The organism is Bacillus sp. EB106-02-03-XG38 (assembly GCF_058792175.1).
Map to the genome: position 1 here is coordinate 513747 of NZ_JBYTED010000002.1, position 57671 is coordinate 571417.

58 protein-coding genes and 1 other annotated feature (1 of these 59 only partly in view) are annotated in these 57671 nt (G+C 36.4%); of the genes, 25 read left to right on the plus strand and 33 right to left on the minus strand.

Going from position 1 to position 57671, the window contains the following annotated elements; all coding sequences use genetic code 11:
• Window positions 1–49 precede the first annotated feature (49 nt).
• The 6 genes from AC3WTI_RS12005 (at window position 50) to AC3WTI_RS12030 (ending at window position 6385) form a co-directional block, all read left to right on the plus strand.
• The gene (locus AC3WTI_RS12005; RefSeq protein ID WP_087957765.1) at window positions 50–895 is read left to right on the plus strand and encodes a TylF/MycF family methyltransferase; all 846 of its coding nucleotides are present in this window, start codon (window positions 50–52) and stop codon (window positions 893–895) included.
• Window positions 896–1033: 138 nt separating this feature from the next.
• The gene (locus AC3WTI_RS12010) at window positions 1034–1792 is read left to right on the plus strand and encodes a class I SAM-dependent methyltransferase (RefSeq protein WP_087957764.1); all 759 of its coding nucleotides are present in this window, start codon (window positions 1034–1036) and stop codon (window positions 1790–1792) included.
• A gap of 6 nt (window positions 1793–1798) precedes the next feature.
• Complete coding sequence (locus AC3WTI_RS12015) at window positions 1799–2734, plus strand: glycosyltransferase family 2 protein (protein ID WP_087957760.1); 936 nt, start codon at window positions 1799–1801, stop codon at window positions 2732–2734.
• A 146-nt stretch (window positions 2735–2880) separates the two neighbouring features.
• Window positions 2881–4041, plus strand: a complete 1161-nt coding sequence (locus AC3WTI_RS12020) for an FtsW/RodA/SpoVE family cell cycle protein (RefSeq protein WP_097840672.1) — start codon at window positions 2881–2883, stop codon at window positions 4039–4041.
• 74 nt (window positions 4042–4115) lie between these two features.
• Window positions 4116–4856: a bis(5'-nucleosyl)-tetraphosphatase PrpE gene (gene prpE, locus AC3WTI_RS12025; protein WP_097840673.1), complete on the plus strand. Its 741-nt coding sequence runs from the start codon at window positions 4116–4118 to the stop codon at window positions 4854–4856.
• Between the two features lie 140 nt (window positions 4857–4996).
• Window positions 4997–6385: a peptidase G2 autoproteolytic cleavage domain-containing protein gene (locus tag AC3WTI_RS12030; RefSeq protein WP_087957754.1), complete on the plus strand. Its 1389-nt coding sequence runs from the start codon at window positions 4997–4999 to the stop codon at window positions 6383–6385.
• A 51-nt stretch (window positions 6386–6436) separates the two neighbouring features.
• On the opposite strand, the gene AC3WTI_RS12035 is transcribed toward AC3WTI_RS12030, so the two are convergent.
• From AC3WTI_RS12035 to AC3WTI_RS12050, 4 genes are read right to left on the minus strand one after another with little or no spacing between them, the layout of a single operon-like run.
• Window positions 6437–7330, minus strand: coding sequence for an RluA family pseudouridine synthase (locus tag AC3WTI_RS12035; protein WP_087957751.1), 894 nt, complete (start codon window positions 7328–7330; stop codon window positions 6437–6439).
• Between the two features lie 15 nt (window positions 7331–7345).
• Entirely contained in the window at window positions 7346–8143 is a 798-nt protein-coding gene (locus AC3WTI_RS12040; protein WP_000673182.1) for an NAD kinase, read from the minus strand.
• An 18-nt stretch (window positions 8144–8161) separates the two neighbouring features.
• A complete protein-coding gene (yjbM, locus tag AC3WTI_RS12045) occupies window positions 8162–8800 on the minus strand; it encodes a GTP diphosphokinase (protein ID WP_001081485.1) in 639 nt (212 codons plus the stop codon).
• Between the two features lie 30 nt (window positions 8801–8830).
• Window positions 8831–9202, minus strand: a complete 372-nt coding sequence (locus AC3WTI_RS12050; protein WP_087957749.1) for a UPF0738 family protein — start codon at window positions 9200–9202, stop codon at window positions 8831–8833.
• 144 nt (window positions 9203–9346) lie between these two features.
• On the opposite strand from AC3WTI_RS12050, the gene AC3WTI_RS12055 reads away from it, so the two are divergent.
• The 4 genes from AC3WTI_RS12055 (at window position 9347) to AC3WTI_RS12070 (ending at window position 11805) form a co-directional block, all read left to right on the plus strand.
• Window positions 9347–9925, plus strand: a complete 579-nt coding sequence (locus AC3WTI_RS12055; RefSeq protein WP_087957747.1) for a CYTH domain-containing protein — start codon at window positions 9347–9349, stop codon at window positions 9923–9925.
• A gap of 180 nt (window positions 9926–10105) precedes the next feature.
• Window positions 10106–10504: a globin domain-containing protein gene (locus tag AC3WTI_RS12060; RefSeq protein ID WP_000043381.1), complete on the plus strand. Its 399-nt coding sequence runs from the start codon at window positions 10106–10108 to the stop codon at window positions 10502–10504.
• Window positions 10504–11397, plus strand: coding sequence for a ClpXP adapter SpxH family protein (locus AC3WTI_RS12065; protein WP_048526704.1), 894 nt, complete (start codon window positions 10504–10506; stop codon window positions 11395–11397). The genes AC3WTI_RS12060 and AC3WTI_RS12065 overlap by 1 nt, the downstream gene beginning before the upstream one ends.
• 234 nt (window positions 11398–11631) lie before the next feature.
• Entirely contained in the window at window positions 11632–11805 is a 174-nt protein-coding gene (locus tag AC3WTI_RS12070; protein ID WP_002051510.1) for a hypothetical protein, read from the plus strand.
• A gap of 116 nt (window positions 11806–11921) precedes the next feature.
• Here AC3WTI_RS12070 and pepF read toward each other — a convergent pair whose 3' ends face one another.
• The 4 genes from pepF to mecA all read right to left on the minus strand — a co-directional run bounded on the left by pepF (window position 11922) and on the right by mecA (window position 17424).
• A complete protein-coding gene (pepF, locus tag AC3WTI_RS12075) occupies window positions 11922–13748 on the minus strand; it encodes an oligoendopeptidase F (RefSeq protein WP_087957745.1) in 1827 nt (608 codons plus the stop codon).
• 50 nt (window positions 13749–13798) lie between these two features.
• Entirely contained in the window at window positions 13799–15043 is a 1245-nt protein-coding gene (locus AC3WTI_RS12080) for a competence protein CoiA (RefSeq protein WP_097840674.1), read from the minus strand.
• Window positions 15044–15123: 80 nt separating this feature from the next.
• Window positions 15124–16668 carry a cardiolipin synthase gene (locus AC3WTI_RS12085; RefSeq protein WP_097840675.1) on the minus strand — a complete coding sequence of 515 codons (1545 nt, stop codon included), beginning with the start codon at window positions 16666–16668 and terminating at the stop codon, window positions 15124–15126.
• A 72-nt stretch (window positions 16669–16740) separates the two neighbouring features.
• The gene (mecA, locus tag AC3WTI_RS12090) at window positions 16741–17424 is read right to left on the minus strand and encodes an adaptor protein MecA (RefSeq protein ID WP_087957739.1); all 684 of its coding nucleotides are present in this window, start codon (window positions 17422–17424) and stop codon (window positions 16741–16743) included.
• 342 nt (window positions 17425–17766) lie between these two features.
• On the opposite strand from mecA, the gene AC3WTI_RS12095 reads away from it, so the two are divergent.
• A complete protein-coding gene (locus AC3WTI_RS12095) occupies window positions 17767–18441 on the plus strand; it encodes a TerC family protein (RefSeq protein WP_087957737.1) in 675 nt (224 codons plus the stop codon).
• Window positions 18442–18490: 49 nt separating this feature from the next.
• Here AC3WTI_RS12095 and spx read toward each other — a convergent pair whose 3' ends face one another.
• The gene (gene spx / locus AC3WTI_RS12100; protein WP_000258267.1) at window positions 18491–18886 is read right to left on the minus strand and encodes a transcriptional regulator Spx; all 396 of its coding nucleotides are present in this window, start codon (window positions 18884–18886) and stop codon (window positions 18491–18493) included.
• A 594-nt stretch (window positions 18887–19480) separates the two neighbouring features.
• On the opposite strand from spx, the gene AC3WTI_RS12105 reads away from it, so the two are divergent.
• On the plus strand, window positions 19481–19684 hold the full coding sequence (locus AC3WTI_RS12105; RefSeq protein ID WP_000559976.1) for a hypothetical protein: 204 nt from the start codon (window positions 19481–19483) through the stop codon (window positions 19682–19684).
• A gap of 27 nt (window positions 19685–19711) precedes the next feature.
• Here the strand turns inward: AC3WTI_RS12105 and AC3WTI_RS12110 are convergent, their stop codons facing one another.
• Window positions 19712–21358 (minus strand): peptide ABC transporter substrate-binding protein, encoded by a 1647-nt coding sequence (locus AC3WTI_RS12110; RefSeq protein ID WP_000728614.1) that lies wholly within the window; start codon window positions 21356–21358, stop codon window positions 19712–19714.
• A 352-nt stretch (window positions 21359–21710) separates the two neighbouring features.
• Between AC3WTI_RS12110 and AC3WTI_RS12115 the strand changes: the two genes are divergently transcribed.
• On the plus strand, window positions 21711–23156 hold the full coding sequence (locus tag AC3WTI_RS12115) for an MATE family efflux transporter (RefSeq protein WP_142305813.1): 1446 nt from the start codon (window positions 21711–21713) through the stop codon (window positions 23154–23156).
• Between the two features lie 109 nt (window positions 23157–23265).
• Here AC3WTI_RS12115 and AC3WTI_RS12120 read toward each other — a convergent pair whose 3' ends face one another.
• The 5 genes from AC3WTI_RS12120 to AC3WTI_RS12140 form a co-directional block, all read right to left on the minus strand.
• Window positions 23266–24201 carry an ABC transporter ATP-binding protein gene (locus AC3WTI_RS12120; protein ID WP_000166346.1) on the minus strand — a complete coding sequence of 312 codons (936 nt, stop codon included), beginning with the start codon at window positions 24199–24201 and terminating at the stop codon, window positions 23266–23268.
• Window positions 24194–25237 (minus strand): ABC transporter ATP-binding protein, encoded by a 1044-nt coding sequence (locus tag AC3WTI_RS12125; protein ID WP_000854346.1) that lies wholly within the window; start codon window positions 25235–25237, stop codon window positions 24194–24196. The genes AC3WTI_RS12120 and AC3WTI_RS12125 overlap by 8 nt, the downstream gene beginning before the upstream one ends.
• Before the next feature lie 18 nt (window positions 25238–25255).
• Window positions 25256–26272, minus strand: a complete 1017-nt coding sequence (opp3C, locus tag AC3WTI_RS12130; protein WP_000974099.1) for an oligopeptide ABC transporter permease — start codon at window positions 26270–26272, stop codon at window positions 25256–25258.
• Entirely contained in the window at window positions 26269–27198 is a 930-nt protein-coding gene (gene opp3b / locus AC3WTI_RS12135; protein WP_000534165.1) for an oligopeptide ABC transporter permease, read from the minus strand. The genes opp3C and opp3b overlap by 4 nt, the downstream gene beginning before the upstream one ends.
• A 127-nt stretch (window positions 27199–27325) precedes the next feature.
• Window positions 27326–28957 (minus strand): peptide ABC transporter substrate-binding protein, encoded by a 1632-nt coding sequence (locus AC3WTI_RS12140; protein WP_097840676.1) that lies wholly within the window; start codon window positions 28955–28957, stop codon window positions 27326–27328.
• A 319-nt stretch (window positions 28958–29276) separates the two neighbouring features.
• Here AC3WTI_RS12140 and AC3WTI_RS12145 point away from each other — a divergent pair, with 319 nt between their 5' ends.
• Window positions 29277–29657, plus strand: coding sequence for a DUF3899 domain-containing protein (locus AC3WTI_RS12145; RefSeq protein WP_087957731.1), 381 nt, complete (start codon window positions 29277–29279; stop codon window positions 29655–29657).
• Between the two features lie 105 nt (window positions 29658–29762).
• Window positions 29763–29979: a binding site (T-box leader), on the plus strand.
• Window positions 29980–30054: 75 nt separating this feature from the next.
• On the plus strand, window positions 30055–31044 hold the full coding sequence (gene trpS, locus AC3WTI_RS12150; RefSeq protein ID WP_087957729.1) for a tryptophan--tRNA ligase: 990 nt from the start codon (window positions 30055–30057) through the stop codon (window positions 31042–31044).
• Window positions 31045–31324: 280 nt separating this feature from the next.
• On the opposite strand, the gene AC3WTI_RS12155 is transcribed toward trpS, so the two are convergent.
• The 7 genes from AC3WTI_RS12155 to AC3WTI_RS12185 all read right to left on the minus strand — a co-directional run bounded on the left by AC3WTI_RS12155 (window position 31325) and on the right by AC3WTI_RS12185 (window position 37412).
• On the minus strand, window positions 31325–32071 hold the full coding sequence (locus AC3WTI_RS12155; protein ID WP_063260232.1) for a YjbA family protein: 747 nt from the start codon (window positions 32069–32071) through the stop codon (window positions 31325–31327).
• 143 nt (window positions 32072–32214) lie between these two features.
• Window positions 32215–33003: a DUF2268 domain-containing putative Zn-dependent protease gene (locus AC3WTI_RS12160; RefSeq protein WP_087957727.1), complete on the minus strand. Its 789-nt coding sequence runs from the start codon at window positions 33001–33003 to the stop codon at window positions 32215–32217.
• 107 nt (window positions 33004–33110) lie between these two features.
• The gene (fabF, locus tag AC3WTI_RS12165; protein ID WP_087957725.1) at window positions 33111–34349 is read right to left on the minus strand and encodes a beta-ketoacyl-ACP synthase II; all 1239 of its coding nucleotides are present in this window, start codon (window positions 34347–34349) and stop codon (window positions 33111–33113) included.
• A gap of 30 nt (window positions 34350–34379) precedes the next feature.
• Entirely contained in the window at window positions 34380–35312 is a 933-nt protein-coding gene (gene fabH / locus AC3WTI_RS12170; protein ID WP_001100539.1) for a beta-ketoacyl-ACP synthase III, read from the minus strand.
• 233 nt (window positions 35313–35545) lie between these two features.
• Window positions 35546–35722 (minus strand): ComZ family protein, encoded by a 177-nt coding sequence (locus AC3WTI_RS12175; protein ID WP_087957721.1) that lies wholly within the window; start codon window positions 35720–35722, stop codon window positions 35546–35548.
• Between the two features lie 53 nt (window positions 35723–35775).
• Window positions 35776–36648 (minus strand): NAD-dependent epimerase/dehydratase family protein, encoded by an 873-nt coding sequence (locus tag AC3WTI_RS12180; RefSeq protein WP_142286616.1) that lies wholly within the window; start codon window positions 36646–36648, stop codon window positions 35776–35778.
• A 29-nt stretch (window positions 36649–36677) separates the two neighbouring features.
• A complete protein-coding gene (locus AC3WTI_RS12185) occupies window positions 36678–37412 on the minus strand; it encodes a lipase family protein (protein WP_000028705.1) in 735 nt (244 codons plus the stop codon).
• Between the two features lie 156 nt (window positions 37413–37568).
• On the opposite strand from AC3WTI_RS12185, the gene AC3WTI_RS12190 reads away from it, so the two are divergent.
• Window positions 37569–37751 (plus strand): YjzD family protein, encoded by a 183-nt coding sequence (locus tag AC3WTI_RS12190; protein WP_001211116.1) that lies wholly within the window; start codon window positions 37569–37571, stop codon window positions 37749–37751.
• A 33-nt stretch (window positions 37752–37784) separates the two neighbouring features.
• Here AC3WTI_RS12190 and clpB read toward each other — a convergent pair whose 3' ends face one another.
• Entirely contained in the window at window positions 37785–40385 is a 2601-nt protein-coding gene (gene clpB, locus AC3WTI_RS12195; protein ID WP_097840677.1) for an ATP-dependent chaperone ClpB, read from the minus strand.
• A gap of 211 nt (window positions 40386–40596) precedes the next feature.
• Window positions 40597–40776, minus strand: a complete 180-nt coding sequence (locus tag AC3WTI_RS12200) for a YjzC family protein (RefSeq protein WP_000531421.1) — start codon at window positions 40774–40776, stop codon at window positions 40597–40599.
• A 491-nt stretch (window positions 40777–41267) separates the two neighbouring features.
• On the opposite strand from AC3WTI_RS12200, the gene AC3WTI_RS12205 reads away from it, so the two are divergent.
• The 3 genes from AC3WTI_RS12205 (at window position 41268) to AC3WTI_RS12215 (ending at window position 42521) form a co-directional block, all read left to right on the plus strand.
• Entirely contained in the window at window positions 41268–42077 is an 810-nt protein-coding gene (locus AC3WTI_RS12205; RefSeq protein ID WP_087957718.1) for a Cof-type HAD-IIB family hydrolase, read from the plus strand.
• A 105-nt stretch (window positions 42078–42182) separates the two neighbouring features.
• Entirely contained in the window at window positions 42183–42323 is a 141-nt protein-coding gene (locus AC3WTI_RS12210; protein WP_000516816.1) for a hypothetical protein, read from the plus strand.
• Window positions 42324–42521 carry a DUF3813 domain-containing protein gene (locus AC3WTI_RS12215; protein ID WP_000527393.1) on the plus strand — a complete coding sequence of 66 codons (198 nt, stop codon included), beginning with the start codon at window positions 42324–42326 and terminating at the stop codon, window positions 42519–42521.
• Between the two features lie 25 nt (window positions 42522–42546).
• Here the strand turns inward: AC3WTI_RS12215 and AC3WTI_RS12220 are convergent, their stop codons facing one another.
• Window positions 42547–43404, minus strand: a complete 858-nt coding sequence (locus tag AC3WTI_RS12220; protein WP_097840678.1) for a YitT family protein — start codon at window positions 43402–43404, stop codon at window positions 42547–42549.
• A gap of 100 nt (window positions 43405–43504) precedes the next feature.
• On the opposite strand from AC3WTI_RS12220, the gene AC3WTI_RS12225 reads away from it, so the two are divergent.
• Window positions 43505–43636, plus strand: coding sequence for a DUF3941 domain-containing protein (locus tag AC3WTI_RS12225; protein ID WP_001120847.1), 132 nt, complete (start codon window positions 43505–43507; stop codon window positions 43634–43636).
• Window positions 43637–43765: 129 nt separating this feature from the next.
• A complete protein-coding gene (gene prsA, locus AC3WTI_RS12230) occupies window positions 43766–44623 on the plus strand; it encodes a peptidylprolyl isomerase PrsA (protein WP_087957716.1) in 858 nt (285 codons plus the stop codon).
• 51 nt (window positions 44624–44674) lie between these two features.
• On the opposite strand, the gene AC3WTI_RS12235 is transcribed toward prsA, so the two are convergent.
• Window positions 44675–45529, minus strand: coding sequence for a CvfB family protein (locus AC3WTI_RS12235; RefSeq protein WP_087957714.1), 855 nt, complete (start codon window positions 45527–45529; stop codon window positions 44675–44677).
• A gap of 389 nt (window positions 45530–45918) precedes the next feature.
• Between AC3WTI_RS12235 and AC3WTI_RS12240 the strand changes: the two genes are divergently transcribed.
• Window positions 45919–46410: a YajQ family cyclic di-GMP-binding protein gene (locus AC3WTI_RS12240; RefSeq protein ID WP_001040146.1), complete on the plus strand. Its 492-nt coding sequence runs from the start codon at window positions 45919–45921 to the stop codon at window positions 46408–46410.
• 701 nt (window positions 46411–47111) lie between these two features.
• Here AC3WTI_RS12240 and AC3WTI_RS12245 read toward each other — a convergent pair.
• Window positions 47112–47993 carry a helix-turn-helix domain-containing protein gene (locus AC3WTI_RS12245; RefSeq protein ID WP_087957713.1) on the minus strand — a complete coding sequence of 294 codons (882 nt, stop codon included), beginning with the start codon at window positions 47991–47993 and terminating at the stop codon, window positions 47112–47114.
• 238 nt (window positions 47994–48231) lie between these two features.
• Window positions 48232–49533: an alpha-amylase family glycosyl hydrolase gene (locus AC3WTI_RS12250; protein WP_492304367.1), complete on the minus strand. Its 1302-nt coding sequence runs from the start codon at window positions 49531–49533 to the stop codon at window positions 48232–48234.
• Between the two features lie 213 nt (window positions 49534–49746).
• On the opposite strand from AC3WTI_RS12250, the gene AC3WTI_RS12255 reads away from it, so the two are divergent.
• A complete protein-coding gene (locus AC3WTI_RS12255) occupies window positions 49747–50979 on the plus strand; it encodes an ammonium transporter (RefSeq protein ID WP_097840681.1) in 1233 nt (410 codons plus the stop codon).
• Window positions 50980–51164: 185 nt separating this feature from the next.
• On the opposite strand, the gene AC3WTI_RS12260 is transcribed toward AC3WTI_RS12255, so the two are convergent.
• The 4 genes from AC3WTI_RS12260 to asnB form a co-directional block, all read right to left on the minus strand.
• Window positions 51165–51470: a hypothetical protein gene (locus tag AC3WTI_RS12260; RefSeq protein WP_097840682.1), complete on the minus strand. Its 306-nt coding sequence runs from the start codon at window positions 51468–51470 to the stop codon at window positions 51165–51167.
• Between the two features lie 118 nt (window positions 51471–51588).
• Window positions 51589–53055 carry a catalase KatB gene (gene katB, locus AC3WTI_RS12265; protein WP_048526680.1) on the minus strand — a complete coding sequence of 489 codons (1467 nt, stop codon included), beginning with the start codon at window positions 53053–53055 and terminating at the stop codon, window positions 51589–51591.
• 59 nt (window positions 53056–53114) lie between these two features.
• Complete coding sequence (gene hemH / locus AC3WTI_RS12270; protein WP_144488387.1) at window positions 53115–54074, minus strand: ferrochelatase; 960 nt, start codon at window positions 54072–54074, stop codon at window positions 53115–53117.
• A gap of 187 nt (window positions 54075–54261) precedes the next feature.
• On the minus strand, window positions 54262–56109 hold the full coding sequence (gene asnB / locus AC3WTI_RS12275; protein ID WP_087957709.1) for an asparagine synthase (glutamine-hydrolyzing): 1848 nt from the start codon (window positions 56107–56109) through the stop codon (window positions 54262–54264).
• 239 nt (window positions 56110–56348) lie between these two features.
• Between asnB and AC3WTI_RS12280 the strand changes: the two genes are divergently transcribed.
• Window positions 56349–56903, plus strand: a complete 555-nt coding sequence (locus AC3WTI_RS12280; RefSeq protein WP_097840684.1) for a DUF2777 domain-containing protein — start codon at window positions 56349–56351, stop codon at window positions 56901–56903.
• Between the two features lie 58 nt (window positions 56904–56961).
• On the opposite strand, the gene AC3WTI_RS12285 is transcribed toward AC3WTI_RS12280, so the two are convergent.
• On the minus strand, window positions 56962–57327 hold the full coding sequence (locus tag AC3WTI_RS12285; protein ID WP_000233492.1) for a YisL family protein: 366 nt from the start codon (window positions 57325–57327) through the stop codon (window positions 56962–56964).
• 150 nt (window positions 57328–57477) lie between these two features.
• On the opposite strand from AC3WTI_RS12285, the gene rocD reads away from it, so the two are divergent.
• Window positions 57478–57671, plus strand: partial view of an ornithine aminotransferase gene (gene rocD / locus AC3WTI_RS12290; RefSeq protein WP_087957707.1) — the 5' portion only. Its footprint extends 997 nt past the window's final position; 194 of the gene's 1191 nt are visible here — the first part of the coding sequence; it begins with the start codon at window positions 57478–57480; its stop codon lies beyond the right edge, outside the window.

Here is a 57671-nt window from a genome sequence, read left to right on the forward strand (position 1 = left end):
TTTCTACATAGTCATAATGTTGTATGACATTCCGGCAGGAGGCACTTATATGGAAAATAAATCAGCTGTTCAGCTTTATCTTGAATTATTAAAGAAAACAATTTTATTTGAAATATGGTTAGAATACGAACCATACTTACCTGCTTCGTTACATATATCTAAAGAGCTATCCTATGAACCGGTTACAGTTCCGCTTCCTTTATTTCTTAAGCAGTACGTAGAAAATCACAATTTAAAAATCGTTGATCCTAACGTTTCAAAAAGTGAGCGTCAAGGTGGTAAGGATTGGCCAAGAGCAGCACACAGTATGGTTGGCCGAAAACGTATGAATCAATTACATGAGGCTATGGAAACTGTTGTCCGTGAAAATATAGAAGGTGATTTTATTGAAACTGGTGTATGGCGCGGAGGATCATGCATTTTTATGAATGGTTTTTTACAGGCAAACAACATTACAGATCGTACAGTGTGGGTCGCCGATTCATTTGAAGGTCTGCCGGCACCTAACTTAGAACAATATCCGAAAGATTACGGTGATTATTTACACACATTCGATTACTTACGAGTTTCTTTAGAAACTGTGCAAGAAAACTTTAGAAAATACGATTTATTAAATGATCAAGTGAAATTTTTAAAGGGTTGGTTTAAAGATACACTACCTTCAGCACCGGTAGAAAAAATTGCAATTGCTCGCCTTGATGGTGATATGTATGAATCAACGATGGATAGTCTTGTAAACTTATACGATAAAGTTTCAACAGGTGGCTATATTATTATTGATGATTACGGATTAGTAACATGCGCAGAGGCTGTAACTGATTTCAGAAAGGAAAGAAACTTACAAGCTCCTATTACTAAAATTGATGATTTCGGTATTTATTGGCGAAAAGAATAGAATATAACTTTATTTTTTGAGGGGTCCTATTACACTAATTATTTATAAAAACTAATTGTGTAAAGTTCCCCTCACTATAAATGATTAACTTATATACAAGAGAAATCCCCTACTTTACTACAAGGACGGAGTGAATGTATGAACGAAAATGAGAAAAAAATCACATTAATTCCACCCCCAGAACTCGTTCAATATGTAGGTGGTAATTTTGAAGAAGTTGGAAAAGAGTTTATGCAGTATTTTATTGAAATTGGCAATTTAAAATCAAATGAAACAGTGTTGGATGTAGGCTGCGGCATTGGCCGAATGGCGGTTCCGTTAATGAACTATTTAAGCGATGAAGGTACTTATTATGGATTTGACTTATTCAACGAAGGAATTGCATGGTGCAAAAATAACATTTCAACACGCCGTAACAATTTCCATTTTGAACATGTCGATATATATAATCAATTCTACAATCCATATGGAAAAGAAGATGCTTCCCAATACAAGTTTCCATATGAAGATGAATCATTCGATTTTATTTTTTTAACGTCTGTATTTACCCATCTCCTTCCGAAAGAATTAGAACATTACGTACGTGAGATTGCACGAGTTCTGAAAACAGATGGGAGATGTTTTATTACTTTCTTTTTAATTAATCCTGAATCATCCTATTACTTAAATGCAGGACTAAGTACGTTAGGTTTTTATCATCAAATTGACAATTGTTATGTTCTAAATAAAGATATCCCGAACTTCGCAGTTGCCTATCCTGAGGAAGATATTCGTACTCTATTAAATAAGTATGGGCTAGAAGTACAGACTCCCGCCCATTACGGTTCATGGTGTAGCAGAACTGGACACACAAGTTACCAAGATATTATTCTTACACAAAAAATTTCTGAAAGGTAGTTGTATATGAATAATATGAAAAATCCACCTCTCGTTTCCATCCTTATTCCCACCTATAACCGACCACATTATTTTAAAATTGCTCTAGAAAGCGCATTAGCACAAACGTATTCAAATATTGAAATTATTGTAGGAGACGATAGCACAAATAATGAAACAGAAAAATTAATATACAGACATTATTTACATAAACATAAAAACATAACGTACATTCGAAATGCTTCTACTCTAGGACAATTTCATAACGCCCTTATGCTCTTAGAACAGTCAAATGGGGAGTACATAAATTTCTTAATGGACGATGATACATTTTATAATAATAAAATCGAAAAAATGATGTTTCATTTCCAACAAGACTTAAATAAAAAACTAGCGCTTATCACATCCTATCGTACTTGGATTGATGATAATGGAGATATAATGGAACAACACCCCTCCATGAAAAAATTATACGATGAAGATACGCTACTAAATGGGAAAGATTTTGGAAACCGTATGCTTATGGCAGGACAAAATATTATCGGCGAGCCTACAATCGTACTCTTTAGAAAAAGCCTATTAACGGAACCTTTCGGCACTTTAAATGGCAGAAAATATGGTTGTAGTGTCGATATGGCCTCTTGGATAAGTTTACTTTCAAAAGGTGATGCAATGTATATAACTGAGCCCTTAAGTTCATTCCGCCTTCATACTGGACAGCAAGTACGTCACAAATTCCTTGAGGGCTGCGAAGATTTTTCTCAACTCGTTTTAACCTCGAAAAAGTATGGTTTCTTACAAGACACTAAATATTATAAAAAAGGGTTGATAAGAGCTTACGGATGGTATAAAAATGCGGTCAAATTTTACGATTTATTTCCAAACCTCATTCCAGATATAAATACACATGCCCGTCTTTCCTATTGTTTACATATCATTACAAAAGAGCTCCGTGCAATATAGTCCATCACACGGCAGGTACTATTCCTTCCGTGTGATGTATGACTTCACACAAATAGTGGAATAAATGTATGCATAGTCTGCTTGTATATTATTTTTATCATGACATGATCCATATACTTACTAGGCGATAGAAAGGAATACATACATTGAAAGATCCAAATTCTCAATATCAAATAGACTACGTACTACTACTCATTTTATTTGCCATTGGGACTGTTAGTTGCTTTGCAATTGCAAGTGCACAAACCTCTTTACCACCATTTTTGCAAAATGTAAATTTTGTATTAAAGCAAATCCAATGGTACTTCATTGGATTTATAGCTATTGGTATGATTATGATTATTGATTTCGATCGTTATCAAAAAATTGCTTGGTATTTATATAGCTTTGCATTGATATTACTGATTGGACTGGAACTTCAAGTACCAGGTGCCGTTACAATAAAAGGTGCTACCGCTTGGTACAGGCTTCCAGGCATCGGAAATTTCCAGCCTTCTGAAATTATGAAATTGTTTTTAATTATCGTCACCGGACGAATTATTGCAAATCACAATGAGAAATATTTTTACCGTACGATACACGATGATTTTTTATTACTCGGAAAAATAGGCGCAACAAGTTTGCCACCCCTGCTCCTTATTGCAAAGGAACCTGATTTAGGAAACACGATGGTAATTTCAGCTATGCTCGCAGCAATGATACTAGTTTCTGGTATACGCTGGCGGTTTATTTTCGGATTAGTTTCCGGGATTTTTGCAGCTGGCTTTACATTAACGTATATTTTTTTTACTCACACAAAATTTTTTAAAGCACACATTTTACAAGAATATCAACTAAATCGCTTCTACGGCTGGCTAGCGCCATACAAATATGATGCGCAAGGCTATCAATTAAGACAAGCTTTCTTAGCTACTGGATCAGGGGAAATGCAAGGAAAAGGTTGGGAAAATGGACAAGTATACTTTCCAGAACCACATACAGATTTTATTTTCACTAATGTCGCTGAGCAATTCGGCTTTTTAGGCGCAAGTGTCATTATTGCACTTTTTTTCCTACTTATTTTCCGCATGATTCATATCGCTTTAGAAAGTAATGACCCTTTCGGTAGTTACATCTGCGCGGGCACAATCGGAATGTTTACTTTTCAAGTATTTCAAAATATCGGGATGACCATCGGATTACTGCCTATTACAGGAATCACATTACCCCTTATGAGCTATGGAGGAAGTTCCTTGCTCACATACATGATAGCGATTGGATTTGTTTTAAACGTTCGCTCAAGGACGAAAACCTTTATGTTTAACTGAAGCATAGAAACGATATATTTTTATCCCCATCCTTTTTTAGATATACTAATGAAAAATATGATGGAGGTTTAAATATGAAATATGACATTATAGGGGATATTCATGGATGCTTCCAAGAGTTTCAAGATTTAACGATGAAACTCGGATATAACTGGAATAATGACCTGCCGATTCACCCTGATCAACGGAAGCTTGCTTTTGTTGGTGATATCACAGATCGCGGTCCTCATTCATTACGTATGATTGAAATTGTGTGGGAACTTGTCATAAATAAAAAAGTAGCTTATTACGCTCCGGGAAATCACTGTAATAAACTATACCGATTTTTCCTTGGACGTAACGTGACAATTGCTCATGGACTGGAAACAACTGTTGCTGAATATGAAGCACTGCCTTCTCATAAACAAAATATGATAAAAGAAAAATTCATCACACTTTACGAGCAATCCCCTTTCTATCACGTACTCGATGAGAAAAGGTTAATTGTGTGTCACGCCGGAATTCGGCAAGATTACATAGGAAGACAAGATAAAAAAGTACAAACTTTTGTATTATATGGCGATATTACAGGGGAAAAACATGCTGACGGCTCACCTGTCCGTCGCGACTGGGCGCAGGAATATAAAGGAACAGCTTGGATTGTATATGGACATACACCCGTAAAAGAACCTCGCTTTGTAAATCATACAGTCAATATTGATACTGGCGCTGTATTTGGTGGCAAACTAACTGGACTACGTTATCCTGAGATGAAGACCATTTCCGTTCCTTCCTCCCTGCCTTTTGTCCCTGAAAAATTCCGCCCAATTTCATAGTTCTTATTTAAAATGTACGAGGGATTATCGTTTCATTTAGGCGGCTATCGTAAAAAACTAGGTAAAGTAATGAAAAAAAGATGCACGAAAGTGCATCTTTTTTTCATTACACGGCATATACTGTCGCAGGAGGTGACAGAATGAAGAAAAAATCTTCTAAACAAAAAAGAAAATGCCCGCCTTTTTATCTACCCATGTACGGAATTAACAACTGGTGTAGCATTCGAGCTGCAGCTTTAGAAGAACCGGAAGGACAAGAGGCTTCCACCAAAAACAAAGACAGACCAAAATATGTCTCTTTACAAAATGCTGTAATGAGCCGCATCATCGATAATAGAAAAACAAAAATGCAGCAAAAAAATAAACCTCTCTCTACTCACACTGAACAGATGGTGCCTTCTGAGCAAATAGAGAAAAATATAGACGAAAACATCCCTGTATCACTAAATACAAAAGCGGAAACAGAAATTCCAGCTGCTATTATACATCAAGTGAAAAAAATAAAAGAAGCATTAGCACCATCCAATACTATACAAACAGAAAAGACTATCATAATTCAAACCCCTACACCTGAAAATACAAAAGTAAAAAAAGAGGGGCGGTATGCCTATGCAGAGGGGCTTCACTCTCGTGCAGAGGGTACAGCTTCACATGCAGAAGGGCTTCTCACTCACGCAAAAGCTTCTTTCTCTCATGCAGAAGGATCGAAAACGAAAGCAACTGGACATAGTTCCCATAGTGAAGGAAGTGAAACGACAGCAGGCGGCTCTTATTCTCATGCGGAAGGTAAACATACAATCGCCTTAGGCGAAGCAGCACATGCAGAAGGAACCGCGACTATCGCTAACGGATTCTCTTCTCATGCGGAAGGTAATCATACATCAACGGCTCATTTTGCAGGTAGCCATATTATGGGGCGCTTCGGTACAGCAGAAGAATCTTATTCTTGGTTTATCGCAAACGGCACAAATGAAACTGATCATAATATCGGTGCAAAGTGGCTTGCTCATAACGGCGAAATGTATATTGATGGCGCTTCTTACAATGCAAGTGGAACTGATTTTGCACAAATGTTTGAAATAGCAGACAATACTCTTATTGATGTAGGTTATTTCGTTACATTTAGCAACGAAGAAAAAATTCGAATCGCTACTTCAAACGATTCATTCATCTTAGGAATATCTAGCGCTACCCCCGCTCTTATAGGAAATAGCGGTGCTTTAAGTTGGCAAAAACGCTATAAAACAGATACCTTCGGAAAACGTCAATATGTACGTACGGAATCACAAGACATACAACCTCTTTTAAATACAGAATGGGATCCAACTTGCAAATATATAGCAAGAAAAGATCGTACCGAGTGGCTTCCTGTCGGATTAATTGGACAAATGTTAGTACGTGATGACGGTACCTGCGAAACACATGGATATTGTCGTCCAAATAACGATGGCATTGCTACAAAATCCGAAAGTGGCTTTTTCGTTATAAAGCGCACGGATGAAAACCAAGTTTTAATATTATTCCGCTAAGAAAAAAGGGAACAAAATTCTTCGTTATATAAGAAGAATTTTGTTCCCTTTTTAAATATGAGTTAATACCGCTTGCATATCGCTTGGAATCGTTGTAGTGAAAGACATTTCTTTCTCTAAAATAGGATGATAAAACGTCAAGGTTTTACTGTGAAGCGCTTGTCGTTTCATTTCATCCCTTTTTCCACCATATAAATTATCGCCAAGTAGCGGATGTCCTATATGCGCCATATGTACACGAATTTGGTGCGTTCTTCCTGTATCAAGCTCAAGCGATACATGCGTCTTATGATTGGCGCTATCAATCACTCTAAAATGAGTAACTGCTCTTTGCCCCTCCTCACAAACGGTTCGCTCAATAATACTATCCGATTTTCGTCCAATCGGTGCGTCAATCGTTCCTTCTCGTTCTATCATCTCACCATGAACGAGCGCCTCATACGTTCTTTTCACAGCTTTTTGTTGATGCTGTTTCGATAAAAGATGATGTACGAAACGATTTTTTGCAATAAGCATAAGCCCTGAAGTATCACGATCTAACCTTGTTACGATGTGCACTGTACTTGCAAGATGCTGCTTATCATAATGAGATAAGAGCGCATTCGCAACACTACCTGCCGGATGTTCTCTAGACGGAATCGTTGACATGTTCGCCTCTTTATTTATGACAAGAACTGCATCATCTTCATATACAATGCATAAAGGGATATCTTCTGCAATCATCCCTTCACTTCTTTCCTCCACTGGAAAAAAGACACGTATTTCCTCACCAGCTTGCAACTGATGACGAACGCTCGCATGTTGACCATTTACTTCAATAGCTCCGCCGTGAAACTTTATATCCGTTAGTGCGGCTTTAGAAATCCCTTTCGTTTTTAAAAATTCTCTAACTAAAGTTCCCTCTTCGGCCGATTCTATATCCCATTTCAATGTAAATCTGTTCAAATATATAAACCCTTTCTATTTATCTGCAACAAACGAGTCACGAACCCGTTTCCAAAACGGAAATGGACGGAAACGAACAAATCTTACTTTTTCGTTTGCAACGCGATACTGAATTGATTTCACATCTTGATGAACCATCGTTAAATGATCCACCGTAATTTGTAAGTTCATTCCTGCAGCTGGCTTCAACACACATGTATGATGTTTCGGCAGTACGAGCGGCGAACCTACCGTACGAAACACACGGTTATTAATAGATGCCATTTCTGCAATTTGAATCGCTTCAATAGAAGGGTGAATAATCGCTCCACCAAGCGCCTTATTATACGCAGTACTTCCCGAAGGAGTAGAAATACAAAGGCCATCACCACGGAACGTTTCAAAGTACTCTCCGCGTATTTCCACTTCTGTTACTAATGTACCTTCTGCACTTTTTACAGTCGCTTCATTCATTGCTAAATACTGCGACTCTTTACTCCCATTCACATAGCGAATAATCACTTCTAAAAGCGGATATTCCACCACTTGGAATGGTGTTTTAGCAATTGCAATTACTAACTTCTCTACTTCTGTCGGTAACCAATCTGCATAGAAACCTAAATGCCCTGTATGTACACCAACAAATGCTGTTTCAGCCAATCGATCATAATAACGATGAAACGCATATAAAAGCGTTCCATCTCCTCCAACAGAAATTACAATATCGGGTTCCTTTTCATCCATTATAAATCCGAAATCTAGCAAGTATTCTTTCATCGTGCTTGCCAGTGCATCTGATGATTGATCTCCCTTTGACATAATTGTAAATTTCATCGCCCAACACCCTTTAGTTTATGATTCGGAATCTTTCGTTTCTTGCTTTCTTGAAAAAGCTTTCTGCGCTTCTTGAATTTCAAGACGGATAGAAGACATTTCTTCATCTAATAAAAATGCTGCTTCCGCTGCACGTTGCAAGCGTATTTTAATATCTTCAGGAAAACGTCCACTATATTTATAATTTAAAGAATGCTCAATTGTTGCCCAAAAGTTCATTGCTAGCGTGCGTATTTGGATTTCTACCAATACTTTTTTTTCACCCTGAATCGTTTGAACTGGGTAACTAATGACAACGTGATAAGAACGATAACCGCTATCTTTCTTCTGCGTGACATAATCACGTTCTTCCACAATTTCAAAGTCATTTCGTTTTCGAAGATATTCTACAACAGGCTTAATCTCATCAACAAATTGACACATCATACGAAGGCCCGCGATATCTTGCATATCTTCTCTTAGCCGGTCTAGCGGTACATTTCTCTTCTCCGCTTTATCAATAATACTTGGAACCGACTTTACCCTTCCTGTTACAAACTCAATTGGAGAATGCTCTGTTAACATTGCAAATTGAGTACGCATTCCTTTTAGTTTCACTTTCAGCTCTGCCACCGCTTGATGGTAAGGTGCTAAAAATTCTTCCCAATTTCGATTCATTTCAACCACCACCAAAATCAATCCATTTGCTTATAGAAATACTTTTTCTACAGCAGTTACTAGTTCTTCTCCGTAATTTGCATTACCTTCAATATTTTCAACTAAATATTCTACTTCTTCTTTTAATCCTTCTAATTCCATTTCAATGTCATTTACGCGAACGAACATAACCGCATCGTTATTCATCGCTTCATGCATTGCTTCCCAGCATGTGTGCGGAATACTTACATAAATGAAAGATGATTCGTTTTCTAAGATATATAAAAATGATAAATTGTCTGAGTCTACAAGTACATGATTACGTGCACTTAACTCCTTTACCTCTATTTCACTATTTTCCGCACAAAAAATAAGAGCATTCTCTCTCTTTTCTACGCTCTTAACTTGGATTTTATTTTGCATGCTCTAACTCCTCCATCTCAACTTCCTGTCTTACTTAACAGTATTATTGTATCATAACATGGACGCAAACAAATAAAACATTGAACCAAATTTGTGAAAAAGCGATAATGTGTAAAGAATTATTTTTCAAAAGGAGCGCATACAATGACACAAGAAATTGAAATTGAATTTAAAAATATTGTTACAGAAGAAGAATTCGGTATATTATGTAAATCATTCTCTATTGAAGTATTTACGAAACAGGTGAATCATTACTTTGAAACACCGAACTTCTCATTAAAAGAAGCTGGCTCTGCACTTCGTATTCGTCATAAAGGAGAAACTTATACATTAACATTGAAACAACCTGCAGAAGTCGGCTTGTTAGAAACACATCAAGTTGTAACAGCAGAAGAAGCAAACATGATGATGGAAACAAACGTAATCATTCAAGGGGCTGTAATGGATCAACTACACAAATTACAAATTCCTGTTTCTGCTTTAACTTATATGGGTAGTTTAACAACTGAAAGAGCCGAAACGTTATTTGAAGGCGGAACGCTTGTCTTTGACCATAGTTTCTATTACAATCACGATGATTATGAAATTGAATTTGAAGTGCAAGATGAAGAAACAGGCAAAGCCGCATTTATGCATTTATTAAAGCAATACGACATACCAGTCCGTCATACAAATAATAAAGTAAAACGCTTTTTCCTTGCCAAACAAAACAAAGCACGCTAAAGTGAAAATTCCACTAGTGAATACGTTCTACTAGTGGATACATCTCACTTTTGAAAAGGAAAAGATTTTTTTACATCTGTAGAATAAGCAAAGAGCGTTATGAAGGCTATTTATTTGCCCTCCCTAACATTCCATTGCTACAATAGATATACATTTCATGGAAAAAGGAGTTTATAAAGGATGAGCAAGCAACCGATGACACCATTTGAAGCAATTGGCGGTGAACAATGCATTGCAATATTAGTAGATACATTTTATTCCTATGTCAGTAAGCACCCTGACCTATCTCCCATCTTCCCGGATGATTTAACAGAAACCGCTAGGAAGCAGAAACAATTTTTAACACAATATTTAGGTGGTCCTAATTTGTACACTGAAGAACATGGTCATCCTATGTTAAGAGCACGCCATCTTCCGTTTGAGATTACGCCAAAACGAGCAGAGGCTTGGCTATCATGTATGGAACAAGCAATGGATGACACAGGAGTGCACGGTCATATAAGAGAGTTCGTTTTTGAACGTTTAGCATTAACTGCTCAGCATATGGTTAATACTCCAAACGAAACAGGTGAAATATAATGGATAAACAGGAAGCAAAGCATATCAATATGCCATCTCCTTCCTCATGTGAACATAAGTCTGTAGAAGCATATTTATTTATTGATCCACTTTGTAAAGATTGCTGGGAAATTGAACCTTTTATTATTAAACTATGGCTTGAATATGGGAAATACTTCTCTATTCGTCATATCGTAACAGGAAAAGTGGACGGAACGAACGCTTCCTCACACAAATGGAATAAACCTGCTAATATTCGATTTGTGTGGGAAAAGACAACAAGTTTACAAGGTTTTTCATGTGATGGAAAGGTACATATGCAAGAGGCATCGTCAACACCATATTTAGTTTCGATGGCAATTAAGGCAGCGGAGTTGCAAGGCCGAAAAGCAGGTTCGAAGTTTTTGCGAAAACTCCAAGAATACATTTTCCTTGAAAATGTATCAAATCCTAACTGCGAATTATTACTTGCATGCGCAAAAGATAGCGATATTGATGTAGAAGAATTTAAAAAAGACCTATATTCAGCTAGCGCAAAAAAGGCTTTCCAATGTGACTTGAAATTCACAAATGAGATGCATATTACAGAAATACCTTCTCTCGTATTTTTTCATGCGAATTCAGATGAAGAAGGTATTAAAATCGCTGGAACGTATTCCTATGACGTATACGTACAATTATTAAAAGAACTTGTAAAATGTGAAATTGAGCCAGAACCATTACCACCTTTAGAGGTATTACTAGAAGCGACGCAATTTATATCTTCAAAAGAAGTAGCATTTATATATGACTGCTCGCAGCAAGAAATCGAGCGTGAACTAAAAAAATTACAACTGAAACGAAAAGTACAAATGATTGACGTAAAATGTGAGCGTTATTGGAAATGGATAGCAAAAGAAAAAGACCTGGTGTAAACTAAACACCAGGTCTTCTTCTTTACGGCTTATAAAAATATTAAAGGGGATGGGAGAAATTTTCACGTTCAAACAAAGGGGTATATGTTTGTATGTGAATTCGTTCACGCTTATTATATTACAAGATTCGACGTCAGATGACAACCCCTTTTGTCGAATTTCACACTTTTGTCACATTCTAAACGTTTTCATTTTTGAATAAGCTATAAAAAAGCTATTTTGGAGGTGTTTTGTATGAAAAAAACGTATATTTTACTTATCATTCTAGCTGTCATCGTTTCTTTTTTCTTGTACATCCTCTCTCTACTACAAGCTTTTCCTAAAATTATTGCCTTCCCTCTTTTATTTGGGGTCATTGTCATCGCTCTCTCTTATTTCAACCATAAAAAACGATTTAAAGGGTTTTAATGAACTGTAAAACTGCCTTCTAATTTAGAAAAAAGAAGACAATTCACTTTATCTTCTCGACAATTATCGACAAAATAACATCAAAAAAAGACGAGGCAAATTCCTCGTCTTTTCTATTACTTCTCTTCAAATAATAATGCTTCTAATTCATTTAATTTCTCTTCAAATACTTGCAATGCTTCTTTTACTGGTTCTGGAGATGCCATATCTACTCCAGCTTTTTTCAGCACTTCAATTGGATAATCTGAGCTTCCTGCTTTTAAGAACTCATTAATGTAACGTTCTACTGCTGGTTGCCCTTCTTCTAAAATTTGTTTAGATAGAGCCGTCGCTGCACTAAATCCTGTCGCGTATTGGTATACGTAATAGTTGTAGTAGAAGTGTGGAATACGAGACCACTCTAAACCAATTTCTTCATCGATTACTAAAGCATCACCGAAATATTTCTTATTTAAATCATAGTAAATCTCTGTTAACATGTCTGGCGTAACCGCATGTCCCTCTTGTACTTTCTTATGAATAATATGCTCAAACTCTGCAAACATCGTTTGACGGAATACAGTACCACGGAATCCTTCTAAATAATGATTTAATAAGTATAGACGCTCTTTCTTATCTTCTGTCGTTTTTAATAAATAATCGTTTAGAAGCGCTTCATTACAAGTTGATGCTACTTCCGCAACGAAGATTGAATAGTCACCGTATACGTGCGGCTGCGTTTTTCTTGTGTAGTAACTATGCACCGAATGACCAAACTCATGAGCAAGTGTAAATAAATTATTTACATTATCATGCCAGTTCATTAAAATATACGGATTTGTTCCATATGCACCAGATGAATATGCTCCGCTTCGTTTTCCTTTATTCTCATACACATCTACCCAGCGATTTTCATATGCTTCTTTTAAAATATCAACATACTCATCACCAAGCACATTTAAAGACTTTAATAACATGTCTTGTGCTTCTTCATACTTCACGTTCATTTTCACTTCTGGTACAAGTGGTGTATATAAATCATACATATGAAGCTCATCAAGCCCTAGTGCACGCTTACGAATATCAATGTAACGATGTAGCAAGTGTAAATTATCATTTACAGATTCAACAAGTTGATCATACACCGCTTCAGGAATATTATTATTACTTAATGCCGCTTGACGTGCAGAATCGTATTTGCGCACGCGCGCATTGAAATTATTGCGCTTCACAGCTCCGCTTAACGTACTTGCAAATGTGTTCTTATATTTTCCGTACGTTTCATATACAGCTTTGAACGCATCTTCGCGTACACGACGATCGTCACTTTCTAAAAACTGAATGTAACGACCATGTGTAATTTCTATTTCTTCTCCATCCTCGCCTTTAATAGACGGGAATTTCAAATCCGCATTATTCAACATACCAAATGTATTGCTTGACGCACTCATTACTTCAGATGCTTCTGCTAATAAAGCTTCTTCCGCTTCAGATAATACGTGAGGGCGTTGACGCGTAATTTCTTCTAACGCATGCTCATATACACTTAAGTCTCTATTTTCTTTCAAGAATGTTTGCAGTGTATCTTCTGAAATCGATAAAATTTCAGGCACAATATATGCTGTGCTACTAGATACTTGTGAATATAAATTTGTTGCGCGGTCATTTAATGCTTGATACACAGAGTTTGTTGTATCTTGATCGTAACGCATATGTGCATATGTATATAACTTACCTAATCGCATTGAAATTTCATCTTCATATTGCAATGCTTCAAGTAAATTGTTCGCAGAGTCACCAAGTTTCCCTTTAAATTCAGTTAACTTCGGTAATAGCTCTTTAATAGCTTGGAATTCTTTTTCCCATTCTGCATCTGTTTGGAAAATATCTTCTAATCGCCACGTACTTGATTCTTCAATCTCGTTGCGATCCGGTAATGTTTTTGCTGTGTTTTGTTCAGACATCCTTTAAGCCCTCCTTTAAATATCTCTACTTACATACAATTCGATTTTTCTTATGTAATTCCTTCACGATCAGTCTTTATTATATCCCCTTTTCCTTCTCTCATGTTGTACTTTGTCTCAAATAAAGATAAGGCATACGCTAAGCAAATTGCATCATATTTTATAACTTCCTCCTCTGTTTTCAACATAACTATCCTCCTTTTTTTTCGGTATTTATACGTCCCTACTTTCTGCAATACACCTACATAGCATAAAAATATCATATATTCAGTAACTGCCACTTTCCATATATGCTGTGAAAAGTATGGGAGCATCCGCCTTTTCGTATAATTTTTTATATAACTACACACGTACTCGAGGGAAATACAATCCCCTACTGCAAGCTCACCTATACACTTCATATATAGAAAAGCTTGCCATATAAATGGATTTGTTTGAAAAGCAAATGAGGACGGGAGTGGCACACCAATTTCAGAAGGAAAATTTGCTGGGGTACATTTACATTGATATAAGAGGCGTAATAGTGACTTATGATTGTAATTCCAAATAGGCAAAGCATTTTTTCGAAAATAGTCCTTTCGCTTCTTCCATTCTAGTTCTAATATCTCCTTTTGAAAAGGAACAGAAGAAAAGAGCATTTCAAAAGTAGTCGTTTCAGTTGGTAAATATATAATATGTGAGAAAGAGATGCTTGTAGAAAATGAAGTGATAAACGTACATTTCATAAATAATTTTCGTTTCGAACAGAAGAAAATAAGAAGTGGTTGAGGGTAAGATTGTAAGGAGAAAGCCATAAGTGTGGAAAATTTCATCCAATATGCAGAGTGCTTTTTCAATTGATTTCCACCAATGATCCAAATGACCTGTATACCAGCTCGCCAATACGAATGGGTTCGTTTGTACAGCTGTTCTATAGAGAGATTTGCGCACTGGTATTCAATCGCGATTTTTCTCCCTGCTCTCTCTATAAAAATATCTGGTCGTTGCTGAATCTCTGGCAGATAATGCTCTATCTCTACATGAAAGTTTTGACGTTTTAGCCATCTATATAACAATTCTTTACCGTGCATATGGTATATCGATTCTGCTTCATAAAAAGCCAAACATGAATCCACTTTCTTATGAGCAAAATGCCACTTTTTTTGTTTCCCTAATCTCATTAGTACTTCCTTCCCGCAAGCTACACAAAAGAAACTCTCCCTTTTACGCATACGGTGTAAAAGCTCTTCATCATGATGATCGAGAAGATGAATTTTTTCTCCGTTTTCTCTTTTGGCGATAAACATCGGGATCACACCCTTTCAGCTCCTTATATTCTACAATTTATTACAAATTCCTTTTAAAAAAGAGATGTCCCAATTTCGGACATCTCTTTTTATAATAAAGGCGATAATAACCGGTACGTTGATTCAACAATTCGTCTATGAAGACGCCTTTTATGAAAACGATCGACGTGAATTTCACTTGATTCTTCTAAATCATCTTTAAAATCTTGAACAAGTTTTCGAATGCTATCTGTATCATATAAAAAGGCATTTACTTCAAAGTTCAAATGAAAACTTCTCATATCCATATTAGCTGTCCCAATTGAAGCTAAATCAGAATCAACAATAACAACTTTACTATGAAGAAATCCTTTTTCATATTCATATATCTTTACCCCTGCATCTAAAAGCTCTGGGAAGTACGATCTAGATGCATAAAAGACAGTGCGCTTATCAGGCTTACTCGGCATTAATAAACGAACATCAATACCAGCAAGAGCAGCTACCTTTAATGCGGATAAAATATCATCATCTGGAATGAAATACGGCGTCGCAATCCAAATGGATTTCCGCGCAGAAGCAATCATAGCAAAATATAAATGTTTAATTGTTTCCCATTTATTATCCGGTCCACCTGCAACGAGCTGCACGCCTCCCCAATGATCTCCCTCAACTGCTTTCGCTTGTAAATATTCAGGAGCTAGCACAGCCTCACCAGTCATATAAAACCAATCTTGAAGGAAAATAAGTTGCAAGCTTTGAACAGCTTCACCACGCAAATATAAATGTGTGTCTCGCCAAAAGCCGAAATACTTATCCTTTCCTAAATATTCATCACCAATATTTAATCCACCTACAAATCCTTCATTTCCATCGATAATCACGATTTTTCGGTGATTTCGGTAATTAATCTTATCGTTTAAAATCGGAAAGCGCACAGGAAAGAACGGAATCATTTCGACACCTGCATCGTTTAATTCTTCAATATACGAATTCGATAATCTAAAACTTCCAACCGCATCATATAAAAAACGAACGACTACGCCTTCTTTTGATTTTTGTATTAAAATATCTTTAATTTCGGTTCCAAGCTTATCATCACGTACAATGTAATATTCCATATGAATGTGATGTTTCGCTCGTTTTAATCCATCTAAAATAGCCTGAAACGTTTCATCTCCATTTGTTAATGTTCTCGTTTCAGTTTGAAATGAAATATTTAAAGCGCCTAAACGATCCGCTAAACGAAATAACAACTCTTGATGCTTATGATTGCGCAAAATCCGTTCCTCGTAATCTTCATGCCCCTTATATTGTAAAAACGCTTGTTCATCGAGCAACGCCTTCTTTTGGAACATTCTCTTCCTCCGAAAGTTCTGTCCGAATAATAAATAAGCGAAGAATCCAAACACCGGAAAAATCCCTAACACAATGAGCCATGTAAGTGTTTTAGACGGATGACGGTTCTCTAGGAAAATAACGCAGCCAATTAAAAATGCAGATACCGTAAATAAAATACTAATAATACCTAAAATCGAAACATCTTTTATTCCGATTACATCCGAATAAAATGCTACGTCAATAAACATACGTAACGAAACAAATAATGCGAACAATAGTAAAACAAAGAAAATCAACTTTAACGTATTTTTCATCTCTTACCTCCTTACTAAGAAAGCTTTCCTATTCTTCATATAAAAAGCCGATTTCATACTACAGAAATCGGCCTACGTTTTAGCAGGAAAATTATTGCGAATTGTTTCAAGCGCATGCTCTTTCACAATTTGTTTTCCATACTCACTTACACGATGAATTGTTAAAGTTGATTCTTCTCCGTATTCTAAAACAATACTTAATACGCGATCAATTTCTTCTTCATCATGTAGCACTTCATCGAATTCCACATATACATAATAGCGGTCCTCAAATGAATACAGCTCATCTTTTATATCTTCAAAGATAAGACGGTGGCTTAATGAAATGACATCTTCAAAATCATTAAACTTAATTAAAAAGCCAAACGTACCATCTTCGTTAAAGTTTGTGCCTGCTTGTTCTTCTACCTCTTCCACTAATTCTTGCTGGAATAATGATTCAATGCCTTCATCTAGCGGAATGTCTATAATTTTATCTACACCTATAGGTAGTTCTAACTTTTGTCCATCCTTTGAAAGCTCTGCTTTCGTTACAAGTACTTCAATCCCTTTATCGACTGCTTGCACTTGAATCCATAACGGTCCATCAATAAAGAAATCGTCATGATCACGAGCTTCGTCCATCATTTCCCAAAAGAGCTCTTCGCTTCTTTCGCGGTCGTACCAAATCTCCTCACGATTAAAGCCTCTGTCCTCTATATCAATGTACGTAATAAAAAATTTCATCGTATGGTCATTTATTCTTTCAATATCCAAAATACAACTCTCCCTTCCTGCTTAGAATTGTTATGAAGGGATTCCCCACTCATATGACAAATCAATAGATTCTTGTACTCTCATTTTATGATAAGATTCTCCAGAATGGAAATAAAATCGATTTATTTTACAAAAATAGTTATATGCCTAGCTTCATTCGATGGTCTACACAAATATATCATTATAACGACTTCTCACCCATAAAAAATTTGGACATACATTTCCACCTTCCCCCGTACACTGTACTAAAGTGAAACTTTTATTACAGAAGATGATGTAGTCTCTCACTTCACCATATACATATAGTTCGCTTATTAAAACATCATAAATGGAGGCAGACGAATGGACTTAGAGTTTTTAACATCTGTACTAATGATTGTCGGTATCGATGTTGTATTAGGTGGTGACAACGCAATCGTCATCGCACTAGCTAGCCGAAATTTACCTGAATCGAAACGAAATAAAGCCATCTTGATTGGCACTCTTTTAGCAATCGTACTAAGAATTGTCCTTACTATACTAGCTGTCTATTTACTCGACATTCCATTTCTGCAACTGATTGGCGGGATTTTACTTACATTAATTGCAGTAAATTTACTAACTGATAATAGCAACGATCTTTCTTCTATTCAAGGAAAAACAACTTTATTTCAAGCTGTTCGTACAATTGTATTCGCGGACCTTGTTATGGGATTTGACAATGTTATTGCCATTGCAGGGGCAGCTCACGGAAGATTTTTACTCGTAATAATTGGCTTACTCATTTCTATTCCGATTATTATTTGGGGCAGCAAACTCATTTTAATACTTATGGAACGCTTTCCATTCCTTATTTATTGCGGGGCAGCGATTCTCGCCTATACAGCAGGAAAGATGGTCACACATGAAGACAGACTTGCAACTTTTTTTCATAACAACCCAAATTTCACTGCAGGCATTCCTTACTTATTTATTTTCACCATTTTATGCATCGGTATTATCGTTCAACAAGTTCGATTACGGAATGTGAAACATTAAAAAAAACCTTCTACTATATAATAAGTAGAAGGTTTTCATATTATTATAATTAATTTACAAGACGTTGTGCTTCACGTAATTGGAACGTTCTTACTGTACGTGGTAAGAAACGGCGGATTTCATCTTCATTGTAACCTACTTGAAGGCGTTTCTCGTCAATCATAATTGGACGACGTAAAATCCCTGGATAGTCACGAATCATCTTATATAAATCTTGAAGTGGTAAAGACTCTAAGTTTACATTTAATTCTTGGAAAACTTTCGAACGAGTAGAAATAATCTCATCCGTTCCGCTTTCTGTCATACGTAAAATCTCTTTAATTTCCTCAATCGTTAATGGATCTGAGAAAATATTACGTTCTGTATAAGGAATATGATTTTCCTCTAGCCATAATTTCGCCTTTCTACAAGACGTACAGCTTGGAGAACTATATAATGTTACCATACAAAGCTCACTCTCCTTAAAGAGTACAAATTCTGTACTAATTACAGTTTAAATTTCTAAATTCAGCAATTTTTTGCGATACCTTGTCTTATAATAAAGTGCAAAAAATCGCATTTCATGTAAGCAACAACTTTCAACAAACAACAATTACTTTTAATAAGTAACTTCTATAATCATTATACAATAGATTTTGCAAGAAATATACAGTAAATTTCCTTCTAATTGAGAAAACTCTTCCGTGTATTCCACTGCTATGTAACATGATCACACTCACTTTAGCTGTTCTTTAACAATAACCTTCAACCCTATTAACGCTTGCTTTTCATAGATTCTTCATATAATTTATAGTTATTTTCCCATAATCTTTCCTATGAAAAAGAGAACGTTTTCTTACCTTTTCTTGATAAATCAATTATGAAATGTAAGACTATATAAGTGAGAATCAAAAAGAACATTTGTTCTTATTTTAACAAACATTCTCATTCATGTCTATATGATTTGGAAAATAAACTAAAAATTTTTCTGACATTTCTTTCTTTTTTATCTTTTATCTCATACAATAAAAATACAGACAGGCAAAGGGGGAATTTGCAAATGATTGCTTTTTTTATTGATTTTGTCACTGTTGCTGCCCTCATCATCGGAATAACAGCATTGATTGGTGTCATTACAAATAGCATTGGTGAAAAACTCTTTGGCGGAAAAGAAAAGATGAAGTTTGTTAATAAAAGTTTGGATGTACAATCCGGCTGGAACGAGGTCGGCGGGAAAGGTATTTATAAGAAACGTACGTATTAAAAAAAGCAGGCGGTTAGCCTGCTTTTTTTACTTTTCTACGGATGCCCACTTAAAGCTTAAGTCGCCGCCATATTTATGGTTGTACATATTTTTAATTGAATCTCTTTGCAAGTATGCTCTACCACGTTGATATACTGGAACAATCGCAGCGTCATCAAGTAACATTTTCTCTGCTTCTAGTAAGCTTTTCCAACGAGCATTTACATCGCTTCCATCTTTTTTCGCTTTCATGATGATCTCATCATATTTCGGATTAGAATATTTCATTTTATTTTGCGATCCGTCAGTTACAAACATATCAAGATATGTAATTGGATCTGGGAAATCTGCACTCCATCCAGAGAATGACATGACAAAATCCCCCGCATCTTCTAATTTTAGTTTTTGCGCGAATGGTTGTTGTTTAATTTTCACTGTTAAACCTGGTAAATTCTTTTCTAACTCACCTTTTAAGTATTCACCTGTTTTCTTCGATAATTCAACGTCTTCATTTAATAACTCTAATTCGATTTCATTTTTGCCAAGCTCTTTTTTACCAGCTTCCCAATATTTCTTCGCTTCTTTCACGTTTGGTTTTACAATATCTCCATTCACAGCACGGAAGTCCTTTTTATCCGGTCCTTTAATGAAGTTATCAGGAATTAATCCTGTTGCTGGCTTAGAACCATTATTTAATAATGTATCAACGAACGGCTTACGTTCAAAAGCAAGTGAAATTGCTTTACGAATATTTTTATTTGCTAAAGCTGGATCTTTTTGATTTAAACGAAGGAAGAATACAGATGTATCTTCTACTGTTTGGAAATCTGGTTTTCCTTTATATTTATCGATGAACTCCGCTAATAACGTCGCTCGATCGACTGCGTTTGTTTCATATAAATTAATTGGCGTAGACGTATCTTTTACAATATTAAAGTTTACTTCCTCAATCTTCACTTCTTTATTGTCCCAATAAGACGCGCTCTTTGTCATTTTAAAGCTACGTTCATGCTGCCAATCACTTAATGTAAATGGTCCGTTATAAAGTGTTGTATTCGCTTCCAAACCAAACTTCGTACCTTGCTCTTTCACAAACTTTTCATTCACAGGATAGAAGATTGGATATACCATTAAATCTACAAGGTATGGAATTGAATTATCTAATTCCACTTCTAATGTATAATCATCAATCGCTTTTACCCCTAATTGATCCGGACTCATCTCTTTTTTATTAATTTTCTCTGCATTTTTTATATCATACATAATGTACGCTGATTTCGCAGCTGTATCTGGGTTAATCGCTCTTTGCCATGCGTATACGAAATCTTTCGCTGTCACAGGCTCACCATTTGACCATTTCGCGTCTTCGCGTAATGTAAATGTATATTTCTTACCGTCTTCTGATTTCTTAAATTCCTTCGCTACACCAGGAACTAGCTTATCATCTTTCCCTAAACTGTATAAGCCTTCCATCGTATTAGTCATGACTCTTGAAGAAACTGCATCAGCTGATAATGCTGGATCCATCGTTGGAATTTCTTGCGTTTCAATTAAATTAATAACTTGCTTCGCACCGCTTTTCCCGCTATCCCCTTTTGCGTTCGCTTGCGGTTCATCTTTTTGGTAGCTACATGCCCCTAACATCATGCTCATCGCTACTGTTGATACTACAAATACTGGCATCTTTTTTTTCATACTTCCACCCTCCACAAAAATGTTAGCCCTTTCATTTTCAAACAAATAGAAATATATATATGTTCTAATAATTCATATTATACACACAAATATATTTTTTGTATATTTATATTTCTATTTCATTAAAATTTTCTGTTCAAAAATAAACCTTTGTAAACGTTTCATATTGCTGATTTTCCTTACTAAAGTGTTGAAAATGAGTGTTTTTATATTTTTCTAAATTATCAGAGAAAAACGAAATTTATATCTTATAATACTTTATGTATAATTATCCTTCTCTTTTTATCATAAAATAGCGCCCCCTTCATAATAAAGATATGTAGGCTAAAATGAGTGCAAAGGATAAGAAAGTATGTTACGATACATTTTGCTAAAAATAGATATCGGTAAAGAGGGGACGGACATGACAGCAATTCAAGCAAAAAACGGGCCGACAGAGAAATTAAGTTTATTCTTATTAACATGGCCTATTTTTCTAGAAGTTTTTCTATTTATGTTAATGGGGATCGCTGATACTTTCATGTTAAGTGCATTATCAGACGATGCTGTATCTGGGGTTGGTGCAGCGAATCAATACCTCCATATTGCTATTTTGGTACTAGAAGTCATCGGGAACGGCGCAGCTATCGTCGTATCTCAATACCTCGGTTCCAAACGTTTTATGGAAGCATCTAAAATATCAGCTTTAGCCGTCACATTAAATTTAGTGGTCGGACTCGTTATAAGCGCTGGTTTTCTATTATTTTCAAAACATATGATGATGGCAATGAACTTACAAGGCGATGTACTCATGTATGCACAAAGCTATTTATCCATCGTCGGAGGAGCTATTTTCCTTCAAGCTATTATTAATTCATTAGCCGCAATTATCCGCGTACATGGCTTCACAAAGCAAGCGATGTTTATTTCACTTGGAATGAACATTATTCATATCGCTGGAAACTACGTACTTATTTTCGGGAAATTCGGTTTCCCAGAGCTCGGTGTACAAGGGGCTGCCATTTCTTCTGCTGTCAGCAGATTAATCGCACTTATCGTTTTCTTCTGGTTACTGTACCGCGTTATGGAATACCGCGTGAAATTACAATATTACTTCACCTTATCAAAAGAATACATCGGAAAAATTTTAAAGATCGGGATTCCATCTGCATTTGAACAGGTTATGTATCAAGCTTGCCAAATTGTTTTCTTATACTATGCAACATACTTAGGAACAGAATCATTAGCAGCTAGACAATACGCTACGAACATTTCTATGTTCACTTATTTATTCGCTATTGCAATCGGTATGGGAACAGCCATTATTATCGGGCGCCTCGTTGGCGGTGGTGAAAAAGACGAAGCGTATGAACGAGTGTGGAAAAGTGTAAAATGGGCAATTGGCGTCACTTTATGTATGGTCGCTCTCGTTATTACATTCCGCACACAATTAATGGGACTATTTACAGATAATCCGCACATTATTGCGTTAGGCGCAAGCGTTCTTTTACTAAGTGTACTACTTGAAACAGGGCGTACGATGAACATCGTCATTATCAATTCACTTCGCGCAGCTGGCGACGCAAAGTACCCCGTTTTAATCGGCGCATTCTCTATGGTATTAATGAGCTTACCGCTCGGTTACTTTTTCGCCTTCCATTTAGATATGGGACTCGTTGGTATTTGGTTAGCGATTGCTATTGATGAATGGACACGTGCCATTATTATGTTCTTCCGCTGGAAAAGTAGAGCATGGGAGCGTTATGCACTCGTTAAACCTGAAGAACAAGAGGAGATTGTTTCTGTTCAGGTACAGTAATACTCGTTTAATTGAGATGCATGCATTCACTTACAGTTAAATATTAACAATATAACTTTTTATATAGTAAAAAAAGCCAATCTTCCATAACGGAAGATCGGCTTTTTTATTATTGATAAATCTCTTTATATTTCTTATACTCCGCTTCAGAACATAGTACAAAATGTCCTGGGCGAATTTCACGCATTGTTGGTTCTTCACTACCATAATTATGCTGAGATGGATCGTATACGATACGTTTACGATTGCGCTCATAATCTGGATCTGGAAGTGGAATTGCTGATAATAATGATTTTGTATATGGATGAATTGGATTCGCATATAACTCATCACTTGTTGTTAGCTCAACGATTTGACCACGGTACATTACGCCAATGCGGTCACTAATGTATTTTACCATTGATAAATCATGGGCAATGAATAAGTATGTTAAACCTTTTTCTTTTTGTAGCTTTTTCAGTAAGTTTACAACTTGCGCCTGAATTGATACGTCAAGTGCTGAGATTGGCTCATCGGCAATAATAAATTCAGGTTCTACAGCAAGTGCGCGAGCGATACCGATACGTTGACGTTGTCCACCTGAGAATTCATGCGGGAAACGGTTTGCGTGCTCTTTATTTAAACCAACTGTGTTTAATAATTCATGAACACGGTCCATACGCTCTTTTTTGTTTTTTGCTAGTCCGTGAATATCAATACCTTCTGCAATAATATCCCCTACTGTCATACGAGGGTTTAATGATGCATATGGATCTTGGAAAATCATTTGCATTTTACGGTTGAATTTCTTCAGCTCTGCGCGTGATTTTTTACCATGTACATTTTCACCATCGAACAACACTTCACCAGCAGTTGCATCATATAAACGAATAATCGTTCTTCCAGTTGTTGATTTACCACAACCTGATTCTCCTACAAGACCAAATGTTTCACCGCGGTAAATATCAAATGAAATATCATTAACCGCTTTGACAACACCACCACTCACGTCGAAGTGCTGCTTCACATTTTTTACTTCAATTAATTTCTCGCGTTGTTTAGTCATGTTGTTCACCTGCTTTCATTTGAAGAATGCGTTTTTCAACAACTGCCGGCGGTTTTACTTCTGGAGCTTGCTCGTGAAGTAACCAAGTTGCCGCATAGTGTGTATCACTTACTTTAAATAAAGGTGGGTCCATTTCAAAGTCAATTTTCAATGCCTGCGGGTTACGTGGTGCAAAAGCATCTCCCTTTGGCGGCTTCAATAAATCTGGAGGCGTTCCAGGGATTGCATATAACTCTTCTTCTGAACCATCTAAACTAGGCATAGATGCGATTAAGCCCCAAGTATATGGATGTTTTGGATTGTAGAAAATTTCATCTACAGTTCCGATTTCAACAACTTTACCAGCGTACATAACTGCTACGCGGTCCGCAACGTTCGCCACTACACCTAAGTCATGCGTAATGAAAATGATTGCTGCTTCTGTTTTTTGCTGAATGTCTTTCATAAGTTCTAAAATTTGCGCCTGAATTGTAACGTCTAACGCTGTTGTCGGCTCATCGGCAATCAATAATTTCGGGTTACAAGCTAACGCCATCGCAATAACTACACGCTGTCTCATACCACCTGAGAATTGGTGAGGATATTGTTTTAAGCGAGCTTCTGGATTTGGAATACCTACAAGGTCAATTAATTCTAAAGCGACTTTACGTGCATCTGCTTTACTCATTCCTTGGTGTTTAATAAGGCCTTCCATAATTTGATTTCCAATTGTCATCGTTGGGTTTAATGATGTCATTGGATCTTGGAAAATCATCGCGATATCTTTACCACGAACTTGTTGCATTTCTTTTTCTGTTAATTTCGTTAAGTCACGACCTTCAAATACGATTTCACCATTTTTAATACGTCCAGGAGGATTCGGAATTAATCCCATTAACGCTTTAGAAGTAACTGATTTCCCAGAACCAGATTCTCCTACAATCGCTAATGTTTCTCCTTTTTTCAAATCAAAAGTAACGCCGCGCACAGCTTGTACTTCACCTGCATGTGTATCAAAGGAGACTTGTAAATCTTTTACCTCTAACAATGTTTTCATCTTTGCCTCTCCCCTCTTTTACTTACGCATTTTTGGATCTAACGCGTCGCGTAATCCGTCTGCCATTAAGTTAAACGCTAAAATTAATATACTGATGACAACCGCAGGGATGAACATCATATGCGGATACGTTTGAATTGATTTATAACCGTCATTTACAAGAGAACCAAGTGATGCGAATGGTGGCTGGATACCTAAACCGATGAAGCTTAAGAACGCCTCACCAAACACCGCTGTTGGAATTGTAAACATTGTCATTACGATAATTGGTCCCATTACGTTCGGGATTAAGTGTTTTACAATTAATTGTGTATTTGTTGCACCTAATGTACGAGATGCTAATACGTATTCTTGATTTTTTAATTTCAGGATTTGTCCACGAACGATACGCGACATCCCTATCCAACCTGTAATTGCCATTGCGAGTGTAATTGACCATATACCAGATCCCATAATGATTACCATTAAAATAACGATGATTAAGTATGGAATACCGTTAATAATCTCCATAATACGTTGCATAATGTTATCTACTCTACCGCCATAGAACGCTGAAATACCTCCATATGCAACCCCAATTACTAAGTCAATCGCTGCTGCTAAAAGAGCGATATATAATGATACACGCGTACCTTCCCATGTTCTTGTCCATAAATCGCGTCCAAGATCATCTGTACCAAACCAGAAATACTCTTTAATATCACGTTTTTCATATTGATCAACACCATATTGATCTGTACCGTCAAATGGTAGCCAATGAACATTTTCAATAACTGGAATTTTCGGTGGTAATTTCGCACGTCCTAAATCTTGCTCTTTATACGAGTGCTTACTTACCATCGGTCCTAAAATTGCTAGTAAGATAATAAGGGTTAATAAAACGAAACCGAACATTGCTCCTTTATGTTGGAACAAACGTCTTCTTACATCTTGCCAAAACGTTAAGCTTGGACGGGCAATGACTTCATTATCCACATTATTTTGATTGGCTTGTTGAAATAAATCTGGAGATAATTTTTGTACATCTTTCATCATTTTTTCCCTCCCGCTAAACGAATTCGAGGATCAATAATTCCGTATAAAATATCAACAATGAAAATAACTAAAATGAAGATTGCACTATAGAAAATTGTAGTTCCCATAATAACTGTATAGTCATTCACTGTAATAGATTTTACGAACTGTTCCCCTAGTCCAGGTACAGCATAAATTTGCTCAATAACTAATGTTCCTGTAATTAAACCTGCAACCATTGGTCCTAAAATTGTTACAACTGGAATTAATGCGTTACGAAGTGCGTGTTTAATAATGATAACGCCTTGGCTAATTCCTTTCGCTTTCGCTGTTAAAATATAGTCAGCTTGCATAACCTCGATTAACTCCGCACGAGCGAAACGTGCAATTGTTGCGATAACTGCCATCGATAAAGCGATTGTAGGCATTACTGTAAACTCTGGTCCTTTCCAGAATGCTACTGGGAACCATCCAAGTTTTACCCCTACGAAATATTGTAGTAATGCGGCAAATACGAACGATGGTACCGACATCCCGAGTACGGAAATAATTGTCGCTCCATAATCGACCCACGTATTGTTACGAAGTGCCGCAACGATTCCTAAAATTAAACCGATAAATGTTCCTAATATAATCGCTTGTAAACCAAGTTGTGCTGATGGTCCAATGCGATCCACAATCATATCTGTTACTGGACGGTTATCATATTGGAATGATACCCCTAAATCACCTTTTGCTAAGTTACCTAAGTAACGTGCATATTGAACTGGTACTGGATCATTTAAGCCATATTTTTCAAGAATGATTTCTTTTTGTGCCGGTGATAGCTTCTCCTGGTTTTTAAGCGGAGAACCCGGAAGTAATTTCATCAAAAAGAAAGTCAGTGTAGTAATTAAAAATAATGTCAAAGCCATGTACACGAAACGTTTTAATACATAACGTCCCATAGTCAAGCACCTCCCCGTTTTTCTCAAAAGCAATAAGATAGTTTAAAATATTCTTACTTTTATTTTTTTAAAATAAGAGCATATGCCCATCATAGGCATATACCCTTATTCATGATGGAAACCATTTTTAGTTTTTGAGTTCAACCCACTTATAGCTAAATTCCCCGCCATATTTATGTTCTAATAGGCCAGTAATTGAACCACGTTGTAAATATGCTTTTCCAGGTTGGTATACTGGAGCAATCGCTGCATCTTCAAGCAATTGTTTTTCTGCTTGTAATAATGCATCCCAGCGAGCTTGTACATCAACTTCTGTTTTCGCTTTTTTAATTAAATCATCATACGCTGCATTAGCATAATTTACTTTGTTTTGCGCATTACCTGTCGTATACATTTCAAGGAATGACATTGGATCCATATAATCTGGACTCCATCCCGCATATGACATTGCATAATCTCCACTTGCTTCAAGTTTTAATTTTTGTGCAAATGGCTGCATTTTTGTTGGGACTGTCAAACCTGGTAAGTTCTTTTCGAATTGGCCTTTTAAATACTCTCCGATTTTTTTAGCATCATCAGTATCAAAGTTTAATAGCTCTAACTCTACTTTGTCTACACCAAGTTCTTTTTTACCAGCTTCCCAGTATTTTTGCGCTTCTTTAATATCCTCTTTGATAAGCTTTCCGTTTTCTTCACGGAAGTCTTTTCCATTCGGACCTTTTGCTAAGCCTTTCGGAACAAAACCATATATACCCTCTGAACCATCGTTTAAGATCACTTTTCCGATGTTTTCACGCTCAAAGGACATTGCAATTGCTTTTCGGATATTTTTATTTGCTAAAAATTTATTCTTTTCATTTAAGCGAATAAATTGTGTAGATGGTCTCTTAATCGTTTTAAAGTCAGCATCTGATTTGTATTTATCTACAAACTCTGATGTTAAGACTACACGATCAATTGCTTTCGTTTCATATAAATTTATAGCAGTTGAACGATCCTTAACAATATTGAAGTTTATTTCCTCAAGTTTTACTTCTTTATTTTCCCAATACGTTGGATTCTTCGTGAGTTTGAAACTTTGTTCATGCTTCCATTCATTCAATACGAATGGACCATTATAAAGTGTCGTATTGGATTCTAATCCAAATTTTGCTCCTTGTTCTGTTACAAACTTCTCATTCAAAGGATACAATGTTGGATAGATTGTTAAACTTACAAAATAAGGAACAGGGTTATCTAATTCCACTTCAAGTGTATGATCATCAATTGCCTTTACACCAAGATCTTCAACTGGCAATTCTTTTTTGTTAACTTTCTCCGCATTTTTAACATCAAATAGTATGTAAGCAAACTTGGCACCCGTATTTGAATCTACAGCTCTTCGCCAAGAATAAACGAAATCTTTCGCTGTTACAGGTTCACCATTAGACCATTTCGCATCTTCACGTAACTTAAACACATACTTTTTGCCATCCTCTGATTTCTCATAAGATTTAGCGACACCTGGAACAAGTTTATCATCTTTCCCCAGACGATATAATCCTTCCATTGTGTTATTCATGATGTTAGAAGATGTTGCATCTGTTGATAACGTCGTATCCATAGTTGGAATTTCAGCTGTTTCAGTTAGATTTAGCACTTGCTTGTTTGAGGATTTGTCTTTTGCACCTGCTTTATTATCCTCTTTTTGGTAACTACAAGCTCCTAACATACTGACTGTCAACGTCGATGCAAGTAATAACGGTATCTTTTTCTTCATGTTGTGTTGCCTCCCCTAATTGCACTTCCTGTACCCTCACTTGTAAAAAAGTAGAATTGAAAGAATAATCTCCAAGTTTCTACAATTTTCATTATACATATAATACAACAATTGTGAATATAGTTTTTTGTTTTTTTGTTAAAATTTTTAATAAAATGTTTATTTTTTTATTTTTTTGTAAAGGGATACGTTAACATTGCTACCATCATCTTAAAATCAGACCTTTAATTGCGTATAATTTTCAAAAAATTAATTCTAGTACATATTATAGCTTTTATAGTATAATAATTCTAGTAATATTTTGACGGAGGGGAACATTTTGAATAAAGTTTTTTTTCATACTTGTATACTAATTTTCATAGCGATAATCGCTTCTAGTATTGGCGCATTCCTCGTTTCATCGCAATTTTTGTTGAATTTTGTCAATATATCGTTTTATATGGCACTATTTTTTATTCTTGTTGGCGGTTTTTTATTCATATTTCAAAATGGATTTTTCAATGTAACAATTTACGCCTTTCAAAGAGTGTTTGGTACGAACAAAAAAATTGAGTCTTTAATTGAAGAAGTAGAGGAACCTGTCGATAAGAAAGAACGTATTTATAAAACATATTCATTCAAATGGACGTATCCAATTTGTATTACCGGTATCATTCTTGGGTTGTTCTCGACCCTCATTAGCTTTACTATTTTGATGTAGTTTGCAAACACTATCCCATATGATATAATAATCAGCAAAACATTTTGTTATAAAACTTTAGTTCTTTCATATTAAAAGAGCTCAGGTAACAATAAATAAATTTATATGTATGCGATGATAAAGAAGAGTACATATTGAGGCAATTTCAGAGAGCTTGTGGCTGGTGTGAACAAGTAATTGTACAGTATGGAATGGGCTTTTGAGCACCAAACCGAACCGAAAGTAGTAGGCTTTGGCGTTATATCCAAACGTTATTATGGATTAGAGAGATTTCACAGTAGTGAAATAATTAGGGTGGTACCGCGGTCCATTCGTCCCTATAGTTTTTTGGGATGAATGGGCTTTTTTGTTTGCCTTCTCTTCCCTATCACACATTCAAATTTAGGAGGAATTACTTATGTCAGTTATCTTTTCTGGTATTCAGCCGAGTGGAACGATTACACTTGGAAACTATTTAGGAGCTATGAAGCAATTTACAGAGCTTCAAAATGAGCACGACTGTTATTTCTGTATTGTAAACCAACATGCGATTACAGTACCTCAAGATCCCGTACAACTTCGTAAAAACATCCGCAGTCTTGCTGCACTTTATGTAGCATGCGGCATCGATCCTGAAAAAGCTACTTTATTTGTACAGTCAGAAGTACCAGCACACGCTCAACTAGGATGGATTATGCAATCAGTTGCTTACGTTGGAGAATTAGAGCGTATGACGCAATATAAAGATAAAGCATCAGGTAGAGATTCAGTTCCAGCTGGATTACTTACGTACCCACCATTAATGGCTGCTGATATTCTACTTTACAACACTGAAATCGTGCCTGTCGGTGATGATCAAAAACAACATATGGAATTAACACGTGACCTAGCAGAGCGCTTCAACAAACGCTTCCGTGAAGTGTTCACTGTTCCTGAAATTCGTATTCCAAAAGTAGGCGCTCGCGTTATGTCATTAACAGAGCCTACGAAGAAAATGAGTAAATCTGATCCAAATCCAAAATCAATGATCAGCATGCTTGATGAACCAAGAACAATTGAAAAGAAAATTAAGAGTGCTGTAACTGATTCTGAAGGTATTGTGAAATTCGATAAAGAAAACAAACCTGGCATCTCTAACTTATTGACAATCTACTCTTCATTCTCTGGGAAAACAGTAGAAGAAATCGAAGCAATGTACGAAGGAAAAGGATACGGCGACTTCAAAGGCGACCTAGCACAAGTAGTCGTAGAAGCAATTCGTCCAATCCAAGACAAATATAACGAACTAATCAGCTCACCAGAACTAGACGAAATTCTAGACAAAGGTGCCGAAAAAGCAAACCGCGTTGCATTCAAACAACTACGCAAAGTAGAAAACGCAATGGGATTAAGCAGAAAACGTAGGTAACATATAAAGCGGAGGCGACTGTTTAGCCCTGACGGCTAAGGTTCTTTCCCACAGAAGGTGCTTTTTACCTTCTCGTGAGGAAGGTTCTTAGATGCGAAGGGCTAGGAGCCGGAGCTGGATTACTCTATATAAAGCGAAAGCGGCTCGCTTAGAATGTGAGGGGATGGAGCGCCTTCCTACGAGGCGATTTTTGCCTCGTAGGAAGGCGCGAAGCCACCGAACATTCTTGCCGCTGGAGCTAAGTTACACCAAATAAAAAAAACCGCCAATTGGCGGTTTTTTAATTTACCTTTTGCTCGTTTTCCATTTCCCATAACTTTTCAAAAAATGGCTGTCCTTTTACGAGACGCTCACATAATTGTTCGTGCTTCTCAGACCAACCCGTTTTCGCTTCATCGTACAGTTTAGCCCAAATATCTTCAAATTCCATATGTTGAACCATTCCGTATGCTGATGGATCCCACTCTGTGAACCAATAGCGGATCTCTGCTGTGTTTTTCGTTGTATGTAATTGATCTAACGCCATAAATAATAATTGTTTCAGCTGTCTTTCTTTACGAGTTAAGCCATTCATAATGAAAGGTGATGGTGATAAAATATGATGTTCTTTTTCCATTTCTTCTACTTGGAACTCATACTTTTCTGCTTGTACGTTTTCTACCATCTCATATACCATCTGCTCTTGGCGCGGTATAAGTCTGCTCTTTCTAATTGGAACATTGTAACCAATTGTGTCGATCGCAATAATTCCTTTTCCATCTGTAACTACAAAGCAATACTCTTGCTGCAAACGTTCATGATTTTTACGAATATAAGCCTTATGATGTACGTCTTCCAACATTTTTTGCGGAAGCTCTAACAATTCGTCCTCGATGTAATGATATAATGTGGAATCTACTTTTAATAATGGCACTTGATCTAATAGCTCAATCGTATCATCTTTTCGCCATTCGTAAAAATGACAAACGTTATACCCATTCTCTTCACCTTCAAACCAATTTACCCATACATCATGTAGATATAACATTCACTACCCCTCACTTCACTACTGTTTGTATCAATCATTATGTTCAATTTTTCTAAACTTTATTCCACCTAAGGAAATATATTCTAATTATTATTTTTTCTTCTATTAATACTAAAAAAAACAGGAAATAGGGCTCCTGTTTTTTATATATGAAATGTATTTGCTTTATTCAATATTTCTTTCGCATCTATAGGTAATAAAGAAAGTGTATTTTCTCCTTCCAAAGTTACACAATCTTTAACAATATGAAATCCAAGTGCATAGCCAAGCATCTTCGGATAAGAATGAAATCCATTTAATAAGATGTCGTGCTCCCTAGTTCCTCGTTTTACACTTATTCTTTCATATACAACGTTTTTCCAATAATAAATAGCTTCTTCTTTTGAAAGGTACGTCGTCCACGGTGCATTGTTTTTTTCTGAATATCTTTCAGTTACTGCTTGCTCAGCCAATCCTTCCATAATCATCGTATCAAGTAATGTATACTCTGTTTCTTTCTTCTCCATTTGATGTAACCTGCATATGTGATGATATTCATGCGCTAATAAGACTTTTAATTCTTCCACTGAATTCCGTCCACATACGAATAAGAAAATAACGTGACGCATAGATAATCCAGCCCTGCCGTTATACTCTTCTTGTACAGTTCGATTATAGGAATCTGATAATAAAATAAAGACAGGGACATCCGGACCTTTTAACCAATTTTTTAGTTTCTCATACTCCGTACGCAATTCTTTCCAAACTTCCTTTTTCTCTAACTCTTTAATTTCTTGTTCTCCTCGCATAACCGGGCGATACATACCTTTGGAAATTAAAAAGCGATACAATCTTTCTTTTGGCAACGGAATATACTTCGTAAACTTCTCACAGAGCTTTTCTGGCCGTCCGTAATATAGATGTAACCACTCAGCAGTTTCAACAATCCCCATCTTTATCCCTCCTTTTTCTTATGTATATGCAAAAGGAGAAAAAGACGTAAAAAATAAATAAGGAGTTTTTTCGCAATATAGTGCGAAAAAACTCCTTATTTTATCTATTATTTATAAGCTTTAAATACTAATACTGCGTTATGACCACCGAATCCTAGTGAATTACTTAACACTGCGTTTACTTCTTGATGTCTCGCATTATTCGGTACGTAATCTAAGTCACATTCTGGATCTGGCGTTTCATAGTTAATTGTTGGAGGAATTACTCCGTCTGTAATTGATTTAATAGAGAAAATCGCTTCAACAGCACCAGCTGCTCCTAATAAGTGACCTGTCATTGATTTCGTTGAACTGATCGCTACTTTATACGCGTGCTCACCGAACGTTTCTTTAATTGCCATCGTTTCATACTTTTCATTCGCATCTGTACTTGTACCGTGCGCATTAATGTAATCAATATCTTCTGGCTGTAGACCTGCATCGGCTAAAGCTTGACGCATTGCACGCACGCCGCCTTCACCGCCAGGAGCAGGCATTGTAATATGGAATGCATCACCAGTTGCACCGTAACCAACGATTTCCGCATAAATGTGAGCACCACGAGCTAATGCGTGCTCTAATTCTTCAAGAATTAAAATACCTGAACCTTCACCCATTACGAAACCGCTACGGTTTTTATCGAATGGACGACAAGCTGTTGCTGGATCTTCATTGAATGTTAATGCTTTTGCTGAGCTAAATCCTGCGAATGCCATACTTGTTAACGGCGCCTCTGCTCCGCCTGTAATCATTGCATCAGCATCACCGCGCTGAATTGCTTTAAATGCATCACCAATTGAGTTTGCACCAGATGCACAAGCCGTTACAGAACAAGTGTTAATTCCTTTTGCTCCTGTTGCGATCGATACTTGACCTGCTGCCATATCTGGAATCATCATTGGTACGAAGAATGGACTCACGCGGCGCGGGCCTTTCTCAGTAAAAATCTTAAATTGTTCTTCGTATGTTTCCATACCGCCAATACCAGAACCAATCCATACACCAATTCGAGGTCCGTTTTCTTCTGTAATTTCAAGCTTTGCATCCGCAACTGCCATTTTCGCTGCTGCTACTGCATATTGTGTGAAGCGATCCATGCGGCGCGCTTCTTTTTTATCAATATATTTCTCGACTTCAAAGTCGTTAATTTCTGCTGCTACTTTTGCTGGAAATAGTTCCGGATCAATTCTTGTAAGTCGTCCGATTCCAGATACACCCTTTTTAATGTTTTCCCACGCTGTTTCAACATCTGTACCGATCGGTGTAACAGCTCCTAGTCCTGTAATTACGACCCTCTTTTTTTCCATACAAAATACACTCCTTTTTTCTCTCAGTCCTTATTTACCCCAACGAAGAGCGACTGCTCCCCATGTTAATCCGCCGCCAAAACCAACAAGTATAATTAAATCACCATCTTGAATACGTCCGTTTTGCAATTCCTCTACCATTGCAATTGGAATGGAAGAAGCTGATGTATTACCGAACTTCTCGATTGTCATACTCATTTTTTCTTGTGGTAAATTTAATCTCTCTCTTGCAGATTCCATAATACGAATATTCGCTTGATGTGGTACTAAGAAATCCACATCTTCTTTTGTAAGACCAGCTTTATCTAAAACGCGAAGACAAGAATCTCCAAGTTGACGAACAGCAAATTTAAAGACTTCTCTGCCATTCATCATAACATACTCGTCTTGATAAAGATGCTTACCGCCACTTCCGTCTGCTCCTAATTCGAAAGATAGAACGCCTTTTCCTTCTGAAACAGCTCCCATTACGATCGCACCCGCTCCGTCTCCAAATAGTACCGCTGTATTTCGATCATTCCAGTCTACAATTTTAGATAGTTTATCACTACCCACTACTAATACATTTTTATAAGTTCCCGTTTGAATAAATTGCTGCGCTGTAATCATTCCGTACATAAAACCAGCACATGCTGCACTTAAATCCATTGCAGCTGCATGTTTTGCGCCAATTGCTTCTTGAATGACACAAGCTACTGCTGGGAAAGCACGATCTGGCGTTACTGTCGCTACTAAAATAAGATCGATATCTTCTCCGCTAATCCCTGCATCTTCAAGCGCTTTTTTTGAAGCCTCAACGGCCATATATGAAGTATCTATTGTATCATCGGCAATGCGTCTTTCCGCAATCCCTGTTCTCGTACGAATCCATTCATCGGATGTATCCATTATTTTCTCTAAATCGTGATTTGTGACTACTTTTTCCGGCACATATCTTCCGATCCCTAAAATGCCCACGTTCACATCGCAGCCCTCCGTTTTATATCAATTATTATGACTTGGTACTAATTTTAAAACATAAATGTATTTTTGTCTAGAATATATTTCAGCTAAAACATAAAGCGAGCACATTATTCACCTTATTGTTTATGAAAAGAAACAGAAACATACCTTTCCCTGTTTCTTTTGAAATATAAAAAGGCCCGAACCGCTTCTATCCACGGTTCAGACCTCTCTTGCATCTAAAAAGATGCTTTTTATTCTTGTTCTGCTTTCCCAAGCTCATATGCTTCGTTCATAACTTTCATCAATAACTCTAATACTGGTTGTGCTTTCTCCATATCAAGCGCAATTCCATTATCATCTAAAATGGCCTTTGCTTCTGGTAAATGCTTCATTGCGATTTGTAAAAATTGCATGCTTTTCTCATTCATATTACGTTCTTCCTCTCCATTAAAACTTTCACATATATAGTGTAACACGCTCGCTATCCTTCGTATAACTCTTTATATTTTTTCATATGTGCCAATTGTTTATTTAAACCGTATTCTAACGGAGTATTTCTTTTTATCGAGATAACCTCTACAGCTTCATCGCTTTCTTCTTCATTCTCTTTATTTACTTTATCCTCTGCACGTAAAAGATTCATACCTTTTTTCCATAATGATTTTTTGCCACTAAGTAAATTGTATATACCGATATCCCCTTCGTTCATTCCATTTTCCCATAAGTATTCACATACATCTTCAACGTACAGTAGATCCCTTCCGTTTTCCTCAGTCGCATAATGGCACTCTTTCTCACCCAGTTCTGATAACATGAGCTGATGATACATCATAAAAGATGGTTGCCATGGCCCATATAATGTAGGAACTCGAAATACACTATATTGTACCTCTCCTTTTTTCAAGCCTTCTTCTACTTTCGAAAATAGACGTTTATTTTCAGACTCATCTGCGTTTCCTACTTCAATAGAAGAAATTAGATTTAATTTCACTTTATGTTCTTCACACAGTCGTATAATTCGCTTTAAATACTGTAATATAACTCTTTCATTCCGAAAGCCACTTTTTTGATTTGGTTCATACAAGCAAAAGTAAACTGTATCGAACTTCTCTTGTTCTACTGATCTCCATCCCTCTTCATCTCTTATCGAGTAATACGTAAATAACGCATTTCGCCCAATTAACAATAACTTTTCTTCATTTATTTTTGTCATATTCTCAAATTCATCAAAATCAAGACCGTACACTTCTACTTCTTCTGCAATCATTTTATTCACAAGGTGATAACCTACAAACGTAAGTGCACCTATAATTAGCACGCGTTCCATACCACCAACCCTTTCTCCTTGAAACAAATAGCTCCTCATTTATGTATATGGGAGCCTCACAATTCTTCTTCATATTTTTTAAAGAAATCAGTCGTTTGCCTAACCATTTTATATTTCACATCTTGCAGATGGAATAAGACAGAAGTATCACATTGATTGAATTGCCTCATTTTCTCGTATTTACGTAACAACTGTTTTCTTCCTCTTTTTTCTTGTGTTGATACGAAAACTTTAACAGGTACACAAGATGGAAGAAGCGTAAATGATTTCTTATTTATTTTTGATTCTAATTCTTCTTCTTTGGAATCATACGCCAAACATAATTCCTTCACGAGTCTCTTGTAAAAAAACTTATGCTCTTTCTCAAACTCCACATATTCGGGTAAGTCTAAACATGGATTTAACATAATGACAGAACGTATACATTCAGGGTATTTGTTCATCATTTCAAGTGCTACAAGTGCCCCCATACCATCTGCCATAATGTGCATTTTCGCATTCAATGTCTCTTTTCTCAAAACAACGTCATATAAGCGTTTTGCTAGACGAACAGATTGGTCGTTTCCCCAATGTCTTCCGTATAAATTAGAAGAAAAGACCGTGTAGCCTTCCTCAATAAGGCCATGTAAAAAATAAGATCTACCCGCATGCTGTGTCCATAAACTTGTACCATTCTCAATAAAGTAGTTATAATCACCAAGAAGCATTACAGAAAATCCATTTGGCTTCTCCGGTAAATAAATGACACATGGTTCTTTTTCTAAGTAAAAAAAACGTTCCGTAATACTCATTTTTCCCCCGCCTTATTTTCTAAACGTATAAAAGTACTCTTTTATAATGTATGAACGGAATGCAAATTTGCGTTGAAAAATCTACAAATATTTTTCTATATTCTTTTTTCAATTGTGTTACAATAAGGACAGATTGAACGAATAGAGGTGTAAAATATGCGTTTCATTTGGGCATTAATTTGGTCGTTCTTGCTTGTACATATGATGAGCTACGTAATCGGCTCTATGACTGGCGGTACATACGATTTTAACCAAGCGTCTATTTTCTCAGTTGTTCTTGCGGTATTAGTACTAGCAATTTCAGCTGCAATTCCAAACGAGCCAGTAGAACAACACTAAAAAAAGAGTCCGGATTTTATCCGAACTCTTTTTTTATTTTACATGAACGACTAATTCGTTATTTTCAACATCCACAACTACTTGACTGTTATCAGTAATCGTACCTGCAATTAATTCTCTCGCTAATTTCGTCTCAACTTGACGCTGTACATATCGTTTTAATGGACGAGCTCCGTACATCGGATCAAAGCCAGCTTCTACAACAAATTCTTTCGCTGCGTCTGTTAATTCTACTGTAATATGACGGTCAGCTAAACGACCTTGTAATTCTTTTACAATTTTATCAACAATACCTTTAATTTCATTCGTTGTAAGAGGTTTGAATAAAATAATTTCGTCGACACGGTTTAAAAACTCTGGTCGGAAATGTCCTCTTAATTGTCCCATGACAAGTTCTCTTGATTCTTCTTTAATGGAGCCATCTTCTTCTAATCCATCTAATAAATGAGCAGACCCAATATTTGAAGTCATAATAATAACTGTGTTTTTAAAGTCTACTGTACGTCCTTGCGAATCTGTAATGCGTCCGTCATCTAACATTTGTAATAAAATATTGAATACTTCTGGATGCGCTTTTTCGATTTCGTCTAATAAAATAACGGAATACGGTTTACGTCGTACCGCTTCTGTTAATTGACCGCCCTCTTCATATCCAACATATCCAGGAGGCGCACCAATTAAGCGTGACACAGCGTGTTTCTCCATATACTCAGACATATCGATACGAATCATCTGCTCTTCACTATCAAATAAAGACTGCGCTAACGTTTTTGCAAGTTCTGTTTTACCAACACCAGTCGGTCCTAAGAAGATGAAAGAACCAATTGGACGGTTCGGATCTTTAATACCAGCGCGTGCACGAAGAACTGCGTCTGATACTAAGCTTACCGCTTCCTCTTGTCCGATGACACGCTCTGATAAAATTTGCTCTAAACGTAGCAATTTCTCACGTTCACCTTCAACGAGTTTTGCAACAGGAATACCAGTCCAGCGTGAAACAATATCAGCAATTTCTTCTTCACTTACTTCCTCACGTAATAAACGATTTTCTTGTTTATTATGAGCGCCCATTTCTTCTGCTTCTTTTAACTCTTTTTCAATCGCAGGAATTTTTCCGTGGCGAAGTTCCGCTGCTTTATTTAAATCGTAATTCCCTTCTGCTTCTTCTAATTCACGGCGCAGACGCTCTAAATGTTCACGTAAGTCACGAACTTTGTGAATATCTTCTTTTTCTTTCTCCCATTTCGCTCTCATACCACTTGCAACTTCTTTTAAATCTGATAATTCACGTTGCAACGTTTTTAGACGTTCTTGGCTACCAAAGTCCTTCTCTTTTCCAAGAGCTGCTTCTTCAATTTCCAGCTGCATAATGCGGCGCGTTACTTCATCTAATTCTGTTGGCATAGAATCAATCTCTGTTCGAATCGTTGCACACGCTTCGTCAACAAGATCAATTGCTTTATCTGGTAAGAAACGATCCGAAATATATCGATCTGATAAAACTGATGCTGCTACAATCGCACGGTCATGAATATTTACACCGTGATAAATTTCAAAACGCTCTTTTAAACCACGCAAAATGGAAATTGTATCTTCAACAGTTGGTTCTTCTGCTAATACTTGTTGGAAACGTCTTTCTAGCGCTGGGTCTTTCTCAATATATTTACGATATTCATCGAGCGTCGTCGCCCCAATGCAATGCAGTTCACCGCGAGCAAGCATCGGTTTCAACATATTTCCTGCGTCCATCGCACCTTCTGTTTTACCAGCGCCGACGATTGTATGAAGTTCATCAATGAATAATAAAATGCGGCCTTCACTCTTTTTAATTTCATTTAATACAGCTTGCAGGCGCTCTTCAAACTCACCACGGAATTTCGCTCCAGCTACAAGCGCACTCATATCTAATGCAAAGATTGTTCTATCTTTTAATCCTTCTGGTACATCCTTCTTCACAATACGTTGCGCTAATCCTTCAACAATTGCTGTTTTACCAACACCTGGCTCACCAATTAAAACTGGGTTGTTTTTCGTTTTACGTGAAAGAATGCGGATTACGCGGCGAATTTCACTATCGCGGCCGATAACAGGGTCAATTTTCCCCGCTCTTACTTCCGCCACTAAATCACGGCCATATTTTTCTAACGCTTCATAAGTTGCTTCTGGATTTTGACTAGTCACTCTTTGATTCCCCCGAACTGTCATTAAAGACTGTAATAAGTTATCTTTCGTAATATGAAATCTTGTGAATAATTGGCCTATATCGCCTTTTTCTTCAGAAAAAGCAAGTAGTACATGCTCGACTGAAATGTAGTCATCTTGTAATTTTTCTGCTTCTTTTTCTGCTCTTACAAGTAATTGTTGCAGAGCACCTGTTATATATAATTTACCTGCTTCTGCACCGCTTCCCGTTACAGAAGGCTTTTTCTTAATTAAACTTTCAGCACCTTGTTTTAACGCTTCTATATCGACATTCATTTTTTGAAAAATACGCACTGCTAATCCATCTTGCTCTTCTAATAATGTAAACAAGAGATGAACAGTATCTACTTCTTGATGATGATGAGATACCGCTAAAGATTGGGCACTCATAATCGCCTCTTGTGTTTTCGTTGTCATTTGATTTAAGTCCATCTTTACAGTCCTCCAAATGTTTGACTTTCTTTGACCTTTGATTTGATTATACGCCAACTGACTTTTTTATACAATAATTTTGCTTATGTATTTTCAAACTTATTATTGGAAAAAGAAAAAGGGAGCATTCATGATACAACTGAAAAATATACGGTAAATGGAATTATAATTTGTAACGATAAAAAAGCCGCAATAATGATTGCGGCTTCTGTTACGGTTTTCTTTTATATGTCCACTGGCGGTTATGATTTGTGTTATCTGGAAACTTCTCACCAGCAGTTAATTTCACCATTTGCGGATCTTTTACCATACTTCCCGTTTCACCAATTTCTACATAAATGCCATCATTCGGCGCTTTTTGTCCAGAACGAAACCTGCGATTTTGTCCCATTTCCATTCTCCTTCCATGACGTCTTGCCTCATTAGTATATCCATTTTAAAAGAAAGCTTTTCTGTCATGTTTAGGAAACAAGTACTATATTTCGCTCTTGTACATATACATGAATGACACAAGCTTAGGAAGTGACCTCTTTCCTATTTGTAGAAAAAAAGAAACCAACCTACTATAGGCCAGTTTCAAAGGAGAGTCAAACATATACGAGAAGATTACATGTTCATTATAAGCCTCATCACGCGAGCAATGTAACCCTTTTCACAATTTGTCCATAATGAAAGAAACATTGTTTGAACTTTCTAAAAAGATGTTGACTTTTCTTAATTTCCAGCGAGAAATAGTAGACACCGCATCGCTTTGCGACGTAAGATGGATATATAGTGAAGTTTCCATCTTTGGTGGTCTCACCCAGCTTAACCTCTTATTTCTGCATATGAAAACGGAAATACAGATAGAAACAAAAATAAATTATTATAAGAGGTGAAATTATGAACAAACAGCATTTAATCGCATTAGACTTAGACGGTACTTTATTAACAGACAACAAAATAATTTCCACTCGAACGAAACATACAATTGCAAAGGCAAAGGAACAAGGACATATTGTCGTTATTTCAACAGGTCGTCCATTCCGTGCTAGTTTTGATTACTATAAAGAGCTCGGTCTGAATACACCAATCGTAAACTTTAACGGCGCTTACGTACATCATCCTCTTGATTCAAAGTGGGGCACACATCACTCTCCTCTTGAGCTAGCAACAGCACAAGAAATTGTCCGAGCTTGCTTTGATTTTGGCGTAAAAAATATATACGCTGAAGTAATGGACGATGTGTACGTTCGTGAAATTGATGAAGATAAAAAACATATTTTCGAATTCGGTTCTCCAAAGATTTTTACAGGAGACTTATTAAATACTTTAAACGATCATCCAACTTGTTTATTAATTGACGCACATGACGAGCATTCCGTTGCAATTCGTCAACATTTAACTGATATGCATGCCGAAGTAATTGACCATAGAAAATGGGGCGCGCCTTGGCCGATTATTGAAATTGTAAAAAGCGGATTAAATAAAGCTGTCGGATTACAAAAAATTTCTAGTCATTACAACATTCCACAAGAGCGAATTATCGCTTTCGGTGATGAAGATAACGACTTTGAAATGATTGAATTTGCTGGCCACGGCATCGCAATGGGAAATGCCATCCCTGAATTAAAATCACTCGCAAACCATACGACGTTAACGAACGAAGAAGATGGTATTGCATTATATTTAGAAGAGGTTCTTGGATTGTAATCTAAAAATTCCCTGCTTATAGTTTCTCGCCAAACGCTCATACTATTATTAGACGCATAAGTCAGCGCGTCGATTGTTTTCAGCTAAATAAAGGGGGTTTTTCGAATGGGTAAAAAGAACAAATCAAAACGTTTTATCCAACAAGGAGCCGATGCTGTTATGAAGCATGATGCAAGATTCCCGTACAGAGGTACATTAGCTGAGGCAGAAAAAGCGAGAAGTAACTCTTCTTTTGGAGGGGTCTAAATGGGGAACTTACTATTCCAACAAGCTAGAGACGCTGTTGCAAATGCCGTATCTTGTTCAAGCGGCGCCGAGCAACAAGATCTCGTATATAGAGCAAAAAACGCGTTGCACTCTGCTTATGCAAACTCTTCAACAGCTGAAAAAGTTCAGCTACGTGAAATGCAGGAGCAGTTGCAAAACATTACGAATTTACATTAAAAAAGAGGACCAGCTTTGGTCCTCTTTAATCTTTTCGAAACAATCCAAACACCCCAACCGTTTGCAGTACGTTTGTAAATGCACCTGGGTCCACCTGTTTAATAACCCTCTCTAATTCATATAGCTCGTAACGAGTAATAACTATCATTAACATTTCCTTATTTTCATTCGTATAAGCACCTGTTGCTGGTATAGTTGTAATCCCCCTCACTAAGCGCGAGTGAATCGCCTTTCGGACATCTGTCCCATTCTTCGTAACGATTAAAGCTGTAATCTTCACATGACGCGTATGGATCGCATCGATGATTCGCGTTGACACATACAAAGTTACCAAAGTATACAATGCTTTTTCCCATCCATACACATAGCCCGCAGCGATAATAATCAGTGCATTAAAGAAGAAAAAATACGTACCGACAGGCTTGTCTTTAATCTTTGATAAAATCATGGCGATAATATCTAAACCACCTGTAGAAGCCCCCCACTTCAAAGCAATCCCTACCCCGATTGCTGAAATAAGCCCACCAAAAATCGCATTTAATATGATGTCGTTCGAAACTGCCCTAACTGGGATAATTTCTAGAAACAAAGTCATAAAGATAACGCAAAGAAAACTAAAGAAAGTAAAGGCCTTTCCAACCTTTTTCCAGGCTAAAATAACGACGGGAATATTAAATAAACTAAACAATACCCCTGTTGATATATGAATGGATAAAAAGTCACCTAATATTTGTGATAACAATTGAGATAATCCAGCAAATCCACTCGCGTACACTTTCGCTGGCGTTAAAAATAAATTCATTCCAATCGCATTTAACAAACCTGCGATGATTACTACGATTAACTTCTTTATAAGTTCGGTATAATTTAACTTCAAATCCATTTCTAATCCACCCTTATTATTCATGAATGCACTGCTATACATAGTCTTTACGAAAAAGGAAATGATAAACGTACAACGTTTAGAAATGGAGTTGATACATATGCCACATACGAGTGACAACGATAAAAAAGCACGCGATAATAATGCAAAACGCGCACAAAAAAATGAGCAAGAACAAAAAAATATTCAGCAAGGTAAGCGTGCCTATTCTAAAAAGACCGATCACCTTTGATTCCATCGTACATCAACAATATTGTTGATGTACTTTTTTTACATTTCACAGGAAAAAACATTAAAAATTCACTTCATGTTCACTTCTATATTCTACAATAGCGATAACATATTCGGATGAGGTGTTGGCATGAGAGGAAAACACATTTTCATTATTACTGCACTACTAAGTATATTAATGCTATCTGCTTGTGGACAAAAAAACGACTCAGATACAGTCGCTACAGCAACAGACTCAACCATTACGAAGGGCGACTTCGAAAAACAGTTGAAAGATCGTTACGGAAAAGACATGCTATACGAAATGATGGCGCAAGACGTTATCACAAAAAAATATACAGTATCTGACGATGATGTAGATAAAGAAGTACAAAAAGCGAAAAATCAATACGGAGACCAATTTAAAAACGTATTGAAAAACAATGGTTTAAAAGATGAAACTGATTTCAAAAATCAAATTAAGTTCAAACTTGCTATGAATGAAGCGATTAAGAAAAGCATTACAGAAAAAGACGTGAAAGATCACTATAAACCAGAAATTAAAGCGAGCCATATTTTAGTAAGCGATGAAAACGAAGCGAAAGAAATAAAGAAAAAGTTAGATGCTGGTGCTTCATTTGAAGAATTAGCAAAGCAAGAATCACAAGATCTACTATCAAAAGAAAAAGGCGGAGACCTTGGATACTTTAATTCAGGTAAAATGGCACCTGAATTTGAAACAGCTGCCTACAAACTAAAGGTCGGACAAATTAGCGATCCCGTTACATCACCAAACGGTTATCATATTATTAAATTAACTGATAAAAAAGATTTAAAACCTTATGATGAAGTGAAAGACTCTATTCGCAAACACTTAGAAGAAGAGCGTCTCGCTGACCCTATATTCAGCAAAAAACTATTACAAAAAGAATTAAAAAAGGCAAATATTAAAATAAACGATAGTGACTTGGAAGATACGTTTAGTCTTGTGCATGAACAAGGGAATTAAAAAAGCACCACCTTATATTTGAAAAATATAAGGTGGTGCTTTTTATTTCCTTTACTTCTTAAAGTACGTCCAACCTTCTTCTTGATAAATCTTTTCTTCTTTCATCAACTTACCAAGCGCACGCTTAAACGCAGCTTTACTCATATTGAAACGTTCTTTAATGTCTTCTGGGTAACTCTTATCCCAAAACGGCATTGCTCCGCCTCGTTCTTCCATATATGCATAAATTACTGCAGCATCATCTTCCATTCCCTCTTCTTTACGAGGAAGAAGTGAAATGTTAATTGTACCGTCATCTTTCACGTCAATAATACGACCAGTTACACGTTCACCGATGCGGACTTGTTCTTTTCTTTCCGTATGGTGTAAGAAAGCACGGAAATGCTCATCAGTTAGTATGAATGAACCAACTTGAAGTGAACGATACACACGTCCATTTACGTTTTTATTACGCATAGATGGCGTCGCATCTACGATAATTTCTTGCATATCACTGTCTCTTGCCGGAAGAGCGATAAGGCGATCACGATTCGTTAATTTTAGCGTACAATATAATTCGTCTCCAACTTCTGGCCATACTGGCATATAAATTGGGAACTCATCAGCCGGGATTAGTATATCTTTTGATACACCAATATCAACAAACACACCTAAACTAGGAATAACTTCTACAACCTTTACCCAGTTCCAATCATACGTTGTAATAATTGGCTCTTTCATTGTTGCTGAAATACGATTTTGATGATCAAGGTATAAGAATACATCAATCGTATCGCCTTCTTCAATTTCTCCAGCTACTTCGTTTTTATGTAGGAAAATTTCTTCTTCTTCATTCCCAACCATATATCCGATTTCCGTTTCGCGTAAAACAGTTACCTGTTCAATCGATCCTATTTGTAAGTACATATTTTTTAATTCCCTTCTCTATATATAAAGTGAAACTTTAATCAGTGGGGGTTTTGTTCCTTCCCACTGATTATTAGTTGAACCAATCGGGCTTTTACGGGCAGTTGATCTCCCGCCTCCCTTCTTTGCTACAGTCGAATTTTTAGGTGGGAGTCTTACTGCCCGTTAATGCGGGGTAAAATTAACTTTTTTATATTTTTATCATTCCAAACAAAAGTTAATTATAACACGATTTTTCCTTTATTTGTCCAACTGCCCAAAATTCACTATAATAAAATGAGGTTACATGAATATAAGTATGAAAACACTTAAGTCTAGACTCGTTTTCAGCTATACTTTAGTATGTACAGTACATAAAAAGATTAGAAATTTATTTGGAGGTGCTAACTATGGCAAAAGATAGTTCTTTTGACATCGTTTCGAAAGTAGAATTACCTGAAGTAACAAACGCAATTAATATCGCATTAAAGGAAATCCAAAACCGATATGACTTTAAAGGAAGTAAAAGTGATATTAAATTAGAAAAAGAAGTACTTGTTTTAACTTCTGACGATGAGTTCAAATTAGACCAAGTAAAAGACGTTCTAATTTCTAAACTTGTAAAACGTAACGTTCCAATTAAGAACTTAGATTACGGAAAAGTTGAAGCTGCAACTGGTAATACTGTTCGCCAACGTGCAACACTTCAACAAGGTATCGATAAAGATAACGCGAAAAAAATTAACAACATCATTAAAGAAATGAAATTAAAAGTAAAAACACAAGTACAAGATGACCAAGTACGTGTTACAGCGAAAAGCCGTGATGACTTACAAGCAGTTATCGCTGCAGTTCGCAGTGCTGATTTACCGATTGACGTACAATTCATTAACTACCGTTAAAAAGAAAAACATCCTCTGCACAGAGGATGTTTTTCTTTTTAACGGTAGGGAAACTCACAATCGGATAGTTTGCATAAAGTGAAACTTTAATCAGTGGGGTTTTCTTCACCCCAACTGATTATTAGCCCCCCACCTAACTTCTTTGCTTTCGCTGAATTTTAAGGTGGAGGGATAAATCAAGGAAGCCCTTTTGAAAATCGATACAAACTCCCCCTCCCGGCTCAAATGTAACAAATTATGAGTATAAGAATATTTTCCACCCTTTCATGTAATGTACAATGAGTAAGGAATTTGTTTTATGAAAAATATTCATTAAAAAAGAGTTAGAAGTGGTTATTTGAAAAAATTAATACTATGGTTTTTATTAACTACATTCTGTCTACATATTGCAGGATGTTCTAATAATATGACTACAATCAAGGATAAATCTAAAACTTCAACACCAGCGAAGTGCAAACACATCAACAAAGCTTGGTATAAGAAACATATGTAATGCGATAATCGCATTAACTTAATTTTAATACTATATAGACGGAAATATAAATTATTAACAAGGATACAAACTTCAAAAAAAAAAAAAAAAAAAAAAAAAAACGGTTTTAGAATCAAGTTTATAGAAAATAATAAGATGTTTATAAGCGTAAAACCTACGGGAATTTCCCCTGTAGGTTTTGTTCTATGTATAAGGAATTTTTAAGGATTTATAGATGTTTTTTTAAATATTTTTCTTTAATCCTTTTTATATAATGCTCTTTTTCTGTTAGTTCAAATATAAATAATGCTTTTTTCATGTTATCAACAACATCTTCTTCATTATGTTCTTTAATCCTTAATAAATTCCAGCCCTTTAAATAGTATAGTTCACCTAATAGGTATAACGTGTTTAGATTAATAGCTAATTTGATGCCCTTATCAAGGTATTTCATTGCCTCTTCATGTTGATATGCCTGACCTAAACAGTTCGCTAAATTAAAAATGATTTTTAATTTAATTTCTCTATCTCTAGGAAAATCTAACTTATTAAAGTTAGTTAAACATTTTCTTAATATATCAATACTTTTTTCATACTCTTTATTTTCCGCATAAAATATGGACATTGTCTGCATAATATCTATTTCTCTTTCTGATAAAAAATCAGCATTGGTTAACGTTAGTTTTAATGCATTATTTAAAAGATCTAGAGCCGTTTTTGTTGATCTATTCACCATAAATATAGCAATTGCTTCATGCCATAGTAGAAATTGTTTATCTTCTTTTGTCTGGAAAGCATTTTCATCTTTTTCTTTTTTTACTATCTCATAAAGTTCTGTATATTGTTTTTGCTTTATGCAATCTCTTATTACACATTTTACATTTTCTACATATTTCAATCTTTTATTTTGAGTTAGTGCAAATATATTATTCGGATCAATACCAAGTCTTTCAGATAGTTGATATAACAATATACTCGATGGAAAAATCATACCTTTTTCTATTTTGCTAATTTGACTTTGTGAACATATTCCATGACACAATTCAGATTGTGATATATTCTTTTTCACTCTAAGTTCTTTAATGGTAATACCCAAATCGTAAAATTCCATTTTTCCTCCTCAAATGTGTAATCCTTAATGAGTATAAGACTATTTTTCATCCTTTAATGTAATGTAAAATTCGTATAGTTGCAATTATTGTTTGTTCTTACAGACTTTTCACTTCTTTACTCAGCTGCATTTCGAAGTGAGAGTCTTACTTCATAGAAAAACAGACTAGGGAGAAAGTTGTCTCCTTAGCCTGGGAATACCTCTCATTAGAGGCCTTTTCACACTTATTAAGAGCTACTCATTTCCGTCTCTTTTTAACCGCAAGTAAAAACGCAATAAACAATACGTTCACACCAACGATTAAAGAGATAAATAGCCAATTCACACCTGTTTCCCCGTTAACTTTATACACATTTGACTCTTCACGCTTTAAAACAAGATAAAAATTTCCGTTTTCTTTTCTTATAATTTCATCCTCTAACAATCCTCGTAACTCTTGTTTTTCACCAATTGCACTTACAGGTAAAGCAACTTTTTGTGTTTCTTTTGTATTATTAATCGCTACTATTGTCACTTCATCTTTATACTTTCTCTTTAGTACACTCATTCCATCTTTATCGTACAGAAGCTCAAACGTACCGCGTCGTAGAGATGGTCTCGCTTGTCTAAGCTCACCGAGTTTCGTTATGTGCTGCATAAATTTTTCATCTGATTTGAAATCCATTAGTCGTCTATTATCCGGGATATCCCCTCCATCTAATGCAATTTCAGTTCCGTAATAAAAATTCGGAATACCTGGTGATGTTAATAAATATGTAAGGGCTAGTTTCAAGCGAGATGGTGGATAGTTCATATTCTCTTTTGCAATACGAGCAAATCTTTTCGTATCTTGATTATCTAAAAATGTAGTGGATTCCCCGTCTTTTTTACTCATATCATATAAAGCTTTCACCGATACGTCCGCTTTAGAAAACGCTCCTACTATTTTTTCGTTGTATTCACTATCTTCTTTTGTCATAATACGAAAATCTTTCTTTATCGCTTGCATATCTTTTTGCACGTCATCCCAGAAAGAACGCGACTTTTTTTCACTATGTATTACATAACTTGCATCTAAATCGACTTCTTTGATCCACCATTTCATCGCGTCGATGACTTGTTGTTCGTTCTCTCCAAGCGGAAATTGAAGTACAATTTTCATTCCTTTTGCGTGAGCAGCTTGTACAAGTTCTTTCACATCATTTTCTGTTCCGAAATGTTCATTTACCTTTTGAAAATTGTGCACGTCTAATCCATCGTAATTTCCACTTTCAAAAAGCGGAGAAAGCATAACAGTGGTAAATCCCATTTCTTTTATGTAATCCAGTCTTTTTATAATCCCTCTTATATCTCCGCCTTGATATCCTTCTAAATTACCAACTTCTAACTGTTTGTCATTTTTCGGTTTTCCATTATTAAAGCGATCAATCATAATGGAATATATAACTTCGTCTCGCCACTCTCTTTTTTCATCTGCAAACGTATGTATTGGTACAAATAAAACGACAGCTAAACAAAAATAAATGAACAGTTTCCTAGTATGTATTTTCCCCACACGCATCCCCCATGTTTTTTAATTGTAAGAATATTATACCAATTATCCAAACGAATCGCATACGTTGATTTCATTCTTCTCAAATTATCTCATGTTAGTTTTTCTAACACAAACCAAAAAGTTTTCTGAATTTTTAGTTGATTTTTCTTTTTATTTCGAATATGATATGAAACATAACAAATTAATGTTACATTTTCTAACATTATAGGAGGAGAGAGAATGAATACGGGAGATACTGTTTTTATGTTTGTATCAACAGTAATGGTCATGTTAATGACACCAGGATTGGCACTTTTTTATGGGGGCATGGTTCGCAGTAAAAACGTACTTAGTACGACAATGCATAGTTATAGCGCAATGGCTATCGTTTCGATTCAATGGATTGTAATTGGTTATTCTTTATCATTCGGACCAGATTGGCACGGACTTATCGGCACACTCGATTGGTTCGGTTTAAACGGAGTTACCTACGCACCAAATCCAGACTACTCATCTACTATTCCTCACAATTTATTTATGATGTTCCAGCTTATGTTTGCTATTTTAACTCCCGCTTTAATTTCAGGTGCATTCGCCGAAAGAATGCGATTTTCAGCTTTCCTTATTTTTATCCTTCTATGGACAACAATCGTTTACAATCCTGTAGCTCATTGGGTATGGGGCGTTGGTGGGTGGCTAAGAGAGCTTGGCGCGTTAGACTTCGCTGGTGGTAATGTCGTTCATATTACATCTGGCGTCGCTGGCCTTGTATTAGCTATTTTCCTAGGGAAACGAAAAAACATAAACGGTTCTTCTCCTCACCATTTACCATTTACGATGTTAGGCGCAGGTTTACTATGGTTCGGCTGGTTCGGTTTTAACGTCGGTAGCGCATTATCTTTAAATGATGTAGCTTTAACTGCATTTATTAACACAAATATAGCCGCCGCTGCCTCCGCATTAACTTGGATGCTTTCAGAATGGTTCTTTCAATCAAAACCGACTGCGATGGGAGCTGCTTGCGGAGTCGTTTCCGGTTTAGTCGCTATTACACCAGCTTGCGGGTTCGTTACACCTTTCTCCGCTCTTCTTATCGGAGCGATCGGCGGCGTATTATGCTTCGGAGCAGTCTTTTTCTTAAAAACAAAATTTGGATACGACGACACACTCGATGCATTCGGATGCCACGGCATCGGCGGAACTTGGGGCGGCATTGCGACAGGACTATTTGCAACTACTACTGTAAACAGCGATGGTGCGAACGGATTATTTTACGGAAACGCCGCTTTACTGTCCAAACAACTTGTAGCAATCGGCGCAACATATGCATTCACGATCATCATGACGTATGCCATTATTAAAGCGATTAACTTCTTCCTCCCCGTTCGGGTAGATGAGCACGAAGAACATATGGGCCTTGATATTTCGATGCATGGGGAGAAAGCTTATGAATATACGGAGCGAGTGAACTAAAAAAGAGATGCAATCTATCGGTAATAGATTGCATCTCTTTTTATTGTAGTTGCTGGCACTGTATATTCCATCTAGTATTTTAGTGAATATATCAGTGATCCTTCGGATATATCGACGTTTCGACACGATATATTGATTTACCAACAAATTCCGAATGACGAAACAGAAAAATACCCCGGCATAACTTACGAATCACCATACTTACTTTTATTCAAACTTAATATAATAAGAAACGCAATTGCTATCACAGCTAAAAAACGAACCGGATTAAACGGTGTTCCTATCGTTTCATTAAAACGATGATAAATAAAGGGAATCATCTCAAGCACCATTAGCCCCATCGCTATTTTAAATGTCTCAGCCATCGCTTTATTTTTTATAAACGTAGCACGCTCATCACCTTGTTTTCCAATGGCTATAAACATTTTTATAATAGCAAATACTACAAATAAAAAGACACTTAGGGCAATAATAAAAATCAAAACATCCATCAAAATACACCTCTTATATGTAAAACTTATTTGACAAGAGTATAGCATCTTTCGCCTCGTATGTAAAACATATTTTACACATAAAAAAGACGACCGTTTCACAGTCGTCTTTTCCTATTTATTTAGGAGCATTTCCCACATATTGCGTAATATCAACATTTAACGCTTGTGCTAAACGCATTCCATACTCTTGATCTGCACGGAAGAAGTTACAAACGGCTAATAATTTCGTGCGTTCATTTACGTCTTTTAAGTCATTTGTTAAGTTTGCAATTAAGTTGTCTTGCTCTTCTTTAGAGAATGAACGGTAACGCTCACCCGCTTGTTTGAAGTCATTTGGTTTGTCAATTTTTTCACGAGATACGTAGCCTTCTACTTTCATAGTTGAATCGCGGTAAGCTGGGTCTTCAACTGGATTTTCAGCATGACGGCTCGGTTCGTAGTTGATTGTAGATGGGTTTTGATTGATTTGCATTGCCCCATCACGTTGTTGATTATGAACAGCTGCGTATGGGCAGTTTACAGGAATTTGTAGATAGTTTGCACCAAGACGGTAACGCTGCGTATCTGGGTAAGAGAATAAACGACCTTGTAATAATTTATCTTCAGATGGTTCAATACCATTTACAGTTGCACTTGGAGAGAACGCCACTTGTTCTACTTCTGCAAAGAAGTTTTTCGGATTACGATTTAATGTCATTGTTCCTACTTCAATTAATGGGAAGCGATCTTCAGGCCACACTTTCGTTGGATCTAATGGATCGAAATCTAAAGAATCTGTTTCTTCTAGTTGCATCACTTGTACGTGTAAATCCCACTTCGGATAATTTCCTTTTTCGATTGCATCGAACAAGTCACGAGTTGCATGGTTGAAGTCTTTTCCTTGTACTTCTTGCACTTCTTTTGCATTTAAGTTACGTACACCTTGCTGTGGTTTCCAGTGATATTTAATGTAGACAATTTTACCTTCTGCATTAATCCATTTAAATGAATGGACACCGAAACCTTCCATTTCGCGATAGCTTGCTGGTGTACCGTAATCAGAGAACACCCATGTCATCATATGTGTAGATTCTGGACTTAACGTCATGAAATCCCAGTAACGATCTGGCGTTTGAATATTTGTATCCGGTGCTGGTTTTAAAGAATGCACCATATCAGGGAATTTAATTGCATCACGAATGAAGAAGACTGGTAAATGATTACCTACGATATCGTAATTTCCTTCTTCTGTATAAAATTTAACAGCGAACCCGCGTGGGTCACGAGCTGTTTCGGGAGAACCTTGACCATGAATAACCGTTGAGAAACGAACAAATACAGGCGTTTCAGTTCCTTCATTTTGTAAAAATGCTGCTTTCGTATATTGCTTCATGCTGTTTTTCGTTACAAATACACCGTGTGCACCTGCACCACGTGCATGCACAACACGCTCTGGAATACGTTCACGATCAAAGTGCGCAAGTTTTTCTACTAAATGATAGTCTTCTAATAATACCGGTCCACGGCGACCAGCTGTACGAGAGTTTTGGTTGTCTCCAACTGGAGCACCTTGGTTTGTTGTTAAGCGATTATTTGGATTCATTTAGGGGGATCCTCCTCTTTACTTCACAGTAATTATTATTTATTTAAAATTATTATAAACTAATTATTATTCAAAACTAAGTTCTTGTCAACTATTTCCTTCATTTTTTTGGAAACAATTTCAGCTAAGCAATCGATAAATACAGCTTGTGAATTTGGCATATTTGGTCTAAAATATGCGGCATTTAATTCATCAGTTACAACTTTACACTCATAATCGTTGTCATATAAAACTTCTAAATGCTCTGCGACAAACCCAACTGGGCAATATACGAAAGATACATATCCATGCTCTTCAAATAAATCTCTCGTTAAATCTTGCACATCCGGTCCAATCCATGGATCAGGCGTATTTCCAGCGCTTTGCCAACCAATTGTATAGTTTTGAATATCGGCAGCCTCCGCAATTAAATCTGCTGTATGCTGCAATTGCTCCACATACGGGTCCCCTGCCGCAATAATTTTCTCTGGCAAACTATGCGCTGAAAAAATTACGACCGCTTTCTCTTTATCTTCAATCTTTGTAAATGTTTCTTTTATTTGATCTGCCCAATAGGAAATAAATTTCGGTTCATCGTACCATTGTTCAATTGGTTCAATAACAGGACCACCGATTTCTTTTGAAAGACGAATCGCACGGTCATTATACGCTTTAATGCTAAATGTAGAATAGTGCGGCGCTAATACGATACTAATCGCCTGCTCAATTCCATCGCGCTTCATCTCTTCTACTGCATCTTCTATAAATGGAGCAATATGTTTTAAGCCTAAGTAGCAAGTAAATTCATACTCTGTAAATATATTATTCATAGAATCTGTTAATTTATGCGCTTGCTCTTTCGTAATTTTTGCAAGTGGTGAAATTCCACCAATCGCTTTATAGCGCCCGATTAAGTCTTGAAGTGCTTCTTCGGAAGGTTTACGACCGTGGCGAATATGTGTGTAGTACGCTTCTACGTCATCTAATGATTCTGGCGTTCCATACGCCATTACGAGTAAACCTATTTTTTTCTTTGTCATCTATATAACACCTCAATTTTGTAAATGAGAATCTTTTTCAAGAACATTTGTTTCCAATTATAACAACTAATAATAAGTACGTCAAAATAATTATTCTAAATAAATATTTTTTCTAATATGATTTTTAATTTTATTTGACAATTTATTTAATAAAAAGCGACTTACATAAAAGTAAGTCGCTTTTCTTCTATTCTTTAATATTTACCCCATATTCTTTAAACCAAACATGAATTTGCGCTAAATGAGCTAAAAGTTGAGGGCCTGTCATTAATTGACCGAACCAAGGTGATTGAAATGCACTACCGCCTGACTCAATTAATCCGCTCAGCTGCTCTTTATCAAATAGTTCGTGTAAAATTGAACCTTTATCCGTTAATAAATCTTGTAGCCATACTGTGACTGCTTTCGTATAGTGCGGATTATGCGTTTTCGGATACGGACTCTTCTTTCTATATAAGATGTCATTTGGAAGTAATCCTTCTAACGCTTTACGCAATAGACCTTTTTCGCGGTTTTTATACATTTTCATTTCCCAAGGAATATTCCACGCATATTCGACAAGTCGGTGATCCGCAAACGGAACACGCACTTCTAAGCTTGCGCCCATGCTCATACGGTCTTTTCTGTCTAATAATGTTGTCATAAACCATACCATGTTCAAGTAAAATAATTGTCGTCTCTTTGCTTCAATTGGGCTTTCTCCCTCTAAAACAGGAACTTCTTGAATGGATTCTTCATAGCGCTGCTGTACATATTGTTGTAAGTTTAATTTATTTCTCCATTCTTTCTTTAGCAGTTGTTCACGTGCTTCTGTAGAACGCATCCACGGAAACGCACTCGATTGTAAATCATCTTCTCTATAAAACCACGGATAACCACCAAATATTTCGTCTGCACATTCCCCAGATAAACCGACGACAAAATCTCGTTTAATTTCACGGCAAAACCATAATAATGACGAATCAATATCTGCCATACCAGGCAAATCACGAACGAGTACAGCTTCTGTTAAATACTGCGCTAATTGTTCATTTGAAATGACGCAGCGATGGTGAATCGTTTCAAACGTATCCGTCATCAAATGAATAAATGGTGCATCTGAATTTGGCTGGAATGCATTCGCTTTAAAGTATTTGTCATTATCTTCATAATCAACAGAGTATGTGTGTAATTGCCCTTTTCCTGACCGTGCGTATTCTTTCGCGGCAATTGCTGTAATCGCGCTCGAATCTACACCACCTGATAGAAAAGTGCACAGTGGTACATCAGAAACGAGCTGCCTTGTAATCGCATCTTGTAATAAAAAGCGTGTTTTCTCTACTGTTTCTTCAAAGGAGTCTTCATGTTTTTTACTTTCCACATTCCAATATCTCCATATACATAAACCGTTCTTTGAAAATGTCATCGCATGACCTGGACGTAATTCTTTTATACCAGCATAAATACCGTGACCAGGCGTTCTAGATGGTCCAAGGCCGAATACTTCGGATAACCCTTCTAATGTTACTTCTGCCTTCACATCAGGATGAGCCAATATCGCTTTTAACTCTGAACCAAATAGTAACCGCCCACTATCATATTTAAAAAATAGCGGCTTTACACCTAATCGATCTCGCGCAATAAATACTTGTTCTTTCTGTTCATCCCATACGGCAAACGCATATATACCGTTTAAATGATCGACACATTCTTCTTTCCATTCAATATAGGACGCTAATAGTACTTCCGTATCAGAATGACCTTTGAACGTATATCCTCTTCTTAATAGTTCCTTTCGAATATCTTCCGTGTTATACAGTTCGCCATTATAGCAAATTGCATAATTCGTTTCATCCTTTAAACAAGTCATCGGTTGTTTCCCACCCTCAGGATCAACAACGATTAACCGTTTGTGCCCAAATGCAACATTGCCTTTAATCCAAACTTTATTATCATCTGGGCCACGCTTTGCTAACGTCTCAGCCATCTTCGTAACGACGTCCCGCTCTCCTTCTAATGAGCGTTTATAATCCACCCATCCTGTAATCCCGCACATATAAATCATCCTTCCATCTTATTTCTTTTCTTGAACGTGCAGTAATCCCCACCCTAAGGGGTGCGGATTAAAAAATGAAAAACTTGACGATAACCTACTATCCACATACGGAATAGCATTTTCACTCAGTAAAACGTGTTTTATTGTATGCCCACCTATGTCTAGATGTGTCTAGTTATAAAGAATGCGCGAACTGTCTATAACAGAAATAACTACTTTTCACAAAGGAGAAATCGTGTATGATACAACGTAACCATATTTTATATAACCAACCTCGCGCTCATACGGTCGGTAATGTAGAATATATAAACAATGAATGGGTATTCTTTGACGATGAAAATGATGAAGCATTTTTATTAGAAGATATTGCCGAAGATGGCTTTGAAATTTTATATAACAACAACTGGCTACCAGCTCGTTTCTATGAACAAGATGTATTACAAATCGCCAACGAACAGCACCACCTGCAAAACGGAGAAATGATACGAATTCGAAAGAAATTACTTCTCAGCTATACGGAATGGCTTGAGGAATTGCCTGACTCTGTCTTTACATTATTAACCGAATCATTGCAATCCCTTCATTACTCTTTATATGATTGCATGTATTGTCATAATTATTTATCTTTCTTACCGAAAGAGGAAGCATGCGAAGGGGTAAATATTCTTTTGTTTGATAACGAAGAGATGATTTGTACATTGCAGCATCATTTCGTCCGTCATGCTGCGTCAAATAAAAACGTGTTTCGTTTTACGAAAGTAAACGGAGAAGAGTTGCATATTGATGCGACATAAAATAAAAAACCACCTTATCTCCCAAGTCTTTGAGATTATAAGGTGGTTTTATTTTTCATTAAAATACTTGCCAGCCAATCGGTAATTTCAGTCCAAGGTAAAATACTGCTACTAGTGCAACAATAAATAGCCCCCAAACTGCCCCTGTTGCTTTGTTCTTGCTCATTTTCACAAGAACCATTTCCATTCCACCGATAACTAAAATACCAGCTACCATTTTTAAACCATACCACATGTGCATGTTACTTGTTGCAGTCTTCATAATACCCATGTACAACATGAAACCTGTCACAATAATGATAATGTACATAAGACGAAGCCCCATATGTACACCTTTACCTTTTCTTCCTGCTGAATAAAGTGAATACGCAACGAAGAATAAAATTAAACCTAACGCCCATGCTGTAATATGCATATGTACCATCGTATCCCTTACCTCCTCTTTTCACACTTTTTCACTCTATATGATAACATGTTCATTTATTTTCAGGAAATGTTTCGCTTTTTTACATTTAAATGCTATAATATTTAGAGTATTTACAAACTTCTTGTAATAACAAAAGGGGGAACAATCATGATTCAAACTAAGGATATTATCGAACTTACAGACACATACGGAGCAAATAACTATCACCCACTTCCAATCGTTATTTCTAAAGCAGAAGGCGTTTGGGTAGAAGATCCTGAAGGAAACCGCTATATGGACTTATTAAGTGCATATTCTGCAGTAAACCAAGGTCATCGTCACCCAAAAATTATTAACGCTTT

What these genes read in the sequence shown, in the direction of transcription:
- AC3WTI_RS12005 (WP_087957765.1), top strand. Translation starts at nt 50, where the DNA reads ATGGAAAATAAATCAGCTGTTCAGCTTTATCTTGAATTATTAAAGAAA.
- AC3WTI_RS12010 (WP_087957764.1), top strand. Translation starts at nt 1,034, where the DNA reads ATGAACGAAAATGAGAAAAAAATCACATTAATTCCACCCCCAGAACTC.
- AC3WTI_RS12015 (WP_087957760.1), top strand. Translation starts at nt 1,799, where the DNA reads ATGAATAATATGAAAAATCCACCTCTCGTTTCCATCCTTATTCCCACC.
- prpE (WP_097840673.1), top strand. Translation starts at nt 4,116, where the DNA reads ATGAAATATGACATTATAGGGGATATTCATGGATGCTTCCAAGAGTTT.
- AC3WTI_RS12030 (WP_087957754.1), top strand. Translation starts at nt 4,997, where the DNA reads ATGAAGAAAAAATCTTCTAAACAAAAAAGAAAATGCCCGCCTTTTTAT.
- AC3WTI_RS12040 (WP_000673182.1), bottom strand. Translation starts at nt 8,143, where the DNA reads ATGAAATTTACAATTATGTCAAAGGGAGATCAATCATCAGATGCACTG.
- yjbM (WP_001081485.1), bottom strand. Translation starts at nt 8,800, where the DNA reads ATGAATCGAAATTGGGAAGAATTTTTAGCACCTTACCATCAAGCGGTG.
- AC3WTI_RS12050 (WP_087957749.1), bottom strand. Translation starts at nt 9,202, where the DNA reads ATGCAAAATAAAATCCAAGTTAAGAGCGTAGAAAAGAGAGAGAATGCT.
- AC3WTI_RS12055 (WP_087957747.1), top strand. Translation starts at nt 9,347, where the DNA reads ATGACACAAGAAATTGAAATTGAATTTAAAAATATTGTTACAGAAGAA.
- AC3WTI_RS12060 (WP_000043381.1), top strand. Translation starts at nt 10,106, where the DNA reads ATGAGCAAGCAACCGATGACACCATTTGAAGCAATTGGCGGTGAACAA.
- AC3WTI_RS12065 (WP_048526704.1), top strand. Translation starts at nt 10,504, where the DNA reads ATGGATAAACAGGAAGCAAAGCATATCAATATGCCATCTCCTTCCTCA.
- AC3WTI_RS12070 (WP_002051510.1), top strand. Translation starts at nt 11,632, where the DNA reads ATGAAAAAAACGTATATTTTACTTATCATTCTAGCTGTCATCGTTTCT.
- pepF (WP_087957745.1), bottom strand. Translation starts at nt 13,748, where the DNA reads ATGTCTGAACAAAACACAGCAAAAACATTACCGGATCGCAACGAGATT.
- AC3WTI_RS12085 (WP_097840675.1), bottom strand. Translation starts at nt 16,668, where the DNA reads ATGAAAAATACGTTAAAGTTGATTTTCTTTGTTTTACTATTGTTCGCA.
- AC3WTI_RS12095 (WP_087957737.1), top strand. Translation starts at nt 17,767, where the DNA reads ATGGACTTAGAGTTTTTAACATCTGTACTAATGATTGTCGGTATCGAT.
- spx (WP_000258267.1), bottom strand. Translation starts at nt 18,886, where the DNA reads ATGGTAACATTATATAGTTCTCCAAGCTGTACGTCTTGTAGAAAGGCG.
- AC3WTI_RS12105 (WP_000559976.1), top strand. Translation starts at nt 19,481, where the DNA reads ATGATTGCTTTTTTTATTGATTTTGTCACTGTTGCTGCCCTCATCATC.
- AC3WTI_RS12110 (WP_000728614.1), bottom strand. Translation starts at nt 21,358, where the DNA reads ATGAAAAAAAAGATGCCAGTATTTGTAGTATCAACAGTAGCGATGAGC.
- AC3WTI_RS12115 (WP_142305813.1), top strand. Translation starts at nt 21,711, where the DNA reads ATGTTACGATACATTTTGCTAAAAATAGATATCGGTAAAGAGGGGACG.
- AC3WTI_RS12120 (WP_000166346.1), bottom strand. Translation starts at nt 24,201, where the DNA reads ATGACTAAACAACGCGAGAAATTAATTGAAGTAAAAAATGTGAAGCAG.
- AC3WTI_RS12125 (WP_000854346.1), bottom strand. Translation starts at nt 25,237, where the DNA reads ATGAAAACATTGTTAGAGGTAAAAGATTTACAAGTCTCCTTTGATACA.
- opp3C (WP_000974099.1), bottom strand. Translation starts at nt 26,272, where the DNA reads ATGATGAAAGATGTACAAAAATTATCTCCAGATTTATTTCAACAAGCC.
- opp3b (WP_000534165.1), bottom strand. Translation starts at nt 27,198, where the DNA reads ATGGGACGTTATGTATTAAAACGTTTCGTGTACATGGCTTTGACATTA.
- AC3WTI_RS12140 (WP_097840676.1), bottom strand. Translation starts at nt 28,957, where the DNA reads ATGAAGAAAAAGATACCGTTATTACTTGCATCGACGTTGACAGTCAGT.
- trpS (WP_087957729.1), top strand. Translation starts at nt 30,055, where the DNA reads ATGTCAGTTATCTTTTCTGGTATTCAGCCGAGTGGAACGATTACACTT.
- AC3WTI_RS12155 (WP_063260232.1), bottom strand. Translation starts at nt 32,071, where the DNA reads ATGTTATATCTACATGATGTATGGGTAAATTGGTTTGAAGGTGAAGAG.
- AC3WTI_RS12160 (WP_087957727.1), bottom strand. Translation starts at nt 33,003, where the DNA reads ATGGGGATTGTTGAAACTGCTGAGTGGTTACATCTATATTACGGACGG.
- fabF (WP_087957725.1), bottom strand. Translation starts at nt 34,349, where the DNA reads ATGGAAAAAAAGAGGGTCGTAATTACAGGACTAGGAGCTGTTACACCG.
- AC3WTI_RS12175 (WP_087957721.1), bottom strand. Translation starts at nt 35,722, where the DNA reads ATGAATGAGAAAAGCATGCAATTTTTACAAATCGCAATGAAGCATTTA.
- AC3WTI_RS12185 (WP_000028705.1), bottom strand. Translation starts at nt 37,412, where the DNA reads ATGAGTATTACGGAACGTTTTTTTTACTTAGAAAAAGAACCATGTGTC.
- AC3WTI_RS12190 (WP_001211116.1), top strand. Translation starts at nt 37,569, where the DNA reads ATGCGTTTCATTTGGGCATTAATTTGGTCGTTCTTGCTTGTACATATG.
- clpB (WP_097840677.1), bottom strand. Translation starts at nt 40,385, where the DNA reads ATGGACTTAAATCAAATGACAACGAAAACACAAGAGGCGATTATGAGT.
- AC3WTI_RS12200 (WP_000531421.1), bottom strand. Translation starts at nt 40,776, where the DNA reads ATGGGACAAAATCGCAGGTTTCGTTCTGGACAAAAAGCGCCGAATGAT.
- AC3WTI_RS12205 (WP_087957718.1), top strand. Translation starts at nt 41,268, where the DNA reads ATGAACAAACAGCATTTAATCGCATTAGACTTAGACGGTACTTTATTA.
- AC3WTI_RS12210 (WP_000516816.1), top strand. Translation starts at nt 42,183, where the DNA reads ATGGGTAAAAAGAACAAATCAAAACGTTTTATCCAACAAGGAGCCGAT.
- AC3WTI_RS12215 (WP_000527393.1), top strand. Translation starts at nt 42,324, where the DNA reads ATGGGGAACTTACTATTCCAACAAGCTAGAGACGCTGTTGCAAATGCC.
- AC3WTI_RS12220 (WP_097840678.1), bottom strand. Translation starts at nt 43,404, where the DNA reads ATGGATTTGAAGTTAAATTATACCGAACTTATAAAGAAGTTAATCGTA.
- AC3WTI_RS12225 (WP_001120847.1), top strand. Translation starts at nt 43,505, where the DNA reads ATGCCACATACGAGTGACAACGATAAAAAAGCACGCGATAATAATGCA.
- prsA (WP_087957716.1), top strand. Translation starts at nt 43,766, where the DNA reads ATGAGAGGAAAACACATTTTCATTATTACTGCACTACTAAGTATATTA.
- AC3WTI_RS12235 (WP_087957714.1), bottom strand. Translation starts at nt 45,529, where the DNA reads ATGTACTTACAAATAGGATCGATTGAACAGGTAACTGTTTTACGCGAA.
- AC3WTI_RS12240 (WP_001040146.1), top strand. Translation starts at nt 45,919, where the DNA reads ATGGCAAAAGATAGTTCTTTTGACATCGTTTCGAAAGTAGAATTACCT.
- AC3WTI_RS12245 (WP_087957713.1), bottom strand. Translation starts at nt 47,993, where the DNA reads ATGGAATTTTACGATTTGGGTATTACCATTAAAGAACTTAGAGTGAAA.
- AC3WTI_RS12250 (WP_492304367.1), bottom strand. Translation starts at nt 49,533, where the DNA reads ATGCGTGTGGGGAAAATACATACTAGGAAACTGTTCATTTATTTTTGT.
- AC3WTI_RS12255 (WP_097840681.1), top strand. Translation starts at nt 49,747, where the DNA reads ATGAATACGGGAGATACTGTTTTTATGTTTGTATCAACAGTAATGGTC.
- AC3WTI_RS12260 (WP_097840682.1), bottom strand. Translation starts at nt 51,470, where the DNA reads ATGGATGTTTTGATTTTTATTATTGCCCTAAGTGTCTTTTTATTTGTA.
- katB (WP_048526680.1), bottom strand. Translation starts at nt 53,055, where the DNA reads ATGAATCCAAATAATCGCTTAACAACAAACCAAGGTGCTCCAGTTGGA.
- hemH (WP_144488387.1), bottom strand. Translation starts at nt 54,074, where the DNA reads ATGACAAAGAAAAAAATAGGTTTACTCGTAATGGCGTATGGAACGCCA.
- asnB (WP_087957709.1), bottom strand. Translation starts at nt 56,109, where the DNA reads ATGTGCGGGATTACAGGATGGGTGGATTATAAACGCTCATTAGAAGGA.
- AC3WTI_RS12280 (WP_097840684.1), top strand. Translation starts at nt 56,349, where the DNA reads ATGATACAACGTAACCATATTTTATATAACCAACCTCGCGCTCATACG.
- AC3WTI_RS12285 (WP_000233492.1), bottom strand. Translation starts at nt 57,327, where the DNA reads ATGGTACATATGCATATTACAGCATGGGCGTTAGGTTTAATTTTATTC.